General features: G+C 60.6%; 52 protein-coding genes (2 of these 52 only partly in view). 32 read left to right on the plus strand and 20 right to left on the minus strand.

Annotated elements, in window-relative coordinates; translation table 11 throughout:
• Positions 1-651, minus strand: the 5' portion of a protein-coding gene (locus AC8GFZ_RS11260; protein WP_506644974.1) for an amino acid ABC transporter permease. Its footprint begins 111 nt before the window's first position; only the first 651 of its 762 coding nucleotides appear in the window; the start codon lies at positions 649-651; its stop codon lies beyond the left edge, outside the window.
• Positions 652-746: 95 nt separating this feature from the next.
• On the minus strand, positions 747-1,643 hold the full coding sequence (locus tag AC8GFZ_RS11265; protein WP_506644975.1) for an amino acid ABC transporter substrate-binding protein: 897 nt from the start codon (positions 1,641-1,643) through the stop codon (positions 747-749).
• Positions 1,644-1,808: 165 nt separating this feature from the next.
• On the opposite strand from AC8GFZ_RS11265, the gene AC8GFZ_RS11270 reads away from it, so the two are divergent.
• Positions 1,809-1,952, plus strand: coding sequence for a hypothetical protein (locus AC8GFZ_RS11270; protein WP_506644976.1), 144 nt, complete (start codon positions 1,809-1,811; stop codon positions 1,950-1,952).
• Positions 1,945-2,910, plus strand: coding sequence for a Bug family tripartite tricarboxylate transporter substrate binding protein (locus AC8GFZ_RS11275; protein WP_506644977.1), 966 nt, complete (start codon positions 1,945-1,947; stop codon positions 2,908-2,910). Before AC8GFZ_RS11270 ends, AC8GFZ_RS11275 begins: the two co-directional genes overlap by 8 nt.
• 17 nt (positions 2,911-2,927) lie before the next feature.
• Here AC8GFZ_RS11275 and AC8GFZ_RS11280 read toward each other — a convergent pair whose 3' ends face one another.
• Together AC8GFZ_RS11280 and AC8GFZ_RS11285 are read right to left on the minus strand one after the other, a co-directional pair.
• Positions 2,928-3,491: a VOC family protein gene (locus tag AC8GFZ_RS11280; RefSeq protein ID WP_506644978.1), complete on the minus strand. Its 564-nt coding sequence runs from the start codon at positions 3,489-3,491 to the stop codon at positions 2,928-2,930.
• Between the two features lie 13 nt (positions 3,492-3,504).
• Positions 3,505-4,488, minus strand: a complete 984-nt coding sequence (locus tag AC8GFZ_RS11285; protein ID WP_506644979.1) for a Bug family tripartite tricarboxylate transporter substrate binding protein — start codon at positions 4,486-4,488, stop codon at positions 3,505-3,507.
• 153 nt (positions 4,489-4,641) lie between these two features.
• Between AC8GFZ_RS11285 and AC8GFZ_RS11290 the strand changes: the two genes are divergently transcribed.
• Entirely contained in the window at positions 4,642-5,442 is an 801-nt protein-coding gene (locus tag AC8GFZ_RS11290; protein ID WP_506644980.1) for a 2-keto-4-pentenoate hydratase, read from the plus strand.
• 43 nt (positions 5,443-5,485) lie between these two features.
• On the opposite strand, the gene AC8GFZ_RS11295 is transcribed toward AC8GFZ_RS11290, so the two are convergent.
• Together AC8GFZ_RS11295 and AC8GFZ_RS11300 are read right to left on the minus strand one after the other, a co-directional pair.
• The gene (locus AC8GFZ_RS11295) at positions 5,486-6,025 is read right to left on the minus strand and encodes a VOC family protein (RefSeq protein WP_506644981.1); all 540 of its coding nucleotides are present in this window, start codon (positions 6,023-6,025) and stop codon (positions 5,486-5,488) included.
• Between the two features lie 20 nt (positions 6,026-6,045).
• Positions 6,046-6,834 (minus strand): SDR family NAD(P)-dependent oxidoreductase, encoded by a 789-nt coding sequence (locus AC8GFZ_RS11300; protein ID WP_506644982.1) that lies wholly within the window; start codon positions 6,832-6,834, stop codon positions 6,046-6,048.
• Between the two features lie 277 nt (positions 6,835-7,111).
• On the opposite strand from AC8GFZ_RS11300, the gene AC8GFZ_RS11305 reads away from it, so the two are divergent.
• Positions 7,112-7,837 carry an alpha/beta fold hydrolase gene (locus AC8GFZ_RS11305; RefSeq protein WP_506644983.1) on the plus strand — a complete coding sequence of 242 codons (726 nt, stop codon included), beginning with the start codon at positions 7,112-7,114 and terminating at the stop codon, positions 7,835-7,837.
• Positions 7,837-9,012 (plus strand): LLM class flavin-dependent oxidoreductase, encoded by a 1,176-nt coding sequence (locus tag AC8GFZ_RS11310; RefSeq protein ID WP_506644984.1) that lies wholly within the window; start codon positions 7,837-7,839, stop codon positions 9,010-9,012. Before AC8GFZ_RS11305 ends, AC8GFZ_RS11310 begins: the two co-directional genes overlap by 1 nt.
• Before the next feature lie 26 nt (positions 9,013-9,038).
• Here the strand turns inward: AC8GFZ_RS11310 and AC8GFZ_RS11315 are convergent, their stop codons facing one another.
• Positions 9,039-9,725 carry a GntR family transcriptional regulator gene (locus AC8GFZ_RS11315; protein ID WP_506644985.1) on the minus strand — a complete coding sequence of 229 codons (687 nt, stop codon included), beginning with the start codon at positions 9,723-9,725 and terminating at the stop codon, positions 9,039-9,041.
• A gap of 185 nt (positions 9,726-9,910) precedes the next feature.
• Here AC8GFZ_RS11315 and AC8GFZ_RS11320 point away from each other — a divergent pair, with 185 nt between their 5' ends.
• The 3 genes from AC8GFZ_RS11320 to AC8GFZ_RS11330 all read left to right on the plus strand — a co-directional run bounded on the left by AC8GFZ_RS11320 (position 9,911) and on the right by AC8GFZ_RS11330 (position 13,815).
• Entirely contained in the window at positions 9,911-10,753 is an 843-nt protein-coding gene (locus tag AC8GFZ_RS11320; protein WP_506644986.1) for an SDR family NAD(P)-dependent oxidoreductase, read from the plus strand.
• A gap of 103 nt (positions 10,754-10,856) precedes the next feature.
• A complete protein-coding gene (locus AC8GFZ_RS11325) occupies positions 10,857-11,819 on the plus strand; it encodes a TAXI family TRAP transporter solute-binding subunit (RefSeq protein WP_506644987.1) in 963 nt (320 codons plus the stop codon).
• 46 nt (positions 11,820-11,865) lie between these two features.
• Positions 11,866-13,815, plus strand: a complete 1,950-nt coding sequence (locus tag AC8GFZ_RS11330) for a TRAP transporter permease (protein WP_506644988.1) — start codon at positions 11,866-11,868, stop codon at positions 13,813-13,815.
• 97 nt (positions 13,816-13,912) lie between these two features.
• Here AC8GFZ_RS11330 and AC8GFZ_RS11335 read toward each other — a convergent pair whose 3' ends face one another.
• Positions 13,913-14,677 carry an SDR family oxidoreductase gene (locus AC8GFZ_RS11335; protein ID WP_506644989.1) on the minus strand — a complete coding sequence of 255 codons (765 nt, stop codon included), beginning with the start codon at positions 14,675-14,677 and terminating at the stop codon, positions 13,913-13,915.
• 221 nt (positions 14,678-14,898) lie between these two features.
• Between AC8GFZ_RS11335 and AC8GFZ_RS11340 the strand changes: the two genes are divergently transcribed.
• The 6 genes from AC8GFZ_RS11340 to AC8GFZ_RS11365 all read left to right on the plus strand — a co-directional run bounded on the left by AC8GFZ_RS11340 (position 14,899) and on the right by AC8GFZ_RS11365 (position 19,880).
• Positions 14,899-15,693, plus strand: a complete 795-nt coding sequence (locus AC8GFZ_RS11340) for a transporter substrate-binding domain-containing protein (protein WP_506644990.1) — start codon at positions 14,899-14,901, stop codon at positions 15,691-15,693.
• A gap of 14 nt (positions 15,694-15,707) precedes the next feature.
• Positions 15,708-16,379 (plus strand): amino acid ABC transporter permease, encoded by a 672-nt coding sequence (locus tag AC8GFZ_RS11345; RefSeq protein WP_506644991.1) that lies wholly within the window; start codon positions 15,708-15,710, stop codon positions 16,377-16,379.
• The gene (locus tag AC8GFZ_RS11350) at positions 16,372-17,025 is read left to right on the plus strand and encodes an amino acid ABC transporter permease (protein ID WP_506644992.1); all 654 of its coding nucleotides are present in this window, start codon (positions 16,372-16,374) and stop codon (positions 17,023-17,025) included. Before AC8GFZ_RS11345 ends, AC8GFZ_RS11350 begins: the two co-directional genes overlap by 8 nt.
• Positions 17,009-17,761 (plus strand): amino acid ABC transporter ATP-binding protein, encoded by a 753-nt coding sequence (locus AC8GFZ_RS11355; protein WP_506644993.1) that lies wholly within the window; start codon positions 17,009-17,011, stop codon positions 17,759-17,761. Before AC8GFZ_RS11350 ends, AC8GFZ_RS11355 begins: the two co-directional genes overlap by 17 nt.
• A gap of 91 nt (positions 17,762-17,852) precedes the next feature.
• Positions 17,853-18,623, plus strand: coding sequence for a maleate cis-trans isomerase family protein (locus tag AC8GFZ_RS11360; RefSeq protein WP_506644994.1), 771 nt, complete (start codon positions 17,853-17,855; stop codon positions 18,621-18,623).
• 48 nt (positions 18,624-18,671) lie between these two features.
• Positions 18,672-19,880: an FAD-dependent oxidoreductase gene (locus AC8GFZ_RS11365; RefSeq protein WP_506644995.1), complete on the plus strand. Its 1,209-nt coding sequence runs from the start codon at positions 18,672-18,674 to the stop codon at positions 19,878-19,880.
• Positions 19,881-19,956: 76 nt separating this feature from the next.
• Here the strand turns inward: AC8GFZ_RS11365 and AC8GFZ_RS11370 are convergent, their stop codons facing one another.
• The gene (locus tag AC8GFZ_RS11370; protein WP_506644996.1) at positions 19,957-20,964 is read right to left on the minus strand and encodes a Bug family tripartite tricarboxylate transporter substrate binding protein; all 1,008 of its coding nucleotides are present in this window, start codon (positions 20,962-20,964) and stop codon (positions 19,957-19,959) included.
• Positions 20,965-21,048: 84 nt separating this feature from the next.
• Between AC8GFZ_RS11370 and AC8GFZ_RS11375 the strand changes: the two genes are divergently transcribed.
• The gene (locus AC8GFZ_RS11375; protein ID WP_506644997.1) at positions 21,049-21,672 is read left to right on the plus strand and encodes an AAA family ATPase; all 624 of its coding nucleotides are present in this window, start codon (positions 21,049-21,051) and stop codon (positions 21,670-21,672) included.
• 246 nt (positions 21,673-21,918) lie between these two features.
• Here AC8GFZ_RS11375 and AC8GFZ_RS11380 read toward each other — a convergent pair whose 3' ends face one another.
• The 4 genes from AC8GFZ_RS11380 to AC8GFZ_RS11395 form a co-directional block, all read right to left on the minus strand.
• Complete coding sequence (locus AC8GFZ_RS11380; RefSeq protein ID WP_506644998.1) at positions 21,919-22,821, minus strand: amidohydrolase family protein; 903 nt, start codon at positions 22,819-22,821, stop codon at positions 21,919-21,921.
• Between the two features lie 8 nt (positions 22,822-22,829).
• Entirely contained in the window at positions 22,830-23,636 is an 807-nt protein-coding gene (locus tag AC8GFZ_RS11385) for an HpcH/HpaI aldolase family protein (RefSeq protein WP_506644999.1), read from the minus strand.
• Between the two features lie 229 nt (positions 23,637-23,865).
• Entirely contained in the window at positions 23,866-24,675 is an 810-nt protein-coding gene (locus AC8GFZ_RS11390; protein WP_506645000.1) for a cyclase family protein, read from the minus strand.
• A gap of 30 nt (positions 24,676-24,705) precedes the next feature.
• Positions 24,706-25,689: a tripartite tricarboxylate transporter substrate binding protein BugD gene (locus tag AC8GFZ_RS11395; RefSeq protein ID WP_506645001.1), complete on the minus strand. Its 984-nt coding sequence runs from the start codon at positions 25,687-25,689 to the stop codon at positions 24,706-24,708.
• Between the two features lie 164 nt (positions 25,690-25,853).
• Between AC8GFZ_RS11395 and AC8GFZ_RS11400 the strand changes: the two genes are divergently transcribed.
• The 3 genes from AC8GFZ_RS11400 to AC8GFZ_RS11410 all read left to right on the plus strand — a co-directional run bounded on the left by AC8GFZ_RS11400 (position 25,854) and on the right by AC8GFZ_RS11410 (position 29,131).
• A complete protein-coding gene (locus tag AC8GFZ_RS11400; RefSeq protein ID WP_506645002.1) occupies positions 25,854-26,246 on the plus strand; it encodes a VOC family protein in 393 nt (130 codons plus the stop codon).
• 112 nt (positions 26,247-26,358) lie between these two features.
• On the plus strand, positions 26,359-26,835 hold the full coding sequence (locus AC8GFZ_RS11405) for a (2Fe-2S)-binding protein (RefSeq protein ID WP_506645003.1): 477 nt from the start codon (positions 26,359-26,361) through the stop codon (positions 26,833-26,835).
• 10 nt (positions 26,836-26,845) lie between these two features.
• Entirely contained in the window at positions 26,846-29,131 is a 2,286-nt protein-coding gene (locus AC8GFZ_RS11410) for a xanthine dehydrogenase family protein molybdopterin-binding subunit (RefSeq protein ID WP_506645004.1), read from the plus strand.
• Between the two features lie 151 nt (positions 29,132-29,282).
• On the opposite strand, the gene AC8GFZ_RS11415 is transcribed toward AC8GFZ_RS11410, so the two are convergent.
• The 3 genes from AC8GFZ_RS11415 to AC8GFZ_RS11425 all read right to left on the minus strand — a co-directional run bounded on the left by AC8GFZ_RS11415 (position 29,283) and on the right by AC8GFZ_RS11425 (position 38,964).
• Positions 29,283-29,981 carry a glutathione S-transferase family protein gene (locus tag AC8GFZ_RS11415; RefSeq protein WP_506645005.1) on the minus strand — a complete coding sequence of 233 codons (699 nt, stop codon included), beginning with the start codon at positions 29,979-29,981 and terminating at the stop codon, positions 29,283-29,285.
• Positions 29,982-30,081: 100 nt separating this feature from the next.
• Positions 30,082-37,041, minus strand: coding sequence for a two-partner secretion domain-containing protein (locus AC8GFZ_RS11420; protein ID WP_506645006.1), 6,960 nt, complete (start codon positions 37,039-37,041; stop codon positions 30,082-30,084).
• A gap of 12 nt (positions 37,042-37,053) precedes the next feature.
• The gene (locus tag AC8GFZ_RS11425; RefSeq protein WP_506645007.1) at positions 37,054-38,964 is read right to left on the minus strand and encodes a ShlB/FhaC/HecB family hemolysin secretion/activation protein; all 1,911 of its coding nucleotides are present in this window, start codon (positions 38,962-38,964) and stop codon (positions 37,054-37,056) included.
• Positions 38,965-39,228: 264 nt separating this feature from the next.
• On the opposite strand from AC8GFZ_RS11425, the gene AC8GFZ_RS11430 reads away from it, so the two are divergent.
• The 5 genes from AC8GFZ_RS11430 (at position 39,229) to AC8GFZ_RS11450 (ending at position 43,878) form a co-directional block, all read left to right on the plus strand.
• A complete protein-coding gene (locus tag AC8GFZ_RS11430) occupies positions 39,229-40,209 on the plus strand; it encodes a Bug family tripartite tricarboxylate transporter substrate binding protein (RefSeq protein WP_506645008.1) in 981 nt (326 codons plus the stop codon).
• 155 nt (positions 40,210-40,364) lie between these two features.
• Positions 40,365-40,886: a (2Fe-2S)-binding protein gene (locus AC8GFZ_RS11435; protein WP_506645009.1), complete on the plus strand. Its 522-nt coding sequence runs from the start codon at positions 40,365-40,367 to the stop codon at positions 40,884-40,886.
• An 11-nt stretch (positions 40,887-40,897) separates the two neighbouring features.
• A complete protein-coding gene (locus tag AC8GFZ_RS11440; protein WP_506645010.1) occupies positions 40,898-43,084 on the plus strand; it encodes a xanthine dehydrogenase family protein molybdopterin-binding subunit in 2,187 nt (728 codons plus the stop codon).
• Positions 43,077-43,553 carry a thiosulfate oxidation carrier protein SoxY gene (locus AC8GFZ_RS11445; protein WP_506645011.1) on the plus strand — a complete coding sequence of 159 codons (477 nt, stop codon included), beginning with the start codon at positions 43,077-43,079 and terminating at the stop codon, positions 43,551-43,553. Before AC8GFZ_RS11440 ends, AC8GFZ_RS11445 begins: the two co-directional genes overlap by 8 nt.
• A 1-nt stretch (position 43,554) precedes the next feature.
• Positions 43,555-43,878: a thiosulfate oxidation carrier complex protein SoxZ gene (locus tag AC8GFZ_RS11450; RefSeq protein WP_506645012.1), complete on the plus strand. Its 324-nt coding sequence runs from the start codon at positions 43,555-43,557 to the stop codon at positions 43,876-43,878.
• Positions 43,879-43,904: 26 nt separating this feature from the next.
• On the opposite strand, the gene AC8GFZ_RS11455 is transcribed toward AC8GFZ_RS11450, so the two are convergent.
• Positions 43,905-44,972 (minus strand): VWA domain-containing protein, encoded by a 1,068-nt coding sequence (locus AC8GFZ_RS11455; RefSeq protein ID WP_506645013.1) that lies wholly within the window; start codon positions 44,970-44,972, stop codon positions 43,905-43,907.
• Positions 44,973-45,036: 64 nt separating this feature from the next.
• Here AC8GFZ_RS11455 and AC8GFZ_RS11460 point away from each other — a divergent pair, with 64 nt between their 5' ends.
• The 5 genes from AC8GFZ_RS11460 (at position 45,037) to selD (ending at position 50,343) form a co-directional block, all read left to right on the plus strand.
• Positions 45,037-45,936, plus strand: a complete 900-nt coding sequence (locus tag AC8GFZ_RS11460; RefSeq protein WP_506645014.1) for a S1C family serine protease — start codon at positions 45,037-45,039, stop codon at positions 45,934-45,936.
• A gap of 17 nt (positions 45,937-45,953) precedes the next feature.
• Complete coding sequence (locus AC8GFZ_RS11465; protein WP_506645015.1) at positions 45,954-46,991, plus strand: AAA family ATPase; 1,038 nt, start codon at positions 45,954-45,956, stop codon at positions 46,989-46,991.
• A 184-nt stretch (positions 46,992-47,175) separates the two neighbouring features.
• A complete protein-coding gene (locus tag AC8GFZ_RS11470) occupies positions 47,176-48,108 on the plus strand; it encodes a DUF58 domain-containing protein (protein WP_506645117.1) in 933 nt (310 codons plus the stop codon).
• Between the two features lie 2 nt (positions 48,109-48,110).
• Positions 48,111-49,229, plus strand: a complete 1,119-nt coding sequence (locus AC8GFZ_RS11475; RefSeq protein WP_506645016.1) for a vWA domain-containing protein — start codon at positions 48,111-48,113, stop codon at positions 49,227-49,229.
• A gap of 46 nt (positions 49,230-49,275) precedes the next feature.
• Positions 49,276-50,343 carry a selenide, water dikinase SelD gene (gene selD / locus AC8GFZ_RS11480; protein WP_506645017.1) on the plus strand — a complete coding sequence of 356 codons (1,068 nt, stop codon included), beginning with the start codon at positions 49,276-49,278 and terminating at the stop codon, positions 50,341-50,343.
• Positions 50,344-50,429: 86 nt separating this feature from the next.
• Here the strand turns inward: selD and AC8GFZ_RS11485 are convergent, their stop codons facing one another.
• Both AC8GFZ_RS11485 and AC8GFZ_RS11490 read right to left on the minus strand, forming a co-directional pair.
• A complete protein-coding gene (locus AC8GFZ_RS11485) occupies positions 50,430-51,545 on the minus strand; it encodes an MraY family glycosyltransferase (protein WP_506645018.1) in 1,116 nt (371 codons plus the stop codon).
• Positions 51,546-51,753: 208 nt separating this feature from the next.
• Positions 51,754-52,101 carry a hypothetical protein gene (locus AC8GFZ_RS11490; RefSeq protein WP_506645019.1) on the minus strand — a complete coding sequence of 116 codons (348 nt, stop codon included), beginning with the start codon at positions 52,099-52,101 and terminating at the stop codon, positions 51,754-51,756.
• Between the two features lie 256 nt (positions 52,102-52,357).
• Between AC8GFZ_RS11490 and AC8GFZ_RS11495 the strand changes: the two genes are divergently transcribed.
• Positions 52,358-52,567, plus strand: coding sequence for a hypothetical protein (locus tag AC8GFZ_RS11495; RefSeq protein ID WP_506645020.1), 210 nt, complete (start codon positions 52,358-52,360; stop codon positions 52,565-52,567).
• Between the two features lie 7 nt (positions 52,568-52,574).
• Positions 52,575-53,078 carry a cupin domain-containing protein gene (locus AC8GFZ_RS11500; RefSeq protein ID WP_506645021.1) on the plus strand — a complete coding sequence of 168 codons (504 nt, stop codon included), beginning with the start codon at positions 52,575-52,577 and terminating at the stop codon, positions 53,076-53,078.
• A 27-nt stretch (positions 53,079-53,105) separates the two neighbouring features.
• On the opposite strand, the gene AC8GFZ_RS11505 is transcribed toward AC8GFZ_RS11500, so the two are convergent.
• A complete protein-coding gene (locus AC8GFZ_RS11505; RefSeq protein ID WP_506645022.1) occupies positions 53,106-54,083 on the minus strand; it encodes an NADPH:quinone oxidoreductase family protein in 978 nt (325 codons plus the stop codon).
• Positions 54,084-54,162: 79 nt separating this feature from the next.
• On the opposite strand from AC8GFZ_RS11505, the gene surE reads away from it, so the two are divergent.
• Positions 54,163-54,927: a 5'/3'-nucleotidase SurE gene (gene surE / locus AC8GFZ_RS11510; protein WP_506645023.1), complete on the plus strand. Its 765-nt coding sequence runs from the start codon at positions 54,163-54,165 to the stop codon at positions 54,925-54,927.
• Positions 54,924-55,618, plus strand: the 5' portion of a protein-coding gene (locus AC8GFZ_RS11515) for a protein-L-isoaspartate(D-aspartate) O-methyltransferase (RefSeq protein WP_506645024.1). Its footprint extends 154 nt past the window's final position; the window shows 695 of its 849 coding nt (coding positions 1-695); the start codon lies at positions 54,924-54,926; its stop codon lies beyond the right edge, outside the window. Before surE ends, AC8GFZ_RS11515 begins: the two co-directional genes overlap by 4 nt.

Raw genomic sequence — 55,618 nt, forward strand, 5'->3', positions numbered from 1 at the left:
AATCAACGTGGCGGCGGCAAAGGCCTCGAACACATGAAAGCTGAACTCTTGCATGGCGCGTGCGCGGCCGGTCAACTCCATCAAGCCAATGGTCAAGGCCAGCGATGTGTTTTTGATGGTGTTCAAAAACTCAGAAGTCAGCGGCGGCAAGATGATGCGAAACACCACCGGCAGCAGCACAAAGCGGTAGGTTTGCCAGGTGGTCAAGCCGATGGCTAAACCGGCCATGCGCTGCCCTCTGGGCAAGGCCTGAATGCCAGAGCGCACCTGCTCTGCCACCCGCACCGACATGAACAAACCCAGGCACAGCACGGCTGGCACCAAGGACGACCAAGGCGGCGGCATTTGTTTGATCGCGTCTCCCCAGGCTTGGGGCAACAGTTCCGGAAACACAAAGTACCACAGGAACATTTGCACCAACAAGGGAATGTTGCGAAACAATTCCGTGTAGGCCAGACAGGCTTTTTCGATCGCCGGCTTGCCCAGGGTGCGCAAAGTGCCCACCAGCACACCCAAAGCCAAGGCCAGTGTCCAGGCCAACAAAGCGGTGACCACGGTCCAACCCAGACCACCGATGAGGTAGGCCAAGTAAGTGCCCGATGCACCTGGCTCGAGCTGGGCAAAGATTTGCCAATCCCAGTTGTATTTCATGGCACCGTGTGTGGTCTGTGTGGGTGAAGGGTGAAGCTGATTTCAGCCCAAAAAAAAGGGAACTTGCGCTCCCTTTTTGGGCCGAGTTCAGAAGATCACTCGTAGACCTTGGGGTCGGGAGAATCGGTGGGTTTGGCCATCACTTTTTTCAAGCTGGGGCTCATGGGGATGCTCAAGTTGATGCCTTTGGGGGCAATGGGCTTTTCAAACCAAGTGTTGTAGATGCCATTGATCTGGCCGGACGACATCAAGGCGCCAATGGCGCTGTCGACCACCTGCTTGAACTTGGGGTCATCCTTGCGAATCATGATGCCGTAGGGCTCCACCGACAAAGCCTCGCTGGAGATTTCATAGTCGCCGGGCGTTTTGGCATTGGCCACCAAGCCGGCCAACAAAATGTCGTCCATGGCAAAGGCGGCGGCGCGGCCGGTTTCAACCATCAAAAAGGCCTCGGCGTGGCCATTGGCCGACACGATGTTGATGCCCAGGTTTTGCGCGGCGTTCAACTCGGTGACTTGTTTGATGTTGGTGGTGCCGGCGGTAGAAACCAGGGTTTTGCCCTTCAGGTCAGCCAGCTTTTTGATGCCGGAGCTCTTTTTGTAAACGATGCGGTTGGCCGTCACAAACGTGGTGGGCGCATACGACACCTGTTTTTGGCGGTCGGCATTGTTGGTGGTCGAGCCGCACTCGATGTCCACGGTGCCATTGGCCAGCAGGGGGATGCGGTTTGCCGAGGTCACCAACTGGTACTTGACTTCAAGCTTGGCCAGGCCTAGATTTTTTTGGACTGCATCAACGATGCGCAGGCACAGATCAACAGAGTAGCCAATCGGCTTTTGTTTGTCGTCGTAGTAGGAGAAGGGGATGGAAGCATCCCGGTGACCAATGGTGAAGCTGCCGCTGGATTTGACTTTTTCCAAAGTGTCGGCATGGCCCAGCGTGGCGGCCAAAGCAAGGGCCAGGGTGGCCACGGTGCGCAATGAAGAACTCATGAATACTCCTACAAAAATGAGTGCGAATACTAGCCTAAAAATACACCTTTGGACAAGAAAAAATATGCATCTCTCAAACCTGGGGTTTGCCCTTGAATTCGGGCTTTCACACTTGCCTCACCCCGGTGCATGTGTGAGGATCAAGCACCAATCTGGGGGATGGGCATGGGCATATGGATTGAATTGGGCGTGTTTGCCCTGGTGTTTGTGTTTGCCATCCACCAGTGGCACGACCTGAAAAAAGAAAAGGCCAAGCGCGAAGCCGCCCGCCAGAAAACTGACCCACCGACAAAGGACCACCATGATTGATGCATTGCGCCGACTCAGCCCTTGGGCGCTTCTTTTTGGGGCCTTCACCGCCTGGGCACAGCCCTATCCCAACAAGCCGGTGCGCATCTTGGTGCCCTTTGTGGCCGGTGGCACCAGCGATATCGTGGCCCGTGCCGTGGCGCAAAAACTCAACGAAGCCGGTTATGTGACCTTGGTGGAAAACCGCCCTGGCGCCAACGGCAGCGTGGCTGCCGAGGCACTGGTCAAGTCGCCACCCGATGGCTACACCATCATGGTGGGCTCGATTGGCACTTTTGCCATCAACATGGGGCTGTACAAAAACCCGCGCTACGACGTGATGCGCGACTTGGAGGCCATCACTGTGGCGGTCAGCACCCCCAATGTCTTGATCACGCCGCCGCAGTTTCCGGCCAACAACCTCAAAGAGTTCATCGACTATGCGCGCAAGAACCCGGGCAAGGTGTCGTATGGCTCATCGGGCTCGGGCTCGAGCGACCACTTGTCGGCCGAGATGTTCAAAATCCAAACCCAGTCGTTTGGGGTGCATATCCCTTACCGCGGCGGTGCAGCGGCACAAACCGACATCATGGCGGGCAACATTGAAGCCTCGTTCCAAAACTTTGGCACTGTTGTCCCCTACATTCGCGCGGGCAAGATGAAGGCCTTGGCCGTCACCTCCAAAAACCGCATGCCCCAATTGCCCCAAGTGCCCACCATGATCGAAAGCGGCTTGGCCGACTTTGACGTCACCTCTTGGCAGGCTTTTGCAGCCCCCAAAGGCACGCCCAAAGACATCATTGCCAAACTGCATGCCGACATGGCCAAGGGCTTGCGCTCGCCCGAATTGACCCAACGCTTCAATGCCCAAGGCTTTGACATCGTGGCCAACACACCGGCCGAGGCCTCGGCGTTTTTCAAGCAAGAGATCGACCGTTGGACGGCGGTGGTCAAGCAGTCGGGCGCGACCGTTGACTGAAGCAGCGCGGTTAACGGTTAAGTTTCCAAGCGCTTTTGCAACTGATCTGACCAGGTTTGCATGGGCAGTTTGCTGGGGTTGTCGCGCACCAGCACCTCGGTGTCGGCCATCAGTTTGGCAACTGGCTCCCCCAGATCGATGGGCACGGCAAAAGGCTGGCTCACATACCAAGGGGAGGGCGTGTACAACTCCACGCGGTTGCCCTCGGGGTCAAAGAAATAAATGCTCCAGGCATTGCCGTGGCTGATGGTGCGCTGGATTTGTACCTTCGCTTTGCTCAATTGGGCATAAAAGGTGCGCAGGTCTTCCAGCGAATCCACCTTGAACGAGATTTGGTTGATGGGCGAAAACCCCGAATCCTCGGGCCGCCCCGAGGCCAGGACCAATTGGTGGTGCTCTTGCGGGTTGCGGCTTAAAAAAACAATCTGACCACCGGCGAAATACTCGCCACCATCGGTTTGCACCAGGCCCAGGGTGGCTTGGTAAAACTCAACCATGCCTGTCAAGTCTTGGCAATACAGACCAAAGTGGGTCAATTGCGCGTTGGGGATTTTGCGCTTGGCCATCAATGGGCGCGGCATGCGGTGTTGGGGTTCATTGGCGTTCGATTTTCTTTTGCTCAACGATGCGTTTCCAAACGGTCATTTCGCGCTCGATGCGCTCGCGCATCTGCGCTGGCGTTGAGGGGATGGGTGTGCCACCCAATTCGGCAAAGCGCTTTTTCACATCGTCCATGTCCAAAATCGCGCGCACTTCGCGGTTGATTTTGTCCACCACTGCCGGCGGTGTGCCGGGTGCCACCGCCAAGCCCAGCCAAGAGCTGAAGTCCAAACCGGGCAGGGTTTCGGCCACGGTGGGCAAGTCCGCCATCAGGGGCGAGCGGGTCGAAGCGGTAGAAGCCAAGCCGCGCACCTTGCCACCACGGATTTGGCCAAACGCGAAGGTGCTGGTTTCGACCATCACATCCACGCGGCCACCCAGCAACTCAATCATCGCTGGGCCAGCCCCTTTGAAGGGCACGTGCAGCATGGACACGCCCGCTTCGCTGGCCACCCATTCACCGGTCAGGTGCTGCAAGCTGCCCACACCCGCCGAAGAAAAACTCATCTTGCCCGGCTGGGCTTTGGCGCGGGCCAGCAAATCGGGCAGCGACTTGATGGGAGAGTCTTGTGCCACGCTGATCACCATCGGGTAGGCGACGATGGTCGAGACCAAACCAAAGTCTTTCACCGGGTCGTAGGGCAGTTTGTTCATCACCGCAGCCGACACGGGGTGACCCCCGGTGAGCAGCACCATGTTGTAGCCATCGGGTGTGGACTTGGCGACAAAGTCGTTGGCAATCAAACCCGTTGCGCCGACCTTTTGCTCCACCACCACGGGTTGGTTCAAACGCTCTGACAGCTTTTGCGCCAGCAATCTGGAGATGATGTCCGAACTGCCCCCAGGCGGGAACCCCACGACGAAGCGAATGGGCTTGTTGGGGTAGTCTTGTGCGTGGCTGGCGAAGGGGGCAGAAAAGGCCAGTGCCGCCAACAAAGAAACACCCACGCTGCGTTTGAAATTTTGCAAAATGAACATCTTGAAACCTATCTTTGGAACAAGCCGAAGTATCGCCAATAATCAAATGGCAAATCCCTGAGGTTTTCCCGGTTAAGTGGTATGTCGCATTCGCAGTTCCATGGCACCCAGGAACCAGCAATCCCCCCTTAAACCCGCATTTCACACATCACCATGACCCCATCATCTCCCACCCCAGATGCCCAAACAGCCGCCAACGGTTTGCTCCAAGCCTGGCACAACCGGTCTGTCATCGATGCATGGCCCAGCGCTGCACAGCCGATCGATCGCGCATGGGCTTACCCGGTTCAAAACGCCTTGTTCAAGGCAACCCAAGGCACCCATTTGGGTTGGAAGATCGCCGCCACCAGCACGGCAGGTCAAAAGCACATTGGGGTCAGTGCACCCCTGGCCGGGCGGCTCATGCGCGAGCGCTGCCATGCCGATGGCGCGCCGGTGGATGTGCAACGCAACCGCATGCGGGTGGCCGAGGCCGAGTTTGCGTTTCGCATGGAGCGCGATGTCACCGCCCCAGCAGGCCACAAATTGAGTTTGGAAGAAGTCATTGACGCGGTGTCAGCCGTGCATTTGGCCATCGAACTGCCGGACTCGCGCTTTGCCGACTTTGCCCGCATGGGCGAAGCCAGTTTGATCGCCGACTTTGCCTGCGCTTGCGATGTGGTGATGGGCCCCCAAGCCCAGGTCGATGTGCGCAGCTGGGACTTTGCCGGGCATGCGGTCAGCGTGTTGATCGATGGACACACCTTGGCCCACGGTCGGGGATCCAATGTGTTGGGCGACCCGCGTTGGGCGCTGGCCTGGTTGGCCCAAGAGTTGTGCGACCACGGCGACCACCTGCGCGCCGGTGACTGGGTCATCACCGGTACCTGCGTCACGCCGGTGCCCATTGCACCTGGCCAACACGTGCGCTGTGACTTTGGGGTACTGGGGACTGTGGGGGTGCAGTTGGTTTAAGTCTCAGGCCCTCTGGCCGAGGTGTCGTCATTTTTTGCAGGGACTAAGCCCGCAGCCGAACCGGATCGATCCCGTCCCAGTTGCGGGCGCTGTCGCGAAAGCGCCCGAACATGGCTTGGGTGGCCGGCAGGAATTCGATGACCTCGATCATGGCCGGCAGGCGGCCGTGGGTGTCGAAGTAGCCCACGCGGGCACCGTTGGCGACCTCGGCCTCGTAGACCAGGGTATCGCCCATGCCTTGGTAGTGCGCCAGTGCGGCCGGGTAGTCGGTGGCCGCCATGCCAAAGTGATGCAGGCCGTAACCACTGCGCGCAAACTGATCGCGGTAGACCGAGGGCGAATCGTCGAGTTGCTGGATGATTTCAAATTGCATGTCGCCGGCATAGCCCAGGGCAATGGCCAGGGCCGTCTGCGAGGGCTGGCCCCGATAGACCTGCTTGGGGAAGACGCCCCGCTCACGCAGGAACCAGGGGCCCGCGCCCAGCGTGCGGGTCAACTCGCGCATCGAGGCGTGGATGTCGTCGGTGATGAAGGCGGTCTGGATCAGGCGCCCTTGGAAGGTCGATGGGGTCAATTCGTGCATGGTGAGTCTCCTGCGGTGCCTTATTTGGCCATGATGCCACCGTCAATCGGGATGGTGGTGCCAGTCATAAAACTCGAGGCCGGCGAGGCCAGCAAAAGGGCCAGGCCCTTGAGCTCCTGAGGGGTCGCGATGCGGCCCAGCGGCACCATGGACGCAAACTCGGCCTCGACCTCCGGTTGCCGGATGCGGCCATTGGCGATGTTGGTGCGAAAAGGCCCAGGCGCGATGCCATTGACCATCACGTTGTAAGGTGCCAGCTCCATCGCCGCCTGCCGCACCAGGTTGACCACCGCGGCTTTGGTGGCGGTGTAGGCATAGCCACACATGACCTCCGACTTGAGCCCCGCTACCGAAGCCACAGCCACGATGCGGCCCGAGCGCTGCTTCTTCATGTGCGCGGCCGCGGCCTGCATGGTGACGAAGACGCCCGACAAATTGATCGAAAGCACCCGGTCCCACTGCTCGTCTTTCACCGCGTTGATCTGACCGATTTCGGTGCGGTAACCCGGGCCGGCCGTTACGCCGGCGTTGGCGATGACGGCGTCAATCCGGCCGTGACGCGCGACGATGCGATCGATCTCGCTGCGGATGGCCGCGCGGTCACTGACATCAAGCACCGCCGTCTCTACCCGGCCGCCAGCGCCCGTGATCGACTCGCGCGCTGCCTCCAGGCCGTGCGCGTCCACATCGAGCAGCACCACGGTGGCGCCGGCGCCGGCCAGCACTTCGGCCATGGCCAGACCCAGCCCACTGGCGGCGCCCGTCACGGCCGCCACCTGGTCAGCCATTCCAAACAGATCCTTGAACATGAGTTAACCCTTTAAGGTATACAAACAACCCGCTTTTTACACCCAATCCGCTCGCCAAGAAAGCGGTGCAATGGTCGGATTCGCATAAATTCCCTTTAACAACAGGCGACTAAGGGTTTTCGACAGGTCCCGACTGAGGTCTTTGACCGATGGTCAAGGTGTACACTTTTTTCAAATGCTGAATGATGTGTCCAGCATCAAATTCAAAAAATCAACCGGGGAGCATATGGCGCACCAGGAGACATTTGAGACAGTGACCGGATGCCGCATCCGGATCATGCGCAAGGGCCAGGGCCAGCCCCTGCTGTTTCTGCACGGCGCATCAGGGGCGGCGAACTGGCTGCCCTTCATGGACATGCTGGCCAAGAACTACGACGTGATCGTGCCGGAGCACCCGGGCTTTGGTGGCTCCGAGACGCCTGAATGGCTCGACACCGTGGGCGACCTGGCGCACTTTTACCGCGACCTGATCGACCACCTGGGCCTGTCAGCGGTACACCTCGTGGGAACATCTTTGGGCGGCTGGATCGCGGCCGAGTTGGCCACCTTCACCTGCGAAAAAATCAAGTCCCTGACCCTGGTGGCACCGGCCGGCATCACCGTGCCCGGGGTGCGCAAGGGCGATATGTTCATGTGGTCGCCCGAAGAGCTCAGCAGCAAGCTTTTTCACAACCAAGAGCTGGCGCGATCGGTGCCTCAGCCCACCAGCGAAGAAGCGGTGATGGTGATGCTCAAGAACCGGCTGATGACGGCCAAGCTGGGCTGGAGCCCGCGCATGCACAACCCGCACCTGCGCAAATGGCTGCACCGCATCAGCGCGCCCACCTTGATCATCTGGGGCGACGACGACCAGCTGCTGCCGGCGGCCTACGGGCCCGCCTACCGCGACCTGATCCCCGCGTCTTCGCTGCACATCATTGCCCAGTGCGGGCACCTGCCGCATGTTGAAAAGGTGCAGGAATTCGTCGCCAAAGTCACTCAATTTACCCAAGAGGTCGCCTGATGAAGCTCTACATGATGCACCTGATGCCCTATGCGGATCTGGACCTGGACTACGACAAGACCCACAACTCGGCCTGGATCACGCTGCCCAACAGCTACTACGATCCGAAAAAAGGCGCCAAGCTCTACAACCGCTACCTCGACGAGCTCGAATACGCAGACCAGCTCGGCTTTGACGGCGTGTGCGTCAACGAGCACCACCAAAACGCCTATGGCCTGATGCCGCAGCCGGGTGTCATGGCCGGCGCGCTGGCGCGGCGCACCAAGAAGGTCAAGATCGCGATTTTGGGTCGGGCCCTGCCGCTGCTGAACAACCCGGTCACCGTGGCAGAAGAGTTCGCCATGATCGACAACATCACCGAGGGCCGCTTCATTGCCGGCTTCGTGCGTGGCATTGGCGCCGAATACCACGCCTGGAGCTCCAACCCAGCCGACAGCCACGAGCGCTTTCACGAGGCGCACGACCTGATCGTGCGCGCTTGGACCGAGATCGGTCCCTTTCCCTTCGAGGGCAAGCACTACCAGTTTGAATATGTGAACCTGTGGCCACGGCCGTACCAGACGCCGCGCCCGCCGATCTGGATTCCCTCACAGGGCTCGTCCGAGACCATCGAATGGGCTTCGCACCCAGACCGCCGCTACACCTATCTGCAAACCTTCACCCCGGCAGCCATGCTGGCCAAGTACATGCAGATGTACAAGGACATGGCCGCCGAGCACGGCTACGAGGCCACCGAAGACCAGTTGGGCTGGTCGGTGCCGGTGTATGTGGGCGAGACCGACGAGATCGCCCGGCGCGAGGCGCAGCCCCACATCGAGAACTTCCTCAACAAGTTCCTGCGCATGCCCAAAGAGATGCTGCTGCCACCCGGGTATTTGTCGCTCAAGTCGATGATCGGCGTGATGAAGGCCAAGTCAGCCATCGGCGGCAAGCAGACCATTGACGACGTCATGGACAAGGGCATGTTCATCTGCGGCAGCCCACAGACGGTGCGTCAAAAGCTAGAGCAGTATCAAAAAGAAATTGGCTTTGGTCACCTGCTGACCTTGCTTCAGTTTGGAACGCTGCCGGCCGAATTGACGCGCAAGAACATGGAGCTGTTTGCCAAAGAGGTCATGCCCCACCTGCAAGCGCGCGGCACCAAGCCTGCGGTCAGCGAACCTGCCTTCTCTTGAGGCCAACCGCGCACCATGTTTGATGCTCAATCCGGATCAGGCGACGGTTCATTGAGGATCGAAAACAGATGAGCGCTCATCGCTGCCTCCACCCAGTCGGGGTTGCGCGCCTTCAGCGCCGCAATGATTTCCCGATGTTGACGGTGCGTGCGCGCAGTGCGTTCATCAAGCGCTTCTTTGTAGAAATTGAAGATCGAGGCGGGCAACTCCAGCGACGAGGCGAGGATCTTCTCCAGGCGCGGGCTGTCGGCAGCGCGGGCGATGATGCCGTGAAACGCATTGTTGAGCTCGTCAAAGTGCGGCAGGTGACGGTGCCAGCCCAGCTTGGCGAAGGCCGCCTCCATTTCGTCCTCGATAGCTTCGAGGCGCGCGATGTCCTCGTCGGAGATGCGCCGGCAGGCACGCCGTGCGGCATGGCCCTCAAGCTTGCCGCGCAGCCGAAACACCTCGGCCACATCGGCCATGGAAAAGCTGGCCACCTGAGCGCGCCGGTAGCGACCGAGCGTGATCAGCCCCTCGCTGGCCAACCGCGACAGCGCTTCACGCACAGGCGTGCGGCTGACGCCAATCCGCTCGGCCAAGCGCGCTTCGAGCAAAATTTCACCCGAAGCCAGTTCGCCTCGGATGATGGCACCACGGATGTGCCGGTAAGCAATGTCGACAGCACCATTGCTGTCGCTGTCAGGGGTTGTCGCCTTTTTTGTTGTCGCCATGCCTCATTGTTGCAGGCTATTCGGTGTGCTTGCACGCAGCGGTTCGATGCGTTTGTCTTCATCCATGGTGACTTCTGGCCAGTGGACAGACTGCTGCGCCTGCGCAGCCTGCACGGGTCTTTGACGATTCACGGCTTGACCAGCGCCAAAGAGCTGGCAGTGAAAATCCACAGCAGGAGCTTCACTTGAAAATCCAATCAGGGATGTGCGCTTATGTCAGTGGTGCTGGTTCGGGCATCGGGCGCGGCATCGCGCTGGCCTTGGCCGAGCGCGGCGTGCGGGTCGGGGTTTGCGACATCCGCGAAGACGATGCGGCGGAAACGTCCAGATTGATTCAAGCGGCCGGTGGCAGCGCCCTGACTTTGGGTGTTGATGTGTCAGACCGCGACTCGGTCGAGCAAGCCATGGTGGCGCTCGAGGGCGCTTTTGGCCCGATCGCCATTGCTTGCAACAACGCGGGCATTGCACTGCATGGTGTGCCCTTGCACGAAATATCAGCAGCCGACTGGCAGTGGGTGATTGACGTCAACATCATGGGTGTCATTCACGGCATCCAGGCCGTCATCCCGCGCATGCTTGCGGCCCAGCGGCCGGCGCATGTGGTCAACACCGCTTCGATCGGCGGCTTCCAGGTGAATCCGAATTTCCTGACCGGCGCCTATTCAATGACCAAATATGCGGTCGTGGCCCTCTCTGAGGGCCTGCACAACGAATTGCAGGGCACGTCGATCGGTGTGTCCATCTTGGCACCGGCCGCGGTCGACACCCGCATCCACCTGTCCGAGCGCAGCCGCCCTGAGCGCTTGGGCGGGGCCACCGTGCGAGCGCAGAATCATTTCATGGGCGAATTGCTCAAAGGAAGCATGGCGCCCGACGATGTGGGCCAGCGGGTTATTCACGCCATTGAGGCCAACGAGCTGTACATCTTCACCCACCCCGACACGCAGCACTGGCTGGATCGACGCCATGCGGCGATCACCGCCGCCTTTGATCAAGCACGCCATCTGGCCCAAGGCAAACCGACTTGATGCTGGCCGCGCAACTCACATCGGGCATGGACATTCGCATCTGGCGCATCATCTGATATGTGTATCAACCCCCGCGCAAGCGGAACAACTGGAGGCAACTAACGTGAAAACACTTCTTCTTCGCACAGCCGGCTTGGTCGCAGGCCTGTGGGCTGCAGGCACACTCAGTGCGCAGACGGTCAGCATTTCCACCCTGCCACCGGGCTCGGTCAACAATGTGCAGACCCAGGCCATTGCCAAGGTCGTGCAAAAAGCCACGGACATGCAGATGCGGGTGGTGACCTTCAATTCGCCCCATGCCTCTATGGGCGCGGTGCAGGCCGGTCAAGCGGCTTTCACCTTCATGTCCAACGACGAGCTGGGCATTGCGGTGCGTGGCAAGGACGAGCACCAAGGCAAGCCGATGGACAAGCTGCGCCTGGCCGCCGTGGTGTTTCCGTTCAAGGTAGGCATCTTGGTGCGCAAGGACTCCAACATCAACTCAGTGGCTGACCTCAAAGGCAAGCGTTTTCCGACCGGCTGGCAAGGCTTTCCGCAGGGCATTGCGCTGGCCAATGGCATGCTGGCCACGGCCGGGCTGTCACTCAAAGACGTTGATGGTGTGCCCACCGCCAACTTGCTGCGCGCCGCCGACGACTTCAAGGCCGGCCGCTTGGACGCCACCCTGTTTGCCATTGGTGCCCCCAAAATGGCCGAGGTGGATTCCGCTGTGGGCATCCGCTTTCTGAGCCTGGACGGCAGCGACAAGGCCAAGGCTGCCATGGCCGCCATCCGGCCGGAGTACACCGTTGCCTCACAAACGCCTGCTCCCCCGCTCAATGGGGTGATTGGCACGACCAACCTCATGCAGTATGCGATGACGGTGGGCACCAGCGCCGACGCCGATGAGGAGTCGGTCTACAAAGTCGTCAAAGCCCTGCACCAGAACAAGGCCGACCTGGTCGCCACCCATCCCTCATTCATGGCGATGGATCCGGCCCAACTGGCCTTGCAACAGCCGGGCGTGACCTACCACCCGGGCGCGATCCGCTACTACAAAGAAGTCGGCATCTGGCCGGTCAAGTGACCGTCAAACTCCACCCACCAAAATAACATCAAAACAGGAGAATCCCATGGCCATGCCGGGCGAAGAAGACCTTCAACCCCCTTCGGGGACCGCTATGTCGGGCGCCACCACTGTGATGGGCGCATTGATCGGCCTGGGCGGCATCGCCTGGGGGGCTGATCTGTATCGGATGGTGGGCTGGAATTTCCTGGCCGAACAGTTCCTGGCGGTGGTGCTGGGCTTGGCCATGGGCATCATCTTTTTGATCAAGCCCTTGATCAGCAGCAGCGGCCCCACGCGCGCCTCGGCCCCCTGGTACGACTGGGTTCTCTCCCTTGGGTCAGTGGCCCTGGGCGTCTACCTGAGTTGGCACTACCCGCGCATGCTCGGTGAATTTTTCAATTCACCGCTGGACGTGGTGGTGTGCTGCTCGCTGCTGTTTGTGCTGGTGATCGAGGGCCTGCGCCGCGCCTCGGGCTGGGCGCTGGTGATCGTGGTGCTGGTGTTTTTTGCTTACGCCCTGGCCGGACACAAGGTTGGCGGGGCGCTGCAGACCCGCGAGGTCAATCTGAGCGGGCTGCTGGTCTACCTGGGCCTGGACTCGAGCGGGCTGTTCGGCTTGGTGCTGTTGATTGGGGTGACGGTGGTCATCCCCTTTGTGTTCTTTGGGCAGCTGCTGGCTTCGTCTGGCGGCGCCAATTTCTTCAACGATATTTCTATCGGTCTGATGGGCCGCTTTCGAGGCGGTGCGGCCAAGATTTCCATCTTGGCTTCCTCGCTCTTTGGCTCCATCAACGGCATTGTGGTGTCCAATATCCTGGCCACGGGCGTGGTCACGATTCCGATGATGAAGCGCTCGGGCTTCAAGCCCGAGCAGGCCGCAGCGGTCGAGGCGACCGCATCCAATGGTGGGCAGATGATGCCGCCGGTTATGGGCGCAGTGGCCTTTTTGATGGCCGACTTTCTGCAAATCAGCTACGCCGAGGTAGCCATTGCGGCGCTCGTGCCTTCTTTGCTGTACTACATCGCGCTGTTCATACAGGCCGACCTAGAGGCGGCCAAGGGCAACATCCTGCGGGTGCCGGCCAAAGACATCCCAAAGATGCTCCAGGTCTTGGCCAAAGGCTGGCTATTTATGCTGCCCTTTGTGGTGCTGGTCTATGCCCTGTTCTGGGAAAACCGAGAGCCTGAAAACGCCGCCATCTTCGCCTCTTTGGCGGTGATGTTGATCGGCTTTGCATTTGGCTATGGTGCAGACCGCTTGTCGCTGAGCGAATTGTGGCAATGTGTGGTGCGCACCGGCGTGTCGTCGGCCGACATCATCATGATTTCTGCCGCGGCTGGCTTCATCATGGGCATTTTGCAAATCACCGGCCTGGGCTTTGCACTGACGCTCTACTTGGTCGAGTTGGGCCAGGGCAATGTGTTCTTGCTGCTGTTCATCTCGGGGGTGTTGTGCATCGTGCTGGGCATGGGCATGCCCACACTGGGCGTGTATGTGCTGCTGGCGGTGCTCTTTGTGCCGGCCTTTGTGGAAGTGGGCGTCTCGCCCATGGCCGCGCACATGTTCATTTTGTATCTGGGCATGATGTCCTTCGTCACGCCGCCGGTGGCCATTGCGGCCTTCTTTGCCGCCAATCTGGCCGGGGCCGACCCCATGCGCACCGGTTGGATCTCCATGCGCTTTTCCTGGACCGCCTACATCGTGCCCTTCATCTTTGTGTTTTCGCCCAGCCTGCTGCTGCAAAGCAGCTCTTGGGTAGAGACCGCATTCAGCATCACGATGGCCATCGTCGGCGTGTGGTTTGTCTCTGCGGGCATGGTCGGCTACGGGCTGCGCCTCATGGGTGGCTGGTTGCGCGCCGCCTCCATCAGCTGCGGTGCGCTATTGCTTCTGCCCCTCGGAATGGCTGGCTGGGTCGTTTATGCCAATGTGTTGGGTGCTGTGCTGGCGGTGGCTGTCATGACAGTGGGGCTGGCAGACCGCCGCAAGGACATGGCGCGGGAGTTGGCCTAATCCTCACAAAACCGATCAGCCTGATGGCGCACCAGCAAGGTATACCTGATGCGCCCCGCTGACGGCAAGAGTTCCTGCGCCATGCAGCAACAGTCCTTTACATCGCAGGCCGCTTGGCCGTTTCCAACTCGCCCAGGTAGGGCAGGTTCATGCGCGGGCTCATCAAGATGTCGTTGATGCACACATGCGCCGGCAGGCCCGCCACATGGGTGACCATGTGGGCCACATCGGCGGGTTTGAGCAAGGTGGTGCGCATGGCCGGTGTGGGTGGCACGGGGCGCTTGTCCAGCAGGGGTGTGTCGATGCCCGCCGGCGATATGGCCGTTGCGCGGATGCCGTGGATGCACTCTTCCATGTTGATGGTTTCGGTCAGCGCCAACACCGCCCGCTTGGTGGACGAATACGCCGGACCCGCGAAATACGCTGCATAGTGCCCCGCCCATGAGGCGATGTTGATGATCACCCCATCGCGGCGCTCGCGCATGCCGCGCAAACTGGCCTGGCAGGTGTTGAACAAACCGGTGAGGTTGACGTCCACGGAGTTTTGCCAGTCTTCATAAGACAAGTCCTTCCAATGGCGCTGACGCGGGTTGACGCCCGCCGAGTTGACCAAGATGTCGATGTGGCCATGGTCGCGTTCAATGGCATCGGCCGCCGCGAACACCGCAGCGCGGTCGCTGATGTCCACGCACACCGCGTGCGCTGCACCCTTGACTTGGCCCAACGCCGCTAGCAGCTTGGCGGGGTCGCGCCCCGACAAAACCACCGTGGCGCCAGCCTCGACCAAGCTGTGGGCACAGGCCAAACCCACGGCACCTGCGGCCCCATGGATCCAAGCCACTCGGTTGTGAAACATGCTCATCATTCATCCTCATTTGGTCGTGGCGGCAGTGTCGCACGGGCTGCGAATGCCCATCCGGGCTTGATGTACACACTTGGTGCAAATCCGCACCAACATCGGGATTTTCCGGGTTCTGTCAGCAAAATTGCACAACTATGATGCATTAAAGTTGTTCGAGCGTGCCCCTTTGATGGCACGCTATTCGCGATGACATTGACTTCAATCCAACCTGGAGCAAACCCATGAACCTCAATAAACGCATTTTGATCACAGCCGCTCTGGGCGCCATGTGCCTACCCTTTGCTGGGCCCAGCCATGCGCAGTCGGCCCTGGACAACATCCAAAAAATCAAGCTGATCAAAATTGCCATCCCCACCGATTTCCCGCCCTATGGTTTTGTCGGCACCGATTTACAGCCGCAGGGACTCGACATCGACATGGCCAACTACATCGGCGCCAAGATGGGTGTCAAGGTCGAGTTGGTGGTGGTCACCAGTGCCAACCGCATTGCGTATTTGCAAACCAAAAAGGCCGACCTGGTCATCTCCACATTGGGTAAAAATCCTGAGCGCGAGAAAGTGATTGATTTCACTTCGGCTTATTCACCCTTTTTTCAGGCCATTTATGGCGCCAAAAGCCTGAGCGTGAAAAATTTCGATGACCTCAAGGGTAAAACGGTGGCCGTGACGCGCGGAGCCATCGAAGACCAGGAGTTGGGCAAGGTCGCGCCTGCGGGTACCGACATCAAGCGCTTTGAAGACAACAATGCCACGGTGTCGGCGTTTGCATCTGGCCAGACACAAATGCTGGCCACGGGCGCATCGGTGGCGGGCAACATGATTCAAAAGAATCCCCAACTCAATGCCGAGTACAAGCTGTTGCTCAAAGACAGCCCCAACTTCATTGGCGTGGCCAAAGGTGAGGATGCATTGCGCACCCGGGTGAATGCCATCATTGCGGACGCCAAAAAAGCGGGCGACATCGACAAGATGGCACAAAAGTGGCTGGGTCGCAGCGCTGGCCAGTTGCCTGACTGAGCCCGGCCCGGTTCATGTCCATCGCATTTGACTTTGCGGCCATTGCGGTCGAATGGCCCTTGCTGGCCAAAGGCGTGGCGTGGACCTCGGGCTTGACGGCGGTTTCGGCCGCCTTCGGTTTGTTGCTGGGCATTGTCTGCGCCTGGGTGAGAACCCAAGGCCCCGCTTGGCTCAAGCCAGCGGTGGGGGTGTATGTGGAGTTGATTCGCAACACCCCCTTCATCGTGCAGCTGTTTTTTATTTTTTTTGGTTTGCCCATGGCAGGGGTTCGTTTGTCGGCCGAATGGGCTTCGGTCATTGCCATGGTGGTCAACCTGGGCGCTTATTCGGCTGAGATTGTGCGTGCTGGCATTCAAGCCACACCCCGAGGCCAAGTCGAAGCCGCACTGAGTCTGGCGCTCAGCCGCACGCAAACCTTTGCCCATGTGGTGTTGCCGCCAGCCTTGCAACGGGTGTGGCCTGCATTGGTGAGCCAAATCATCATCGTCATGCTGGGTTCGGCCGTGTGCGGGCAAATCTCCACGGAAGAGTTGAGCTATGCCGCCAATTTGATCCAGAGTCGTAACTTCAGGGCGTTTGAAGCCTTCATCGTGGCCACGGTGTTGTATTTGCTGTTGTCCATGGCCACCCGTGCCAGCCTCAATTGGCTGGGGCAGCGCTGGTTGTTCGGGGGGCGGCGTGGTTGAGTTTTCTGTGTGGGACATATTGCGCAACCTGCTGCTGGCTGCGCGCTGGACCGTGGTTCTTTCTCTCATCGCCTTTGTGGGGGGCGGATTGGTGGGTTTGGCCTTGCTCGTGGCGCGAACCACGCCATCGGTGTGGCTACAAAGAGCGGTGCTTGCCTATGTGCAATTGTTTCAAGGCACGCCCCTGTTGATGCAATTGTTTTTGGCGTACTTTGGCCTGGCCCTGCTGGGTTGGGACACCTCGGCCTGGACATCGGCCGCCGTGGCTTTGACGCTGTACAGCAGTGCCTTTTTGACTGAAATTTGGCATGGTTGTGTGAAGTCCATTCCGCAGGGTCAATGGGAGGCCGCCAAAAGCCTGGCATTGAATTTTGGCGAGCAGTTGCGCCACATCATCTTGCCCCAGGCAGCGCGCGTGGCCATCCCCCCAACCGTGGGCTTTTTGGTGCAAGTGGTCAAAGGCACGGCCTTGGCATCGGTGATTGGCTTTGTTGAACTGACCAAAGCAGGCACGATGATCACCAATGCAACTTTCAAGCCCTTCTTGGTTTACAGCCTGGTGGGCTTGCTTTACTTTGCCCTTTGCTATCCCATCAGCCGGTACGCCCGCACACTGGAAGGTCGATTCCATGCCCACAGCCACTGAACCCCAAGCCGCGATCCACATCCAGGGCTTGCGCAAGTCGTTTGGCGACAACGAGGTGCTCAAGGGCATCGACCTGGACGTGCGCCCGGGCGAAGTCATTGCCATCATCGGCAAAAGTGGGTCGGGCAAAAGCACGCTGCTCAGGTGCATCAATGGCCTGGAAACCTTTCAGCAGGGTGCGTTGCAGGTCAATGGCCAAGCCTTGGTTTACGACAACCCGCAAGCCATGCGCGCTTTGCGTCAGCAGGTGGGCATGATTTTTCAGTCGTTCAATTTGTTTCCCCATTTGAGCGTGGGCCAAAACATCATGCTCGCGCCTGGCTTGGTGAAAAAGTCGCCCGAACCGCAAAGGCGGTCCATGACCGAAAAGTTGCTGACGCGCGTGGGATTGGCAGAAAAGTTCGACGCCTTCCCCGACCAACTCTCTGGCGGCCAGCAGCAGCGCGTGGCCATTGCCCGGGCCTTGGCCATGGAGCCGGGTATTTTGTTGTGCGATGAAATCACATCGGCGCTGGACCCGGAGTTGGTGGGTGAGGTGTTGGCGGTGGTGGAGTCGCTGGCCCGCGACGGCATGACGTTGCTGATGGTCACGCATGAGATGAATTTTGCGCGCAAGGTCAGCGACCGGGTGATCTTCATGCACCAAGGCCGGGTGCATGAACAGGGCCCGCCGGAGCAGCTGTTCACCCAACCCCACAGCGCAGAACTGAAGCAGTTTTTATCTTCGCTTCAGTAGCCTTCACGATCGAGGTCCAGCGGGTCAGGGCTGCGACCGATCTTGGTTAGGATAGGCACCCATCGCGTGACCCTCTGATTCCCATCCCACCATGCCCATTGCCTATGCCCCCCAGGGCTTGATCGGTCTGTTGACACCTCAGGCCAACACCACCGTGGAACCCGAAGCCTGGGCTTTGTTGCCTGCGGGGATGTCACTGATCAATGGCCGCTTGGTGAGTGCCGATCCGGATTTGATGCAGCGCTTGCGCGATTACTTTGGCGATTTGGCGCCCACCCTCACACAGTTTGCCAATGCCCCGTTGTCGGTGTTGGCCCTGGCCTGTACCGGCTCGTCGTATTTGATGGGGCGCCCCGCCGAACAGGCTTGGGTGGAAGATTGGTCACAACGCTTGGGCATCCCGGTGGTGACCGCTGGGATGGCGGTGGTGCAGGCCTTGCAACAACTGGGTGCACAGCGCTTGGCCCTGGCCTCTCCTTATCCCAGTGCGCTGACCCAGGCCAGCGTCGCTTACTGGCAGTCGCATGGTTTTGAGGTGAAGCTGGTGCAAAACGTGGCTACTTCGTCCCAGGGCTTTCACGCCATCTACACCACCGGCACCGATGCGGCGGCCCAAACCGTTCAGGCTTTGCGTGGTTCTGGGGCTGATGCGGTGTTGATGCTGGGTACCGGCATGCCCAGCTTGCAGGCCATCATCGAGATGGGGCAAGGCGATGGACCGCCGGTGTTGTCGAGCATGTTGGCGCTGATGTGGCGCGCCACATCCCTGGTTCAGCCCCAGCATCAAAACTTGGACCCATGGCTGCGTGGTGATGGGTGGTCCCATCGTGCCCAGGCCATGGGTTTGCTGCCAGCCGGCTGAGTTGGGGCCTGGTCTGGCGTCATTCTGTTCAACACACCAAAGTTTTTTATGACATCTGCTTCATCCCCACCCATCATCATCGCGGGCGCAGGCCCTGTGGGCTTGGTGCTGGCTTTGCGCCTGGGCCACTGGGGCATTCCTTGTGTGGTGCTCGAGTCCGATGCCGACATCAACCGCGATTTGCGCGCTTCGACCTTTCACCCACCCACCTTGGACATGTTGGACGAATACGGCATCACGCCCGGCTTGATCGAGCAAGGCCTGGTTGCCCCGACCTGGCAGGTGCGCATGCACGCCACGGGCGAGTTTGCCCAATTTGATGTGTCGGTCCTCAAAGACGAAACAGCCCACCCCTATCGCTTGCAGTGTGAACAGTGGCGTTTGTCAGAGTTGTTGATGGCGCAAATTGCGCGCGACTTGCCCCATGTGCAGGTGTTGATGAATCACCCGCTGGTGTCGTTCAGCCAAGCCCAAGGCCATGTCGATGTGATTTACCGCACACCGGCTGGCGAACAGGCGCTTGTGCGTGGCGCTTTTTTGGTGGGGGCCGATGGCGGGCGCAGCCAGGTGCGCAAACAGCTGGATTTGTCTTTTGAAGGCCATACCTTTCCTGAGACCACCATCTTGGCGACCACGCACTTTCCGTTTCACGATCACTTGCCCCAACTGGCCTACATCAACTATTGCTGGAGCGAGCAGGGCACCTTCAGCCTGCTGCGGCTCAAGCACCTGTGGCGCGTCAGCCTGTACCCCGATGAAGGGCAAAGCATGGAAGAGGCGGTGGGCATGCCAGCGGTGCGCGAAAAACTGCTGCGCATTGCCCCGGGCACCCTGGACCACCCGGTGCTGGAGGTGCGCCCCTACCGCATCCACCAGCGGGTGGTGCAGCAATATGTGGTGGGCCGGGTGGTGTTGGTCGGTGACGCCGCCCACCTCAACAGCCCCAGCGGCGGCATGGGCATGAATGGGGGCATCCATGATGCTTTCAACCTGAGCGAAAAACTGCGCGACATTTGGCAAGGTGGGTCCATCGATGCCTTGCAACGTTATGAGCGACAGCGCCGCCCGATTGCCATCGCCCATGTGCTGGAGCAGTCCGGTCGCAACCGCGCCCGCATGCAAGAGCGCGACATGGACAAGCGCCGCGCCGCATTGGTGGAGTTGCAGCGCAAGGCCGACGACCCCGTGTTGCACAAGGCCCATTTGCTCAACACCTCGATGATCACTGGTTTGCGCGAATCGGCCGCCATTGATTGAGTCGACCACCACCTGAGCCAGGCGGGTGGTCAGCGTGCGCTCGCTGCTGTGGCCTCAGGAAAGGGGTAGACCGGCCCTATTCGATTTTGATGTGGGCAGATCGGATGATGGGGCCCCATTTTTTGTTTTCCGCTTGTAAAAACGCCTGAAATCCACGCGGCCCCAGGTTTTGGGTGAGCATGCCCAATTCGGTCAGACGGGCTTTGACATCGGGGCTTTTGAGCAGTTTGTCCATTTCCAGTTGCAATCGCTCCACCACCGCTGGGGGTGTCTTGGCCGGCACCGACAGGCCAAACCAAGCGTCACCCACTGCGCCGGGCACCGCCTCTGACAGGGTGGGAACTTGGCTGAACTCGGCATCGCGGGCTGCCGCCGTGATGGCCAAGGCCCGCACCCGGCCACTGCGGATGTGCGGGGCCGAAGTGATCAAGGCATTGAACATGGCATCGGTTTGCCCACTCAGCAAATCATTGAGCGCCGGGCCCGAACCTTTGTAGGGGATGTGGACCATGTCGACCTGGGCCAATTGTTTGAGCATTTCACCGGTCAAAAAACCCGCAGACCCCACCCCAGCTGAGCCATAGCTCAATTTACCCGGCTGGCTGCGTGCCAAAGCCAAAAAATCTTGCAGGTTTTTGGCTGGGTGGTCTTGGCGCACGATCAAGGCATTGGTGAAGCTGCCAATCAGCGTGATGTGAACAAAATCCTCCAAGGGCTTGTAGCTGGTGGCTTGCCCCATCAAAGGCCCGGTGGTGATGGCCGCGCCGTTGCTCAGCACCCAGGTGTGGCCGTCAGCGGCTGCCTTGGCCGCTATTTCAGTGCCGAGCACCGAGCCATTGCCACCGCGGTTGTCGATCAGCACCGGTTGGCCCAGCGCATGGGTCATCCGTTCTGCCAACAAACGGGCAATCGTGTCGCCCGAGCCCCCGGCGGCAAACGGCACAATCCATTTGACCGCTCGGCTGGGGTAGGCCGTGGTGGGCTGGGCCCAGGCCCCACCCGCCCAACTGAAGGCGCAGCCGGCCAAGATGGCGGACCAAAACCCGTGCCAGAACAGCCTTTGGCGCAGACGCTGGCGGCCCAAGAACGGTGCAGTTGTAAAGATTGGCGGAGCGGGGGGCTTCAACCCGTAAAATAAACCAAGCATTTTCTGTTGAATGATTTAAAAATGACAATTGTGGTGGTTGTGAATCCAAAAGGTGGCGTGGGCAAATCCACCTTGTCGACCAACATTGCTGGCTATTTTGCGTCAACCAACCGCCAGGTCATGTTGGGCGACACCGATGCCCAACAATCCTCGCGCCATTGGCTGACTTTGCGCCCAGACACCCTGCCCAAAATCCGCACCTGGGATTTGCAAGCCGACCTGGTCATCAATGCCAAACCACCCAAAGGCATCACCCATGTGGTGGTCGATACCGCTGGTGGGGTGGACGGTTGGCGGTTGAAAAATCTGATCTCCAAGGCCGACAAGGTGTTGGTGCCGCTGCAGTCGAGCGTGTTTGACATGTTCGCCACCCACGAGTTTTTGAAAAAACTGCGGGTTTTGGCCAAAGAACAACACACCGAGTTGGGCATCATTGGCATGCGGGTGGACCAGCGCACCATCTCAGCGGGCAAGCTGCGCGAGTTCACCGCCACCTTGGACATCCCGGTCATCAGTTATTTGCGCGATACCCAATACTATGTGCATTTGGCGGCCCATGGTTTGTCGATGTTTGACATCGCCCCCTCGAAAGTGGACAAGGACTTGCTCCAATGGAAGCCCATTTGCCAATGGCTGGACCAATAACCACCCCGAAAAAATCCACGGGCCGCGTGCCCCTGAAGGCCATCCGGTCCATGACCATCCCGCGCTTGTCCGCCCCATCTTGGCGGCCTTTGCACAGATTGAATACCTGATCTGAGCCGTCTCTGACGAGATGGCGAACCTGGTTTTGCGCGGTGCCATCGCCGCCTTTGATGGGTTGGATTGGGCAAAGGCCTTGGCCACAGCGCGGCCGAAGATGTTTCAGGGCATCTCCCTTGAAAGTGGCAATCAAGCTGAAAAATCGTACAAACGCGCCGGGTTGTCGACCAGGATGCGCGTCCACAGGTCGGCGGTTGTCCATTCACTCAATCTTTGCAAGGCCCGCGCATCGTTGATGGGGTGAAAGGGTTCCATGGCTTCGCGCTGGCGCGGCACACCCGGCCACGCGCCAGGGTGGGGCCAATCGGTGCCCCACATCATGCGATCTGGGTTGGCAGCGATCAAGGCCTGGGCAATGGCGCGCGCATCTTCGCAGTCGGGCAGGTCTGAGATGCGGTGCGCGGCCGAGAGTTTCACCCAGGCCTGCCCCGATTCGACCAAGGACAGCAAGGCCGCAAAGCCTTCTTGCGCCACACCTTTGGCCGCAGTGGCGCGGCCAAAATGGTCGATCACCACGGGGGTGGGCAGGGCCATCAAGGTGTCGTGCAGGGAGGCGATCACATCCAAGGTGGTGTAGGTTTGCACATGCCAACCCAAGGGGGCCACGCGCTCAGCGGCGGCTTGCATCAGGCGGCGTGCCACTTGGGGGTCGTGCAAACCGGCCGATTCCAAGTTGACCCGCACACCGCGCACGCCAGCGGCGTGCATGGCGCGAAGTTCGCTGTCGCTGGTGTTCTCGTCAATCACCGCCACGCCACGCGCGCCGTGGCCCAGGGCGTTCATGCGCTGCAAGGCGTCCACGGTGCAGCGGTTGTCGCTGCCTTGCGGCGAGGCCTGCACCACCACGACGCGACCGATGCCCAAGCCTTGGTGCAAAGCCATCAGGTCTTCGATCGAGGCGGCACCCGGGGTGTAGGCGCGATCGGCCCACAGCGGAAAACGGTCAAAAGGGCCAAACACATGCACATGGCAATCGCAGGCCAGCGCAGGCATGGGGTGCGCTGTGGGATGGTCGTGAGTTTTTGTCGCCATCGAGCGCCTCAAGCCGGGGTTTGACCCAGGGCTTCGCGCACGCCGCGTGTCCACTGGTTGGCGGCAGCGCTCAAAAAGCCAATGTCGGTTTGGGTGGTCACATACAGGCAACCTTTGTGGATGGCCTTGACTTGGCGCTGCACGTCGCGGTTGCCACCAATGCCCGCAAACTTGCCATGCGCTTGGGCTGCGGCAATCGCGCGCTCTTGGGCGGCGATGATTTCCGGGTCGTCAAACTGACCGGGCTTGCCCATGTTGACCAGCAAGTCGTTAGAGCCCACATGGATCACGTCCACACCAGGCACAGCCGCAATGGCCTCCACATTGCGCAGGCCCTCCACGGTTTCGATCATGCACACCACCAAGGCGGCGTCGTTCAAGGCGGGCACGCTCTGGGTCAGCGGCACTGCGGCGTAGTCAAAGTGCGGGTAGCCACCGCACACCGAGCGCTTGCCAATCGGGGCGAACTTGGCCGCATTCACAGCGCGTTGCGCCTCTTGGGCGTTGTTCACATCGGGAAACACAATGCCCGTCACGCCGTTGTCCAGGTACACCGACACATTGGGGTCGTCGACGCTGCGCACCCGCACTTGGGCGGCAATGCCGCAACCCAGCGCCACCTGGGCCATGTGGCCAATGGTCTCGAGGTTGAACAGCGAGTGCTGCACATCGATGAACACAAAGTCGTGTCCCGTGGCTTTGGCAATGCGCACGATGTCGCCCGAGTGGCCCAAGCGCACCGTCATGCCCAAAGCGGGCTGACCAGCACGCATGCGGTCCATGACAGGGTTGGGGATGGAAACAGGGGTGGCCATGGTTGGACTCCGTTGAAGCAAGTGAAGGGTGGATCACACCACCCGGTGAAAGGTTTCGCCGCCGTTCATGACGTGCAGCCATTGCGCGGCCACACGCAGCGAGCATTTTTTGTGCAAGCCACTGTCCGGCGTGCGGCATCAACCGCTCGGGCTGTGAGATGCCTGGCTCAGGACGAGTCGGCCCACAGCGGCTTGGTACCTTACGACAGTTGAGCTTGCCCCGGCCGTCTCAGCGGGGCGCCGCCATCAAGGCGTCGTCGAAGATCGCCACCGCCCGCGTCCAACCGGCAGATGCGCCGCGGATTTTGTGCGGAAAGCAGCTGATGTAAAAACCGGCCGGCGGCAGCACCTCCAGGTTGTGCAGTTTTTCAATGTGGCAATAGCCGATGTCGCGCCCAGCCTTGTGGCCTTCCCAGATCAGGCTGGCGTCTTGGCTCTCGGCGTATTTTTTGGCGGTGTGCACAAAGGGCGCGTCCCAGCTCCAAGCGTCGGTGCCGGTCAGGCGCACCCCGCGCTCGAGCAAATACATCGTGGCTTCGTAACCCATGCCGCAACCGCTGGACACATAGTCGTTGTTGCCATAGCGCTTGCCAGCGCTGGTGTTGATGATGACGATCTCCAGCGGGGAAAGTTGGTGCCCAATGCGCGCCAATTCGGCTTGCACGTCTTCGGCGGTGACCACATAGCCGTCGGCAAAGTGGCGAAAGTCCAGCTTCACACCGGGCTGAAAACACCATTCCAGGGGCACATCGTCGATGGTGGTGGCCGCGCGTTTGTCGCCCAACGCCTTGTCCATGGTGGAATGAAAGTGGTAGGGCGCATCCAGGTGGGTGCCGTTGTGGGTGGTGAGTTGGATCATCTCGATCGCCCAGCCCTCACCATCGGGCAGGTCCTTTTTTTTCAATCCCGGAAAAAAGGGTTTGATTTGCTCGTAGGTGTGCTCGTGGTTGAGGTACTTGATCTGCGGGGCATAACCCGGCGGATCGCTCAACACGTCGTTTTCAAGGTAAATCGAGAGGTCAACAAATTGGCGTGCCATGGTGCTTGTGGTGTGGGTGAATGAGAAAAATCAGTCGGCGTAAATGCCCGCTTTTTGGATGACCGGGGTCCATTTTTTGATCTCGGCTTCCAAATGGGTTTGCAAGCCGCGCGGTGTCAGCTTGTCGGCCGCTGGCACGTCCGAGCTCAAATCGGTCAGGCGTTGGCGCACTTGGGGATCTTGCAAAGCAAAGCGCAAGGCGGTGTTGATTTTCTCAATGATGGGTGCGGGCGTTCCCTTGGCCACATACATACCATGCCAGACCTTGACCTCAAAGCCCTTCAGCCCTTGCTCATCTAAGGTGGGCAACTGTCCAAGGCTGGACAAGCGGGTGAGGGTGGTCACGCCATAGGCTTTGACGCGATTTTCTTTGATGATGGGCACGGTTTGGGTGGTTTGGTCGCACAGCAAGTCCACTTGGCCGCCGAGCAAATCGTTCATGGCCGGTCCGGTGCCTTTGTAGGGCACAGTGGTCAGCTCCACGCCCACTTGGCTCATGAACATCAAGCCGCACAGGTGCGACACCGCGCCCAATCCGGCATTGGCCAAGGAGACTTTGTCTTTGTTGGCGCGGATGTAGGTGAGCAACTCTTGAAAATTATTCGCCGGAAAATCTTTGCGTCCCAACAAGGTCATGGGCACATCGACCACTTGGCCGATGTAGTCAAAGTCTTTCAGCGGGTCAAACCCCAAGCGTTTGTACAAGGCCGGTGCGGTGGCCATGCCAGTGTGGTGGATCAACACGGTGTAACCATTGGGGGCCGAGCGCGCCACCCGTTGTGAGGCCAGGGTGCCACCCGCGCCCACGGTGTTCTCCACCACCACGGTTTGGCCTATGGATTTGCTCATGGGGATGGCCAGCATGCGGGCCACCACATCGGTGGGGCCGCCTGCGGCAAAAGGCACGACCAGGCTGACGGTGCGATCGGGGTAGTTGGCTTGCGCCCAAGCAGCGCCGCACAGGCTGAGGGTGGCCAAGGTCAACAATTGGGACAGGCGTTGCAGGTACTTCATGGGCAGGTCTCGGTCGGTTGAGTGATGAAAAGGGGGCCTGATCAGGCGGTGCAGGCCATGCTAGCCACGACCCCGGGCAGCGTCAACCGCATTGACCCTGTGGTTGAGTTGTCGCTTCGGGGCAAAATTCACGCCTTTCCCCAAGCCAGACCGGAGACCTGACCATGATCGCTCATTTGGACCATTTGGTGCTGACCACCCACCACGAGGCCGCCTGTGTGGATTTTTACACCCGGGTCATGGGCATGCGGCTGGAGTCGTTTGTCGGCGGCACCCCGCCAGTGGAGCGCAAGGCTTTTAAGTTTGGCTCGCAAAAGATCAATTTGCATGTGCAAGGGCGTGAGTTTGAGCCCAAAGCCCATTTGCCCGTGCCCGGGGCGCTCGATGTGTGCTTCATCGCCGATCGCCCCTTGTCAGAGGTGATCGCCCATTTGCAGGCCCAAAACTGGCCCATCATCGAGGGCCCGGTGATGCGCACCGGCGCCACCCGCGCCATCCGGTCGGTGTATGTGCGCGACCCCGACTTGAACCTGATTGAGATTTCCGAATGGGCCTGAGTTTGTCGCTTGGGTGACCTTTGCAGTATCACCAGTGGCGGGTGTTTGGGTTTGTCCCAATGAGCAAAGCCAACAAAGTGGTCAATATGTTGTTGGCAACCAAGGAGACAACATGCCCAATTACAAACTCAATGTTGACGGGGTCGTTCGCGCCGTCGAGGCGGAAAAAGACGAACCCTTGCTATATGCGCTGACCGACGCGCTCAAGCTCAAAGGCCCGAAGTTTGGCTGTGGTGTGGCCCAGTGCGGCACCTGTACGGTGCTGATCAATGGCCAACCGATGCGATCTTGCGTGCTGCCCGCGTCGTCGGTGGACAATAAGCCCATCCGCACCCTGGACGGATTGGAGAAAAACGGCCAACTGCACCCGGTGCAGGCCGCTTTTGTCGAAGAGCAGGCCGCTCAATGCGGTTACTGCGCCAACGGATGGGTGATGCATGCTGTGGCCATTTTGGAGAAAAACCCCAAAGCCACCGATGCCCAAATTCAACAAGGTTTGGCCAACGTGCAATGCCGCTGCGGCACCCAAATCGCCATTCTGCGGGCGGTCAAAAAAGCCCGCGACAACATGGCCACGGCCAAAGCTTAAAGGGGACGACATGGACACATTGAATCTCAATCGCCGCGATTTTTTGCAATCCCAGGCCGCTTTGGTGGTCGGGGCTTCGGGGGCTGTGATGGTGGGCGACGCCGCTGCGCAAGCCGCTGCCCCGGTCTTGGTGGGCCCACCGCCCACCGCTTTGGACACCTGGATCCGCATCGCTGCCGATGGCAGCGTGGTGGCCAATTTCGGCAAGATGGACTGCGGCCAAGGCATTGATCTGGCGGTGGCCCAAATTGTGGCCGACGAATTGGACGTGGCGCTGGACAAAGTCCACGTCACCATGGGTGACACCCGTTTGTCGCCCAACCAAGGCGGTGGCAGTGGCAGCACCGGTTTGCGATTGGGGGCAGTGCCTTTGCGCAATGCCGCTGCTGAAGCCCGCCGTGTGTTGCTCGATGCCGCATCGCTCAAGTTGGGCGTGGATGTCGCTGGGTTGTCGGTGGACAACGGCCGGGTGTTTGCCGTGGCCGACACCAGCAAATCGGTCACATATGCCGATCTGATCGGTGGCAAAGCCTTTTCCACACCCATGGAGTGGAACAAACAAATTGGCAACGCATTGAACGTCAATGGCAAGGCCAAACCCAAAGATCCCTCGCTGTACAAAATTGTGGGCAAGGGCTTCAAGCGCAAAGACATTGCCTTGAAAGTCAGTGGCAAGGAGCACTACACCGCCCACATCCGGCCCGACAACTTGTTGCACGCCCGCGCGGTGCGCCCGCCCGTGGCTGGCGCCCAACCCCTGGGTGTGGACGATGCGTCGATTGCCCACATCAAGGGTGCCAAATCGTTTGTCAAAGGGGGCTTTGTGGCCGTGGTGGCCGAAACCGAATGGAATGCAGTGCGTGCAGCGCGCAGCTTGAAGGTCAAATGGTCCGATGTCCCGGGTCCCTTCACCGGCGGTGAAGAGAAGGTCTACGACTACATTCGCCAAGCCACGCCGACAGCGGCCAATGCCATCCCCATGTTTGGCGGCAAAAAGGCCTGGGACGAAAAGCCCACCCTGGCGGCTTTGGCCACTTCGGCCAAGGTGCTTGAAGCCGACTACGAATGTGCGTTCCAGTCACATGCCCGCATAGGACCGTCTTGTGGCGTCGTTGACGTTCGCGGTGACAAGGTCGAAATTTGGGCCGACACCCAAAAGCCCCACTTTTTGCGCATGGGCATTGCCAAGTTTTTGGGTATCCCCCCTGAAAACGTGCAGGTCAAGTGGATGCATGGTGCCGGCTCCTACGGTCGCAGCGATGGCGACGAGGCCCCCTACGAAGCCGCCTTGCTGTCCCAGGCGTTTGCCCGACCCGTGCGCATGCAGTGGTCGCGCGAAGAAGGCACGGCTTGGGACCCCAAAGCCCCGGCCGCCATCATCAGCATGAAGGCTGGTTTGGATGCCAACAACCAAGTCAACGGCTGGTTGTTCAAGGCCAAAGGCTTCAATGGATGGGACGTGCGCTTCACCGGCGAAAGCCCCGAGCATGTGTTGGTGGGCATGCTCACCGGGCACAAAAAGTGGAATGCCTACAACTTCAACGTGCCCGAAGAGAGCTACAAGTTCAACAACCATGTGCACTGGTGGGAGACGGTGCCGCCTTACCTGCAAGAAGCCTCACCCATGCGCACGGCACACTTGCGGGCACCGCAAGAGATGCAAACCCGTTTTGGTCAAGAGAGCTTCATCGACGAGGTGGCCCACGCCGCTGGCATGCACCCAGTGGACTTTCGCCTCAAGCACCTGCAAGACCCGCGTGAGATCGAGGTGGTCAAGGTGGCTGCTGAGCGCATGGGCTGGCCCAACCGCAAAAAGGGCACGACCAAGGGCGATGTGTCCACCGGCTGGGGCTTGGCCTTGCACACAGGCTACGGCTCTTATGCAGCGGTGGCCTGCGAGGTCGAGGTGAACAAAAAAACCGGTCGCATTTGGGTCAAAAAAGTCAGCATCGGCCACGACTGCGGCATGATGGTCAACCCAATAGGGGTGCGTGCAGCACTGGAGGGCCAAATCATGCAAGGCATCAGCCGCACCTTGCACGAGGAAGTGCACTTTGATGAAAAGCGTGTCAAGAGCGTGGACTGGACCACCTACCGCATCGCCAACTTGAATGACGTGCCTGGCGAAGTCGACTTGGTGCTGATCAATCGCCCCGACAAGCCCATTGGCGGCGCGGGTGAGCCGGCCATCGTGTGCTTCCCCGCCGCCATCGCCAACGCGGTGTTTGACGCCACGGGGGTTCGCATCCGCCGCTACCCCTTGGTGGCCGAGCGGGTGAAAAAAGCACTGGCTTGAAGGTGGTTTGAAGGGGTTGGCGGGCCCCAAACCGTCAACCTTTGGCCCCATTCAAAAAGCCCCGTTGCTCGCGCACCGGGGCTTTTTTTCAGCCTGGCTGCCAGCCGGGGGCTGTGCTTGTTTGGCCAACCTGGGGATAAGAGTGCCGGTTTCAGGCTTTCTTCAACCGCTCGTTTTGCGGGAACATGAACTTGCGCGCCTCGTCATCCAACTCGGTTTTGAAGGCGTGGCGGGTTTTGATGTTCTCGGCGCGGGCGGCTGCGGGGCGAAGGTTGATGGCGTCGATCAAACGTTTGGTGTGGGGGTAGCGTGTCCAGGTTTCGTCTTTCATGCCGGTGACGATGGGCAGCAAACGCGCCCAACCCCAAAACGCCATGTCCACGATGGAATAGGTTTCGCCCAGCATATAGGTGTGATTGGCCAAACGGTCTTCGATGAGTTGCCAGTGGCGATGGGCTTCAAAGTCATAGCGGTTGAGGGCGTATTCCTTGGGTTCGGGCGCCATGTTGCGAAAGTGCACAGCTTGGCCTGAATACGGGCCAATGCCCGAAGCAATGAACATCAACCACGACAGCATGGTGCCGCGCTGCGCGCTGTCGCTGATGGCAGGCACAAACTTCTGGGTTTTGTCAGCCAGGTACAGCAAGATGGCATTGCTGTCGAACACCACGGTATCGCCATCGACCAGTGCAGGCACTTTGCCGTTGGGGTTGATGCGCAGGAAGTCGGGTGCAAATTGCTCGCCTTTGCGGGTGTCCACTGGGTGTGCCTCGTAGGGCAAGCCCAATTCCTCAAGCAACAAGGCAATCTTCATGGGATTGGGGGCGGCGTTGTAATAAAAGTGCAGCATGCTGGCGGGTCTCCGGTGGGTTGGGTATTCAGGGCGCTGAGGCCCTGTCATGAAAAAGCGGCGGCCCTTGGCCGCGCGGCATGGATGATAACCAGCGGCTTTAGCGCACGGCCAGCACGGCCTGGACTTGTGCGTTGGTGAGTTGGCTCAACTGCCTGGGTTGGATGCTGGCCAGTTGCACCTTGCTCAGCCCTTGGATTTGTTCAGCGCGCAACAGCGGCAGCAAAGTGCCCAAGTCCACCGAGCGGATGGCACCAATTTGGGCCGGTGTGAGGGCTTGCAACTGGGCATTGCTCAGGCTCCAAATTTGTGCCGTGCCCAATGCAGCCACCTGTGGCGCCAATAAAACACTGATTTGTTCTGGCAGCAAGGCGGTGATTTGTGTCGGGTTGAAAGACGCGACCAAGGCCGGGCTCAAGGCCTGCAGTTGTGCCGCGTTCAACACGGCCATGTTGTCAGCCCGCAGGGCGTTCCACTGGGTGGGCGACAAAGCCTGCAATTGCGCAGGGTTCAGGGCCACCACTTGTGTGGGCGTCAGCACCTGCAATTGAAGGGGCGACAACGACTGAATTTGTGCAGGTGTCAGCCCGTTGAGTTGCAGCGATTGCAGGGCCACGATTTGCGCGGGCTGTAAGGCTTGCAATTGGATCGGGGCCAAGGCGCGCATTTGCAGCGGCGTCAACAAATTGACTTGGGCCGGGCTGAAAGATGCCAGTTGCACGGGGGTCAAGGCACTCAATTGCAGTGGGGTGAACTGGGCCAGGGTCTGTGGGGTGATCACACTGAACTGGGCGGGTGTCAGCCACTGCAATTGCCCCGGGTTGAGCGATGTAATTTGCGCTGGCGTGAGCGCTCCGATTTGCACCAAATTCAGGGCTTGGATTTGTGCAGGTCGCCATTGCGCCAGCGATTGCGCAGGCAGTCCTGCCAATTGGAGCGTGGTCAAGGCAGCCATTTGTTCGGTGCTCACCGCGCCCCATTGCTGCGCCGTCATGGCGGCCAACGTGCTGGGCGATAGGGATTGCCATTGAGCGGGTGTGAAGGCTCCCAAGGTGTTCACCGACATGGCCTGCACTTGCTGGGGACTGAGTGCGGCCACTTGACCCAGGCTCCAAGCGCGCAGGACGTTGATCGACAGGCCGTTCATTTGCTCCGGGTTCAAGGCCGCGAGTTGAGCCGGTGACATGGCTTGCCACTGGGCCAAGCTCAGGGCCTGCAGTTGGCGCGTTTGCAAGGCGGCGACCTGTGCTGGCGTGAGCAAACCCATCGAGGCCACGCCCAAAGCTTGGATTTGGTTGACGCCCATGGCAGCAATTTGTGCTGGGCTCATGGTCAGCACAGGCCAGTTGCCACTGGCCGCTTGCACCACCTGCAATTGGGCCCCGTTCATGGTGCTCAATTGCGCGGGTGAAAAGTTCAATAAAACGCGTGGGCTCAGGCTTTCCAATTGCGCCACGCCGAGTGAGGCCAACTGATTGCTTTGCAAGGCTTGCAATTGCACCGGGCTGAAGCTTTGCCATTGCAATGCGGTGAAGCTGGCGATCAGGGACGGGCTCAACGCCGCCAGTTGCGGTCCGCTGAGCAATGTCAAAGCGTTGGGGTTGAGCCCCTGCAGTTGGATGGGTGTCAAGGCATTGAGTTGCACCAAGCTCAATGCCGCGATCTGGTTGGGTGACAAAGCCGTCCATTGCAGCGGCGTGAGCGTGGCCAGTTGCCGCACTTCCAATTGAATCAGTGTGCTGGGGTCCAAGGCTTGGATTTGGTGCGGCAAAAGATGTTTGAGCACGATGTTGAGCGAGTTCACATCGATGCGCGCCAGACTTTGTGGGGCCAGCATGTGGATTTGCTCCACCGAAAAAGCCTGCCACAGCTGTGGCGGCAAAGCGGCCAATTGCGCTGGGCTCAGCAACTGAATTTGGGGCAGTGTGAGGCTTTGGATTTGGGTGCGCGACAGGCTCAGCCATTGGGGCTGTGTCAAGGCTTGGATTTGCTCAGGCTGCAGGGCAGACAGTTTGTTGCTCACCAAGGCTTTGAACTGATTCACGCTCAGTGCGGACAAGGCAATTCGGTTGAACACCACCAATTGCGATGCGGTCATCCACCCCAACTGGGCCGGGCTCATGGCCAACACCTGCTCCAGCGTCAACATGCTGAGTTGTTGCGGGCTGAGATTTTGCAGCACCTCGCGGTCCAGCGTGGCCCAGATGCGGGGTGACAGGCTGGCCAGTTGTTGAGCGCTCAAGCTGGCCCACTGGGTGGAGAGCAAGCTGCGGCCGTGGTTTTGCACCAGCGTATCGAGTTGTGCACCATTCATCAGCCTGAGCTGTGTGGTCTGCAAGGACAGCACGTCTGGGGTGCTCAATTGGCTGATTTGGCGCTCGCTGGTGACCACCATCAAAGCCTGGGCGTCCTTGCTGGCGCCATAGGTCAGGTAGGAGCCCAGGCCCGCAGCGCGGGACAAAGACGTGGTGGCAGTGGTTGTCACAGCCAGGGCCCGGTTGGCCGATGTGGCTGTGGCGTTTGCTTGCACCCGGGCCACCTCGGTCCCAAGCCATTGCTGCAATTGCCCAGTGGCCGCCAACTGGCTCTTTTGGGTGCTGCTCAAGGCATTCAGTTGATCAAAGCTGAGGGCAGCCACTTGGGCTGCATTCAAAGCAGCGAGTTGAGCCGTTGACCACAGGGACAAATGGCTGGGTGTGAGTGCCGCGATTTGAGTTTTGGTCAAAGCCGCGATTTGGCTGCGGCTCCAGGCTGGCCATTGGCTGGCAGTGAAGGCATTGACTTGGGTCGTGGTCAATGGGGTGATCTGGGCGGTGCTCAAACCGGTTAGCTGTGTGTTGGTGAGCTCGCTCAGGGTGCTGTTGGACCATGTGGCCACTTGGCTGGGGCTGAAGGCACTGATTTGTGTCGCCGTCAGGCTTTGCCGTTGCTGCAGGCTCAGGGCTTGCCATTGGGTGTTGTCGATGGCCTGCAACTGGGTGTTGCCCCAGCCCGCCAGCTGGGTGGTGGTCAGCGCTTGGAGCTGGTCCGGCCTGAGCACGCGCACCTGGCTGGCCAGCCAATAAGCCCAGGCATCGGCGCGCATGCTGGCGATTTGCGCCGGAGTCAAATTGCCCACGCTGGTGGTGGAGACACGGCTCCAGGCGGCTGGGCTCAAGTTGGCCAGCTGGGAAGCCGATAAAGCGCCAAATTGCTCGGTGCTCAGGTAGCTGACTTGGTCGGGGCTCAAGCCCGCCACTTGTTGGCTGGTCAAGGCGGCCATGACCTGGGGTGTCAAGGGCAAACGCAAGGGGGTCAGGTCCAGCGGTGTGATGCTGGCTCGCAAGCCCGTGGGTTGGGTCAGTTGGTAGTTGTTCGCGTCGGCACCCGTCAATTGAAAGCCACTGGCGGTGACCGCCAAGTTGGTGCCCTCTGCGGTGGTGCCAAATTGGCCTTGGCCATTTTGCAAGACCACAGCATCGCCAATGAGGGGGGTGACGGTGGCTGTGCCCGTGAGGGTGGCCGTGCTGGAGCCGTCATATGACTTGTCGCTGGCGCTCAGGCCCGTCACAGTCAAGGGCCGGGCGCTGATGCTGGCCGTGGTGGTGGATTGACCGGTGATGGCGTAGTTGCCGACATCTGCACCGCCAAAGGTGCTCGATAAGGCCACGATCTTGGCGTTGCCCGCGTTTTTGTCATTGGCCGTGTTGGTCGCGTTGCGAAAGTTGCCACTGGCGCTCACGGTCACGCTGTCACCCGCCACCAGGCCATTGGCTTGCAGCACAGCGTTGGTGACGCCTGAGGTGCTGACGGTGGCGGTGGTCAAGCCGTTGTAGACCTTGTCAGCGGCGGTGATGCCGGTGATGGTCAAGGCCTTGGGGGTGATGGTGCTGGTGCTGTTGCTCGCATAAGTCAAGCTGTAGTTTTGGCCGCTGTTGCCGTCGCTCACGGTGGCGGCGCTGAGGCTCACCACTTTGCTGCCATAAGCGGCATTTTTGTTGTCGAAGGACATGGTGGCCGCGCTCACGCTGTCACCCACCACGCCCAATTGGCTGCCCAGCGTGCTCAAGTTGCTGGCGCTGGGTGTGTAGCTGTTGTTGCCGTCATATTCTTTGCTGATGACGGGGGCGGTCAGGGTCACGGGCTTGGCGGTAATGGTCACCGCCGAATTGGCGGTGCCCAAGGCGTTGTAGTTGCCGCTCAAGCCCCCGTTGCTGGAGCTGCCCAAGCTCAAACCAGTGACACTGGCCAATAAATTGGCTGCTTGCACATTGCGCGAGGACAAATTGCCATCGGCCCCAGCACCGGTGACGCTAAAGGTTTCGCTATTCACACCGGTGGCCGTCAAGTTGGCACCCGCCATGGCGGTGCTGCCGTTGTAGGCTCGATTGCCTGTCAGGGTCAGGTTGGCGCGGTTGACGGTCAAGGTGCCGTCGACCACGGTGATGTTGTAGCCGCGGTTATCGGTGCTGTACAAATCAGGAACGATGCTGTAGCTGCCCGCATTCACTGGGGTGACAGTGGCGGAGCCTTGCTTGTACAGGTAATCGCCATGGCCCAAAAAATAAGCGTTGGTGCCCGTTGAAACGCTGTAGCCAGTGTTGCTGGTATAGGCCTGACCGTCATATGTTTTGCTGTCGTTACCGGTAAAGACGGAAATCGGCGTCAAAAACGCCTTCAACAAAGGCGTTGTTTTGTTGTAGTAGTTCTGCCAATAGTCGGTATTCAGGGCAAATTGATCCAGGCCACTGCTGTAGCGTTTGGTGGCCGCAGTGACCAAGCCCGTTCCGGCTGCCGAGATCGCCTGGCCCGACAAAGTGGTGTCCCAAAACCCGGCATTGCTCACATCCACGGGCGCCAGTGCGCCCGTGCCCAGCCGACCGATCAGGCCACCGACGCCGGTGGGTGTGCCCGCGCCAACCACCGACACCGAGCCAGTGGAATAGTTTTTGTAGACCGTGCCCACATTGACCAAGCCAATCAGACCGCCCGCATCCGCCAAGTTCATGACCGACACATTCGCACTTGAATAACTGTTGCGAACTTTTCCGTTGTCACCCAAAGTGCCGACCAAGCCACCGACCTTGGTAAGCCCCCGCACTTGACCCGTGGAAAAGTTTACCCATGCCGTGCCACCGTTGTAACCAATCAGGGCACCGACATTGTTCGCCCCCGCGATGTTGGCGTTGACCAGGCCCAGCTCTGATACATGGCCAGTTGATTTGCCCAGCAGGCCCACGTCATTGGCGCTGGGGCGGTTGATGGACAAGTCGCTGATGGTGTGGCCCAGACCCAGCAGAACCCCCGTGAACGGGGTGATGTTGTTGCCCAGCGGCAAAAATCCTGCACCGCCGTTCCATGTGCTTGTCGCACTGGCATTGATGTCCCCCCCCAAGGCAAACCAACCCGACAAGTTGCCATTGATGCCTTGCAGATCAGCGCCACTTGTGCTGTTTTCGGAGCCCAAGCTGGTGATGACTTTGATGCTGATGGGGCTCACGCTGGAGCCTTCCAGGGCTGACATCCTGTCACCCGCAGGCAAATACACCGGTGCCTTGATGTAGACGTTTTCCAATCCGTTGGCATGGGTCATGTGAAAGCGCAAACTGGCAGACCCCGTGCCACGCAAGATGCTGTTGATGTAGAGCTTGTCTGCCGCCTTCAGGGTCAGCAAGTTGGCGGACCACGAAATAGAGCTGTTGACGTTGATGTTGCCGGTGCCCGCACTTTCCCCCGAAGTGGTGTCTGGGGTGTTGCCGCTGTCGGTGCTGACCGTGACATTGCCGCTGCTCAAAGCGGTCGAAATGGCCCCGGCCAAGCTGTCGTCAATGGTGATGTCCACCGGGTCAATCACCCACTGCCCAGAGGTTCCATTGCGAGCCGAGGTGTCAACCTTGGCACTGGCGGCGATTTGCAGCTTTTGTGCCGAGGTCTCTATGTAACCCCCGTTGCCTGTGCCCGTGGCGACGGCTTTGATGGTCACGTCGTCGCCCAGGCTCACGCTGGAGGACTTGCCCACCGGCCCTATCGCCGCCGACCACCCCCCACCGATGAGCACCTGGCCGCCGCCGCTGTCGCCCGAGGTGTCGATGACCGCGCCGGGGCTCAATTGCACCTGGTCGCCCATGACCAGCACCGAGCCGCCGCTCAGGCCTTTGTCGCCGGTGGCGCTCAAGCTGCCGGCCACCTCCACCCGGCCCAGGCTGCCGCCTTCGAGCACGATGCGCCCTTGGCGGTTGACCAGGCTGGGCGCTTGCACGCTGCCGGTGTTTTTGACCACGTTTTGCAGCAAAGCGTTGGCGCTGCGCGCGGTCATCACCACATAGCCCCCTTCGGCGCGCACCAGGTGTTGGTTGTCCACCAAAGCGTCCACCACGGCGCGGTCAACTTGCACCGCGGTGAGGCTTTGTCCGGCAAATTGCAAAGTGACTTTGTCGCCCGCAGCCAGTGCCACCGTGCCCTCTTTGGCCACGATCACGCCCTCGTTGCGCACCTGGGGCGCCAGCAGGGCGATGTAGCCGCCCAGGCTGGCTTGCAATTGGCCTTGGTTGACCACGCTGGCGGCTTTGCCCGTGCCCTCAAAGCTGGATTTGCCGGCCATGAAGTCGTCGTTGCCAATGCCATGGGTGGTGACCAAGAGGCCACCCACATCCACCTGGGCGGTGGGGCCAAACAAGACCCCGTTGGGATTGGACAAAAACACCTGGCCATTGGCGTTGATGCGGCCCAAGATGTGGCTGGCCTGGGTGTCGAGCACGCGGTTGAGGGTGACCGAGCTGGCCGAGGGCTGGACAAAATTGACCTGGGCTTGGGCACCCACGTTGAAGCTGTTCCAGTTCAGCACCGCGCGGTTGCTGGACTGGTTGATGTTGAGGCTGTTGCCGCTTTGGCCGATGGTGGCCGTGCCCGCCACCACCTTGCCGCCTTGGGGCAGTTGGGTGGCCGAGATGGTTGGGGGGGTCTGCGACCATGTGGGCGCACTGCCCGTGGTCAAGCCCAGCATGGCCCAGGCCCAAGCCTGCGCCCAACGCCGGGGCGCGACGCCGTGTTCAGGCTTCATGGGTGGGGCTTTTTTGATCATGTGCTGAGGTGGTCAAAAAGGCTGGTTGAGGTTGAACCATAACCGATCCCAGCGGTAGGTACCGTCTTGGTCCAAGCCGCTGGCCGAGGCCATGGGGTTCACGCCCATCCGGCGTGACCAGGTCAAGCGCCATTGCAAAGGTTTTCCCCAGCCGTGGGCCAAAGGCCCGCCCAGCCACAAACCACCACCCTGCAAGGCATAGGTGTTGAGGCTGGCGCCACCGGTAAAGTCATTGAACTTGTTCACATCGATGGTGGCGATGTCATAAAAAGCCGACAGCGTCAGGCGCTGTTTGCCGGGGGTCCACAGATGTTGCCACTCCAGGTTCAAGGACTGGCCTTGGCTGCCGCCGCCTTCGTTGGTCGGGTAGGCGCGAACGCCTTGCGAGCCGCCCATGAAGAATTTTTCAGAGCCGTCCAGGTTTTTGCTGGACAACTGGGCTTGCCACGTGGCCACCACCGATTGCCGGGGATTGAGGCGCTGCACGCGCGAGGCCATGGCCCGCAATTTGGCATAAAGGCCTGCGGTTTGGCTGGTCAATGCGTCCATGCCTTGGTTGGGTGAGCCATTCAAATCCACATGGCCGACCAGCGTTTGCACCGAGCCTGCCGATTCACCTCCACCCATCCAGTCGTCGCTGCGCTGCCCTTGCGTGGTGGCGCTGATCAAGTCGATTTTGTAATCCGACACCAAGCCGGCCGTGGTGTCGTTGCGGAAATTTTTGTGTTCGTAGCCCCATTGCGTGCTGGCGTTGGCCGCGCGCGAGCGCAGCCAGGGCACGCTCAAGTCCAGGCCGACGGAGTTGGCCGGCCCACTGGGGTTGAGGGATGCATATTGGGGTGCGATCAATTGGTATTTGCTGCCCGACAAATGAAAGCCCATGCGCTTGCCCGCGCTGCCCAAAGGCTCGCTGTAGCCCAGCTTGAGGAATTCGCTGCCTTCGGTGTGCATCCAAATCAGGCTGACCGTTTCAGCCCGGCCCCACAGGCCATGCCGGTTGAGTTGGCCAATGGTGCGCGTCGCACCGGTGGCACTGACGACTGCGTTGTCAAGCGTCACACTGCCATCGGTGGCAGGGGCGTCGCCCAGGCGGATCACGGCCTCGGTCTCGCCTTCTTTTTCGCCGGGGCGCAGGCTCATTTGGGCCGACACACCCGGCAGCTCCGACAGCAGCAAGGTGGCGCGGTCCAGGGCTTCGAGGTCGACCACTTGCCCTTTGGGTTGCGCGGTTTCGACCAAATCCACCGCCAACTTGGGGGGGATGCGCGGGTGCGGTTCGGGCTCGATCACCGCCCGGGCAAAGCGGCCCTCTCGGACCGTAACCTGAATCAGCCCATCGGTCATGTCTTGGGGCGGGATTTCCGAGCGCCCCAACCGACCCCGGCTGGCGTAGTGTTGGTCGAGCAGGGTGACGATTTGCTCCAGGCTCTTCATGTCCAGCGGTGTGCCCACCACAGCTTGCAGCGCTTGCGTCAAATCGCTGGCACTGAACACACTGATGCCGCTGAATTCAAAACCCTTGACCACTGGCACATCGGGCTCTGTGGCGGGCTGTGCCGTCGAGGCGGTGGTGGATGCGGGAGCGGCGGGGGTGGCCGTGGGGGGTGGTACGGCGGCAGTAGGCGCTGGTGTTGTTGCCGTGCTGGTCGGGGTGTCCGTGGGCGCTGCAAAACGCACCCAATTGATTTTTTTGTCGCTGCTGTCCAAAGCGCTGGGCATGGCCGGGTTGACGGGCTTGGGCGGGTATTGCACCCATTGGTCGAAGCGGCTCGGTGCTGCCGGGGCAGGCGCAGGGGTTTGGGCCGGGCTGGCAATGACCCAAACCAGCCACCCCAAGCCAAGGATCTGTCGCAGAGACACGCCCACCCCGGCGATCAACCGCCGGTAGGTGGAGGGAGTGGGGTGTGATGGGCGCAAGTTCATGGATGGTGCCACCGGCTTGCGCTGCCCTGCCACCCATGGCAAAGGCCATGTGCAGGACGATGGCCTTCATTGATCGGCGCGAGTTGGCAAAAATATAGGGCGAAATGCAATTTTTTGGCTTGAACCCCTTGGGGGCCGGGCATGGGTGCCAACTGACTGATTTGTCTTGGTTTTTGCAAATTTCGCCATAATGGTCTGTGTTCAAGCCAACCCATAGGGTGTGCCCCGTGAGGCGTGGGCCCCATCACAACAAAGGATGACATCATGCAACGCAGAACCCTCATCAAAACTGGCGCGGCTGGCCTCTTGACCAGCGTGGCCGCACCCCATTTGCGCGCCCAAACCCTGCCCACGGGCAATGTGCGCATCGTGGTGGGATTCCCCCCTGGCGGCGGCACCGACGCCTTGGCACGGGTGATGGCGGTCAAGCTGCAAGCCATGTGGAATGTGAATGTGGTCATTGAGAACAAAGCCGGGGCGGCCGGCGTGATCGCCGCCGATCATGTGGCCAAACAAAACAACGACGGCACCACCTTGCTGATGGCGCACATCAACAGCCATGCCATCGCCCCCAGTTTGCAACCCAAACTCGGCTACGTGGTCGAGCGCGATTTCACGCCCCTGGTGCTGGTCGGTGTGACGCCCAATTTGCTCATTTGCAATACCCAGCAACCAGCCAAAACCGTCAAAGAGTTGGTGGATTTGTGCAAGCAAAACCCCGGCAAGATCAGCTTTGCCTCGGCCGGTGGTGGCTCGGCCCAGCACTTGGCGCTGGAAATGTTCAAGCTGCGTGCCGGCATCCAGGCCCTGCATGTGCCCTACAAGGGGTCTGGTCCCGCCTTGACCGATTTGATCGGTGGCCAGGTGCAGTATTGTTTTGAAACCATGACCTCGGCCACGCCGCATGTCAAGGCGGGCAAGGTGCTGGCCTTGGCCCAAACCCGTGGCAAGCGCGCCAAAGGACACCCCGGTGTGCCGACCATGGAGGAACAAGGTTTCGCGGGTTTTGATGCCACCACGTGGTATGGCCTGGTGGGCCCCGCACGCATGAACCCGGCCATGGTCAAGCGCATGAACGAGGACATGAACCGCGTCATGGCCATGCCCGATGTGCAAGAAAAGTTCGAGCAATACGGCGCCGAAGACGGCGGCGGAACCCCTGAAAAATTCAGCCAATTCATCGCCACCGAGCAAGAAAAATGGGCCCGTGTGGTGAAAGACGCCAAGGTACAAGCTGACAGTTGAGCGCGAGTGGGTAAAGTCTTCTCGGGGAGGCTTTTTCCGCGTTGGTTGCCAGTGCAGGGCCATGGTTCCTGAGCTTGCCATTTGGGAATTGCACGGATTGACCAATCCAAGGTCATCCCCTAAGGTGCTCACCTTTGACCTCCAAGGATCTCCGCATGTTGAAACTGAGCATCAATGGCAAAAGCCACCAAGTCGACGTCGAACCCGAAATGCCGCTGTTGTGGGTCCTGCGCGACCAGTTGGGCATGATGGGCACCAAATTTGGCTGTGGCATTGCCCAATGCGGCGCTTGCACCGTGCATGTGAATGGCGAGCCCATGCGGTCTTGCTCCTACCCTGTCTCTGCAGCCGTGGGCAGCCAGGTGTTGACCATCGAAGGTTTGTCCAAAGACGGCACGCACCCGGTGCAAATGGCCTGGAAAGCGCTGGACGTGCCCCAGTGCGGTTACTGCCAGTCGGGCCAGGTGCTGGCTGCGGCTGCCTTGCTGCGCAAAAAACCCAAACCCACCGATGCCGACATTGACGAAGCCATGACCAACATCTGCCGCTGCGGTACCTACCAGCGCATCCGTGCGGCCATCCATTTGGCGGCCAAAACCGGCAAAGGCGTCGGGTCGGTGATCCACATGGTCAGCGATGCGGGCGACGTGGTCGAACAACCCACGGCCCAGGCCTGAAAGGAATGACCATGACACAACACACATCAAGCCCCCGTTTGTCCCGCCGTGCTTTTGTGGTCAGCAGCGCCGCTGCTGGCGCAGGCCTGTCCGTGGGTTTTCATTGGCCCGCTGGAGCGCAAACCCAAACGGGTGCGGCGCCTGAAGTCAATGCCTGGGTGGTGGTGCAGCCCGACGAGAGCTGCATCATCCGCGTGGCCCGCGCAGAAATGGGGCAGGGTACCCACACCGGCTTGGCCCAATTGGTCGCCGAAGAGCTCGAATGCGATTGGTCGCGCGTCAAGGTGCAAATGGTCACGCCCGGTCAGAACCTGGCGCGCAAACGGGTGTGGCGCGACATGTCCACCGGCGGTAGCCGTGGCGTGCGTGGCTCGCAGGACTACATGCGCCAAGGCGGTGCCGCAGCCCGCACCGTGTTGATGCAAGCCGCCGCCAACCAATGGGGCGTGGCAGTGGGTGAATTGACCGTGGCCAAAGGGGTCATCGCCCATGCTGCATCGGGGCGCAAAACCACTTACGGCAAAGTTGCCAGTGCCGCGGCCCAAATTGCCCCGCCGGACCCCAAAACCCTGGTGTTGCGCGACCCGCGCCAATGGAAGATTGCGGGCAAGCCCATGAAGCGCTTGGACACCGCGGCCAAGGTGATGGGCAAACAAAACTATGCCATCGACACCCGCTTGCCCGGCATGGTGTATGCCGCCATCCAAGCCAGCCCGGTGTTTGGTGGCAAATTGGTCAGCTTTGAAGCGGCCAAACTCAAAGGTCGCAAAGGCATTTTGGGTGTCTACAAGGTGGACGACAACGCCGTGGCCGTGGTGGCCGACAACTGGTGGCGCGCCAAAACCGCGTTGCTGGACTTGCCGATTGTCTGGAACGAGCAGGGCAATGGCCAAGAGAGCAGCGCCACCATCGCCGAGCGGCTCAAAGAGGGCTTGACCTCGACCAACAATGTGTTTGCCGACATCGATGTCGGCAATGCACCGCAGGCGATTGCGGGTGCGGCCAAGCGGGTCGAGGCGGTGTACAGCACGCCGTTTGTCTCCCACGCTTGCATGGAGCCGATGAATTGCACGGCGCTGATCACCGACTACCGCGCCGAGGTCTGGGTGGCCAGCCAAAACGCCGAGGCTTCGCTGGCCGCTTTGTCCACGGCCAGCGGTTTGCCACTGGAAAAATGCGAGGTTTACAACCAAACCCTGGGGGGTGGTTTTGGCCGCCGGGGTGGTCAGCAAGACTATGTGCGCCAAGCGACCTTGCTGGGCAAGCAAATGCCAGGGGTGCCGGTCAAGTTGATCTGGAGCCGCGAAGAGGACATGGGTCAAGACTTTTACCGACCCATTGGTCAGTGCAAGCTGGAGGCCGGTTTGGATGCGCAGGGCAATTTGCTGGGCTTGCAGTTGCGCGTGTCTGGCCAGTCGATCAACGCCTATTTGTCACCGCAAAACATCAAGGACGGCAAGGACAGGCGCCAACTCCAAGGCTACTGGACCGAGCCGCACGATGCCCAACTCGGCTACACCGTGCCCCATTTGCGCACCGAGTACGCCATGCGCAACACCCATGTGCCGGTGGGCCCATGGCGCGGGGTCAACACCAACCAAAACGGTTTGTACCTCGAGTGCTTCATGGAAGAGGTGGCTGCGGCCGCAGGGCGTGACCCGCTGGAGTTTCGCCGCGCCTTGATGCAAAAGCATCCCAAGCACCTGGCTGTGCTCAACGCCGCCGCCGACAAAGCGGGCTGGGGCAAGCCCCTGCCTGCGGGGGTGCACCGCGGCATTGCCCAGTTCATGGGCTACGCCAGTTACACCGCTGCGGTGGCTGAGGTGTCGGTCAAAGGGGAAGAGGTCAAGGTGCTGCGCTTGGTGCTGGCCACCAATTGCGGCCATGCGGTCAACCCCGATCAAATTGCCGCGCAGGTGGAAGGTTCGGTGGCCTATGGCTTCGACAGCTTGCAAAGCCAGTCCAGCGTGGCCAATGGGCGCATGGTGGACACCAATTTTGACCGCTACCCTATTGCCCGTTTGCGCCAGTTGCCGCGCATTGAAACCGTGATCGCCCCGACCTTTGATTTTTGGGGCGGGGTGGGCGAGCCCACCATTTGCGTGGTGGCACCGGCCATCTTGAACGCGATTTTTGCCGCCACCGGCAAGCCGGTGCGCAACCTGCCGTTGAAGAACCACGGTTTGCGCATTGTCTGAGGCCAAATTGGGTGGCTGGTCGCGGCGCCAGGGCTTGGGCGGCTTGGTGACCTGTGTGGGTTGGGCGGCGGTTCCTGCCAGGGCGCAGGCCCCGCCCGCCAACTTGGATTGGGCGCAACTGTATGGGCCGTTCACCGGCGGCAGCACGCCCACGCCAGAGCGGGTGAGGGTGGTCACCCCGCGCTTGGCTGACAACGGTTTGTCGGTGCCCATGAGTGTGCGGGTGGACAACCCCATGACCGATCGCGACCATGTGCGCCGCGTGGTATTGCTATCCAACCGCAACCCACGCCCAGTGATCGCCGAATTTGAACTGGGCCCCTGGTCGGGCAGGGCCGAGGTGGCCACACGGGTGCGCTTGAATGGCTCGCAAGAGGTGATGGCCTTGGTGCAAACCTCGGACGGGCGCTGGTGGCGCGGCACCGCCGAGGTGGAGGTCACCGAATCGGCTTGCATGGACGCGTCTTGACATGTTGGCCCGCATCCAAGTGACCTCCCCTGTGCGGCGCGGCCAAGCCATGGAGGTGCGCTTGTTGCTGCAGCACCCGATGGAGACGGGTTTTCGTTACGATTTTTCGGGCACATCCATCCCCAAAAATGTGATCCACAGCCTGAGCGCTGAGTACGGTGGGCGCACGGTGTTTCGCGCCACCATGGGCTCAGGGGTGGCGGCCAATCCCTTGTTGCAGTTTTGGGTGGTGCCCGACCAAAGCGGTGACATCCGTGTGCAGTGGCAAGACGATCAGGGTGTGCGGGGGCAGGTCAGCGCCTGGGTGGAAGTTTTGCCCCGTTGAGGGCTGGGGCAGAGGGAGCAGTTGTCTCAGGCTTGGCCCCAGGGCTGGCGGCGAAACCATCGCACGGACAAGCCTCCCGCGCTCAGCAACAACACCAAAGACAGCGCGGCCCACAGGGCGGAGACTTCGGTATCGCGCCGCTCCAGGGCAAACTTGGTCGACAGGTGTTCGTAAATTTGCTTCAAATCGTTGGAGTTACCGGCGCGAAAAAATTCGCCCTCGGTGGCCTTGGCGATGGCTTGCAAGGTTTCCTCGTCCACCTTGGCATAAAAGGACACACCCTCGTAACCGGGAATGAAGCCATTGGGCGTGCCAAAGGCCACGGTGTAGACGCGCACCCCGCGCTGCGCGGCTTGCTTGGCGGCCTCAAGCGGGTCGGGGCCAGTGGTGCGGCGCCCGTCGGAGAGCAACACAATCGCCCCGGACGAGTAAGAGCCTGCAGGCACCGGGGTGAAGCTGGGCTTGGCTTTGGGCGGCGAGGCGGGTGCAGGGCTGCCGTAGTTGCCGTAGCCGCCAAAGCCCTGGCCGTAAATGGCAGCTTCCAAATCGATGCCGGCATTGGGCAACAAAGTGGACAAGGCCATCAACAATCCGCTGCCAGTGGCGGTGCCACGTTGCAATTGAAAGCGGTCGATCGAGGCGACCAACTCCTCGCGTTGATCGGTGATGCCTTGCACCAGTTGCGCTGCGCCGGCAAAAGACACCACGCCCACCCGGATGTTGGGCGGCAGCTCACGCAGGAAGTCTTTCACCGCCGCTTGGGCGGCTTTGATGCGGTTGGGCTCCACGTCTTCTGCCAGCATGCTGCGCGACACATCAATGGCCAGCACCAAGGTCATGTAATCGGCGGGCAACACCACGCTGGCCACCGGGCGAGCCATGCCGACCACGGCGCTGATCAAGGCCAAGCCCAGCAAGGCCGGGGGCACATGCCGGCGCCACAGCTTGCGCGGCCCCATGGCGACGCGCACCAGCGACAGGCTGGGGTAGGCCAAGGCGCTGCGCTGCTTGCGCCGCAGCAGCCACAGGTAAAAAGCCAGCAGCAAAGGCGCCAGCAAGAGCGCCCACAGGGCTTGGGGCCAAACAAAGTGCATTTGTGTCTGGGGTCGGTTAGGGTCAGAGACACTTTATCACCCCTGGCTGTGCTATGGTTTAGACATGAAACGCGCCACCGTTTACGCCAGCCAGCCGTCACCGGCGCGCAAGCCCAACCCGGGCGAGCCGGTGGACGCCGCGCCCACGCCCCGCACAGCGCGCTGGAAAAATGGGTTCCTGCGCCATGAGCGCTGGGCCATGCTGCTGCTGGGCTTGGCCATAGGTGCAGCCATGTGGTGGGCCAGCGAACGCTGGGGTGCGCCGCGACAGGTGCTGACCCAAAAAGACATTGATGCGGCGGTGCTGCACACCTTGGCCACCCAAGACCTGCCCTCGCGCACGGCCAAGGCAGCGGGTTTGATCTGGCCATCGGTGGTGCGGGTGCGCGCTTTTGGCACCGATCCCCAAAACCCCAAGGCAGGTGAAAAAGAACTCGGTGTGGGTTCGGGCGTGGTCATCGTTGAGGATGGCACCATCTTGACCAACTTCCATGTCATCTCCACCGCCCAGCGTCTGGAGGTCACTTTTTTTGACGGCATGGAGTCGGCGGCATTCGTCATTTCGACCATGCCCGAGAACGATTTGGCGGTGATCAAGCCGCAAAAAATCCCCGACGATTTGCAACCCGCCACCATGGGCTCGAGCAGCAACTTGCTACCCGGCGACGAGGTGGTGGCGGTGGGGTTTCCATTTGGCATTGGTCCATCCGTGTCTGCCGGCGTGGTCTCGGGCCTGAACCGTTCATTCAAACCCGAAGGCCAAATGGCCATGAAAGGCTTGATCCAATTTGATGCAGCCGCCAACCCCGGCAATTCAGGTGGGCCCTTGGTCAACCTATCGGGCGAGGTGGTGGGCATCGTCACCGCCATCTTGAACCCGACCTCGGCGCGCACTTTCATCGGCATTGGCTTTGCCGCCACCATGGAGAGTGCGGGCAGCGCTGTGGGTATCCCCCCTTTTTGACACGGAGAAAAACCGACATGAATCCCAGCGAATGGAACCGAGGCGCCCACGCCGACCCGAGCCAAGACACTGCCGCCCTGATGGAACGGGTGTTGTACGAAGTCAAGCGCGTGGTGGTCGGGCAAGACCACTTTTTAGAGCGCATGTTGGTGGCCATCTTGGCCCAGGGGCATTTGCTCATCGAGGGTGTGCCCGGTTTGGCCAAAACCTTGACGGTCAACACCTTGGCCAAAGCCATTCGGGGCAGCTTCAAACGCATCCAGTTCACCCCCGACTTGCTGCCCGCCGACTTGGTGGGCACGCGCATGTACAGCCAAAAAACCAGCGAGTTCAGCACCGTGTTGGGCCCGGTGTTTGCCAATTTATTGTTGGCCGATGAAATCAACCGCGCCCCCGCCAAGGTGCAAAGCGCTTTGCTGGAGGTGATGCAAGAGCGCCAAGTCACCATCGCTGGCGAAACGCACAAAGTGCCCACGCCGTTTTTGGTGATGGCGACCCAAAACCCGATTGAAACCGAAGGCACTTACCCGCTGCCCGAGGCCCAGGTGGACCGCTTCATGATGAAGGTCTTGGTCGGCTACCCCCAGGAGGATGAGGAATTTGTCATCGTGCAACGGGTGATCGGTCAGGCCATCGAAGTGGCGGCGGTGACCAGCACCGATCAAATTGCCCAGTTGCAAAAAACCTGCCGCCAAGGCTATGTGGACCCCAGCTTGATCCAGTTTGCGGTCAAGTTGGTGTCGGCCACGCGCCATCCTGAGCGCTTTGGCATGGCCGATTGGTCGCGCTTCATCACCTTTGGCGCCAGCCCGCGAGCCACCATTGGCTTGATCGAAGGCGCGCGGGCGCTGGCGTTTTTGCGCGGGCGCAGTTATGCCTTGCCGCAAGATGTGATCGACCTGGTGCCCGATGTGCTGCGCCACCGCTTGGTGTTGTCCTACGAGGCCTTGTCCGAGGGCTTGACCCCTGAGGCCATCATTGCCCAAATTTTGCAAGCCGTGCCGGTGCCCGACAAACCTTTGGACAGCCATGTTCGGACTGCGCCAACGGCTTGAGGCCTGGCGCGGCCGCGCCAGCCAGCCCCGCGACCCCAACCAGACCCGTGCCCAAGCAAAGCCCCCAGACGCGGCTTTGAGCGGGCTTGAACCTGCGTCCGCAGTCAAAGCGGGCACCGTGGCTGCTGGGGTGGGTGTGTCAGAAACCCCTGGTGCCCCGCCGGCTTCTGCGCACCCCACGGCCATGCGCCAAGCCGAGGCTTTGATGCGGCGCTTGGAGTGGACGGTGATACGGCGCTTGGACGGCCAGTTGCAGGGCGACTACCGCACTTTGTTTCGCGGTGCGGGTTTGATGCTGGCCGATTTGCGCGAGTACCAAGCGCACGACGATGTGCGCCACATCGACTGGAATGTCACCGCCCGCATGCAAACCCCCTATGTGCGTGAGCACCAAGAAGACCGGGAAATGGCAGCTTGGTTTTTGGTCGACTTGTCGCGCTCGGTGGCCTTCGGCTCGGGTGCCACCAGCAAGCGCATGTTGGCTGCCGAGGTGGTGGGCGTGCTCGCGCGCATGCTCACCCGCCGTGGCAACCGGGTGGGTGCCATGGTCTATACCGGTGAACATGCCCACGCCGAATTCCACATCCCGGCGCGCTCAGGTCGGCGCCACATGCTGCACCTGTTGCAAACCGTGATGCAAGCGCAGGCCAACCAGCCCACCAGCGAGACACATTTGCAAAACTTGCTCAAGGACGCGCAAAACCTGATCCGCCGCCGCTCGACGATTTTTGTGGTGTCAGACTTCTTCAGCCAACCGGGGTGGGACCGTGGCTTGTCCCAATTGGCGCGCCGCCACGAGGTGGTGGCCCTGCGTTTGTGCGACCCCTTGGAGCGCCAATTGCCCGATGTGGGTTTGGTCTTGATGGAAGACGCGGAGACTGGCGAGCAGCTGCTGGTGGATACCCACGACGCCGCATTTCGTGAGCGCTTTGCCCAGGCCGCGAACCAGCGCGAGGCCGACTTGCGCGCCGCCTTGGTGCGTGCGGGCGTGGATGGCTTGGAGTTGCACACCGATCAAGCCTTGGACGAGGCCTTGATGCGTTTCACCCAGTTGCGCAAGCGGCGCAGCCAGGTGGCGGCCGGTGCCACCGCTTCTGCCGTGGCCGTGGGGGCTTGAGCGTGCTGGAGTTCTCGTCCATCCAATTTGTCTGGCCCCTGATGCTGTGGGCCTTGCTGCTGTGGCCCTTGATGGCCGCTGCCTACCTGTGGCTCACCCGACCTGGGCGCTGGCCGCGTTTGCATTTGCAGGTGCATGGCCCAAACAACGCTGTTGCTGCCCCCGCAACCGCAACCGCAACCGCAACCGCAACCGCAACCGCAACGCGCTGGCGTCTTTTGCGCTGGCCCAGCATGCCCGTGTGCCTGTGGGGTTTGGGCTTGGCCGCCGCTTTGCTGGCGCTGGCGCGACCGCAGGCGGTGTTGCTGCTGCCCAGTCGTTTGGACTCCGTCATGCTGGCCATCGACACCTCGGGCAGCATGCGCGCCACCGATGTGCTGCCTAACCGCTTGGAGGCGGCCCTGGCAGCGGTGCGCATCTTCATTGAAGAGCAACCGGTGCAGGTCAAAGTGGGCATCGTCAACTTGTCGGGCACGGCGTCTGTGGCCCAAGCCCCAACCACCCAGCGCGATGAACTGTTCAGGGCGATCGAAAACCTGCCCTTGCAGCGGGGCTCGGCCCTGGGCAGTGGCATCGTGGTGGCCTTGGCCAATTTGCTGCCGGGTTCGGGCATTGACCCCGAAAAAATCATCATGGAGGCCGACGGCCCACCCAAGCCCGATACCGGTCGGGCCCTGGTCGCCCCTGGGGATGCCTCGAACCAAGTCAAGCTCACACCGGGGGCCAACAAATCCATGGCCATCGTGCTCATCACCGATGGGCAAAGCAATATCGGCCCTGATGTGCTGAAGATGGCCCAACTGGCCGCCGATCATGGGGTGCGCGTCTACACCGTGGGCGTGGGCACGCCCGAGGGCGTGGTCTTGCGCGCGCAGGGCATGTCGATGCGGGTGCGGCTGGATGAGACGGTGCTGAAAAAAGTGGCCGAGATCACCGAGGGCAACTATTACCGCGCCAGCGATGCCCAGCAACTGCTGGAGGTGTACCGCCAGCTGGGCACCACCATTCGGCTGGAGAAACACCAACTCACCGAGGTCACTGCCGTGATGCTGGCGCTGGCCATGCTGTTGGTGTTGTCTGGCGGCTTGATCAATTTGCGCCGCCACGCCCGCGTGCTTTGAGTCGCGTTGGCGGCTGAGGCCTTGTCCCCGCTTATAGTGGCGGGCTATGCCAAACACCACCCCTGACCTGTCCCCGCGTTTAACCTCTTTGTCCCACGGTGGGGGTTGCGGTTGCAAAATAGCGCCCGGCGTCTTGCGCGAGATTTTGCAAGGCACCACCGCCATGATCATGCCGCCCGAAATATTGGTGGGCATTGCCACCTCGGACGATGCAGCGGTTTATCGGCTCAACGATGAGCAAGCCTTGATCGCGACCACCGATTTTTTCATGCCCATCGTCGATGACCCGATGGACTTTGGCCGCATTGCCGCCACCAACGCCTTGAGTGATGTGTATGCCATGGGCGGCACCCCCATCATGGCCTTGGCCTTGGTGGGCATGCCCATCAACGTGCTCAGCACCCAGGTGATTGGACAAATTTTGGAAGGTGGCAACCAAGCTTGCAAAGCAGCCGGCATTGTGGTGGCAGGGGGGCACACCATCGACTCGGTCGAGGCCATTTACGGTTTGGTGGCATTGGGCTTGGTGCACCCGTCGCGGGTCAAGCGAAATGCCGACGCCCAAGTGGGCGACCGTTTGATTTTGGGCAAGCCGATAGGCGTGGGGGTGCTATCGGCCCTGCTCAAAAAAGAGCAACTCTCAGCCCAAGGCTATGCCCAGATGCTGGGGGTGACCACCCAACTGAACACGCCCGGCCCGGTGTTGGCGGCCATCGATGGGGTGCATGCAATGACCGATGTCACCGGGTTTGGTTTGGCCGGTCATGCTTTGGAGATGGCGCGTGGCGCGGGTGCCACGGTGCGCTTGGACTGGTCGCGTGTGCCGGTGCTGCCGGGGGTGCGTGAGGGCGCGCTGGGCGGCGCCGTCACCGGCGCTTCGGGGCGCAATTGGCAAGGCTATGGCACCGATGTGGCGCTGTCAGCACACCTGGACCCGCTGGCCCAAACCTTGTTGACCGACCCCCAAACCAGCGGCGGCTTGTTGGTCAGTTGTGCGCCGGATTGCGTGGGCCAGGTGTTGGATGTGTTTGCCCGCATGGGCTTTGGCCAGGCCTGTGAAGTCGGTGAGGTGGTGGCCGCCCAAGCGACATCAGCGCCTTTGCAGGTGTATTGAAGTCAAAATGTGCAGACAGTCAAGCCGTGTGGCGGGCGTGTGCGGACTGGGGCGGCGGACGCAGCCTCAAGCGCCCGCCATGGCCTTCAAGCCCGGGCCCATTTCATGAGCCAGCGCGGGCTGCGAAAGCGCACGATGCGGCGGTAAAACTCGATGTAAAACAAGGCAAATACCGCCATGCACAGCAGCAATGCACTGGTCTGGGTGTGAAAAACGCAGGCCAAGCCCGCGGGCACCGCCGATAAGACAAAGCCATATGCGGCCACCTGGGCGTTGGCGGTGTTTTTCTCAGTCGCACTCAGATGCAAGCCCGGTCGCAGCACCAAGCGGCGGTAAATCAAGGTGTGCAAATGCAAGGCATCGGGGTGGTTGATGGGGTGGGTGCGCACAAATTTGCGCCGGTACATGCTGTAGACCGTCTCAACCAAGGGGTAAATGCCGACCAACACCGGGGCCATGGGGGAAATTTCGGGCGTGCGGTGGGGAATCATCAGGCCCAAAAAGACCACCCAAAAACCCAGCAGGTAGGCCCCGCCATCGCCCAAGAAAATTTTGCCCCAGGGCCAATTCCACACCAAAAAGCCCAGCGTGGCCCCAGCGCCGAGCAAGCACCAGCGAAACACCATGGCGTCTTCGGCCAGCCAGGCCAAGCCCGCAATGCCGGCCAAAAAGGCCATCACGCTGCCCGAGGCCAAACCATGAAATCCGTCAATGATGTTGATGGCATTGACAAAACCTGCAATGACCAAGGCGGTCAGCAAAAAAGCCGCAAAGGGCAAGGACAAAAACAAGTCAATGATGTAGATGTCGGTGCGCATGACACCCAACTGAAACACCACATACACCACCGCCGAGGAGGCCAGAGCCATCAGCAAGCGCATATTGGGAGATACCTTTTGGGTCAGGTCTTCCACCAAGCCGCCAATGAACACCGGCGCGCAGGCCAGCATGACCCAAGCACCCAGCCAACCGTCCTTGGGGAAGTACGGGTAAGAGACCCCAAAGCCGAACAACATCCCGGTAAAAATGGCCACGCCACCCAAACGCGAGGTGGTTTGGGCATGGAATTTCTGCACCCCGGAGCCCTTGTCCATGCCCCAATGCCAATGCGCACTGACCCATATCAACAGGCCGGCAGTCAGCACCGAAGCGGCCAGTCCTGTCAGCGGGGGGATCCAATACAAAGGGTTGAAAGACATCATGGGGTTCAACTGCAAATGGCATTGACCATGTGCCATGCCGACAAATATTATCGTTGATTGAAACTATCTGGGTCGGGACACAAGCCCATCTCCGTGACATCCATTGTGCACCTTCGATAGCTGTGTCTGACCTGCCGCCGGCAGGGGTGGGCAGGGCTTGCGTTTGGTGGCCAGCGGCGATGGGGCAAAAGGTCCCTGGCGCAGGGCGTCACCCGGCCAGGAGTTTCATTTCTTGCGATATGCGCTCGTAATGGGCCAGCGCCAACTCGGTGGGCTTGAGGTATTTGGTGCGCCGATTGCCTTCGACAAAGACATGCTCAATCAAACCTTGGCCGCGCAGCGCCTCGAGTTTGCGGTGGATGCTGGCCGGCGAAGCAATGTGTTTGAGCTCCATGGCCTTGGTCACTTGCAAGGGCGTGCCTTCGAGTTCGCCCAGGGCGATGACCTCCAGCAATTTGATGCACTCTTGGTCGAGGTCCCGAAAAGGGGCTTGGTTTTCCATGGAAAGAACGATTTTGACCAGGCGCAAATACGCCAGGGCAGCATGGCTGGACATCCGAATACCTTTCTGGGATGGTTCACTGTTCCATTACTCAATCAATCAGGTGATTGAATTTTGGGTGCGGGCGGATTCTAGTGCCCCACTGACCGGCTTTTAGTACCCAAGGTGACAAATAGGTCATCAAACCATCGGCGGATGTGGAAAGCGGTAGCCACGTGAACAGGGTGGATGAAAACACCAAGCCCGCAGGGGGGCTTGGGCTTGTTAAAGTAAGCCCCTTGATCCACCCCGCCACCACAGGAGCCAGGCCATGAGCGAAGACGCACAAGTTCCCCAAAAACCCAACCCGGTCCACCTCATGCTGGGCATCATTTTTGGTTTGATTGTGATTTTTTTGCCTCGGGCTTTGGGGCCTGAGTCCCGGGATGGCTTTTTGCAATACGTGTTTCAGGTCATCTCTTTGTGCCTGTGTATTTACTTGATAGGGCGTTTTGCCCAAAGTCGAAGCCCCAAACATTAACCACCCCATGACCGATCACCACCCCCACGACCACCCGCACACCCATGTGCCCACCGACTGGAAGCACGACGGGGTGCGTGTGGTCCCTGGCAATCAGCTCGACGGCAATGTGCCCTCAACCCCGGGCATGGACCGCAAAGCGGCGATCAACTTTGCCCGCGTCGGGGCACAAAAGCTGTGGGCGGGCACGGTCACCATCCATGCCAATGCCAAAACGGGTGCCCACCACCATGGGCATTTGGAGAGTGTGATTTATGTGGTCAAGGGGCGCGCCCGCATGCGCTGGGGTGAGCATTTGGAGTTCACCGCCGAGGCCGGGCCGGGTGACTTTATTTACGTGCCGCCGTATGTGCCGCACCAAGAAATCAATGCCAGCCCTACCGAGGTGCTGGAGTGCGTGCTGTGCCGCAGCGATGGCGAAGCGGTGGCGATCAATTTGGACATCGCGCCCGCCGAGCCGCCCGAGCAGGTGTTGTGGGTGGACCCCACCCATCCCCACGGCGGGGTTTGATGCCCCAGGGCCCGGGGCGTGGGGCCCTCAGGGATTGACCATCACCAACTTGCCCATCACCCGGCGTGAACCCATCAAGGCATAGGCTTCGTGCAACTGGGCCATGGGCAGAGTGCGGTCAATCACCGGTTTGATCTTTCCCTGGGCATACCACTGGGCGAGTTCGCCCATCATGGCCTGGTTGGCAGCGGCCTCTCGCTTGGCGTAGTCGCCCCAAAACACGCCCACCACTGACGCGCCTTTGAGCAAGGTCAGGTTCAAGGGCAGTGAGGGGATGGGGCCAGCGGCAAAGCCCACCACCAAATAGCGCCCGCGCCAGGCGATGGAGCGAAAGGCCGGTTCGGTGTATTCGCCACCCACCGGGTCGTAAATCACATCGGGCCCTTTGCCATCGGTCAGGGCTTTGATGCGTTCGCGCAGGTTTTCGCTGGCGTAGTTGATGCTGGCGTCTGCGCCTTGGGCCAAGCACAGTTGGCATTTTTCGTCGCTGGAAGCGGCGGCGATCACCCGTGCGCCCACCGCTTTGGCAATTTGTATGGCCGAGGTGCCGACACCCCCGGCCGCACCCAACACCAGCACGGTCTCGCCAGCGCGCAACTGCGCGCGGTCGATCAAGGCATGGTGCGAGGTGGCGTAAATCATGATGAAAGCCGCCGCATCCACCGCTGGGAAGTTGGCGGGCAAAGGCACACACTGATCGGCCTTGGCGATGGTGTGGGTGGCAAAGCCACCGGTACCCGACAAGCAGGCAACGGCTTGACCCACCTGCAAGTGGCGCACCCCTTCGCCCAGGCTTTGCACCACGCCGGCCCATTCGGAGCCGGGCACAAAAGGCAAGCTGGGTTTGAACTGGTATTTGTTTTGAACGATGAGCAAATCGGGAAAATTCAAGCTGGCGGCTTGGATTTGCACCAACACCTCACCCGGGCCTGGCGTGGGGGTGGGCAGTTCTTTCCAGATCAGTTGATCAACGCCAGTGGGGGTTTCGCAGAGCCAGGCATGCACGGTGTTTCTCCTTGGTTGGGGAGCCGAGATTATGGCGGTGGAGTGGGTCATACAATCTGCACTTCTAGGATGGGCGCGCATGAAAATTTTGATTTGCAACGACGATGGCTACCAAGCGCCCGGCATCGAGGCCTTGTACCAGGCGATGCGCTCTTTGGGTGAGGTGGAGGTGGTGGCCCCCGAGCACAACAACAGTGCCAAATCCAACGCCCTGACCTTGTACGCGCCTTTGTATGTGCGCGATGCCCCGAATGGTTTTCGCTATGTCAATGGCACGCCGGCCGACTGTGTGCACATTGCGCTCACGGGTTTGCTCGGCTACCGCCCTGATTTGGTGGTCTCGGGCATCAACAACGGTGCCAACATGGGCGACGACACCATTTATTCCGGCACGGTGGGCGCGGCGATGGAGGCCTATTTGATGGGCGTGCCCGCCTTGGCCTTTTCCCAGCATGAAAAAGGCTGGGCGCACATCGAGGACGCAGCCCGCAAAGCCCGCGACTTGGTGCATGGTTTGATCGCCGGTGGCCAACTGCAAGCCCCGCCTTGGTTGCTGAATGTCAATATCCCGAACTTGCCCTATGCGCAACTCGATCGGGTGCAGGTGTGTCGTTTGGGGCGGCGCCATGCCGCCGAGCGCGTCATCACCCAAGAAAGCCCGCGCGGCGAGACCATGTATTGGATTGGTGCTGCCGGAGCGGCCAAAGACGATGCCGAAGGCACCGACTTCCATGCCATGCACCAAGGTGTGGTCACGGTCACGCCACTGCAAATTGACCTGACCGAGCATGATCAACTGTCGGCTTGGCAAAACCACTTGAGCGCGGTGGACCGCACCGCATGAAGCAGCGACCCTCGTTCCCCGCCCGCATGCCAGCTGGGGATGCGCCAAAGGGCAAAGTGACGAGCCCAGGCCCAAACCCTGCATCCGGACTGCCAAGGACCAACCCTGCGCTGACCCCCAACCCAGCGCGTGCCCCAAAACCAGAACGCCCCAAGGCGGCCACGCTTGCCCCTTTGCCCGCGGGCTTGGGTTTGGACTCTTCGGCGGTGCGTGCGAGCATGGTGCGCAAATTGGTGCAAGGCGGCTTGAGCGACCCCGAAGTGCTCGCGGCCATGGGCCAGGTGCCGCGTCATCAATTTGTCGATTCGGCCTTGGTCACCCAGGCTTACGAGGACACCAGCTTGCCCATTGGTTTGGGGCAAACCATTTCCAAGCCCAGCGTGGTGGCGCGCATGATTGAGTTGTTGCGCCAAGGGGCTTTGATGCAAGCCGATGGCCGCATGGGGCGGGTGTTGGAGATTGGCACTGGCTGTGGGTACCAAGCGGCGGTGCTCAGCTGTGTGTCGCGCGAGGTCTACAGCATCGAGCGCTTGCGCGGCTTGCACGACAAGGCCCGTGACAACCTGCGCCCTTTGCGCCTGGCCAACTTGCATTTGTTGTTTGGTGATGGCATGTTGGGCTACCCCAAAGGGGCACCTTATGCCGCCATCATTGCCGCCGCTGGGGGTGAGGCCGTGCCCTCGGCATGGAT

It is taken from the genome of Limnohabitans rimovensis (SeqCode) (assembly GCF_965234775.1).
GTDB classification, from domain to species: domain Bacteria; phylum Pseudomonadota; class Gammaproteobacteria; order Burkholderiales; family Burkholderiaceae_C; genus Limnohabitans; species Limnohabitans rimovensis.

What these genes read in the sequence shown, in the direction of transcription:
- AC8GFZ_RS11265 (WP_506644975.1), bottom strand. Translation starts at nt 1,643, where the DNA reads ATGAGTTCTTCATTGCGCACCGTGGCCACCCTGGCCCTTGCTTTGGCC.
- AC8GFZ_RS11270 (WP_506644976.1), top strand. Translation starts at nt 1,809, where the DNA reads ATGGGCATATGGATTGAATTGGGCGTGTTTGCCCTGGTGTTTGTGTTT.
- AC8GFZ_RS11275 (WP_506644977.1), top strand. Translation starts at nt 1,945, where the DNA reads ATGATTGATGCATTGCGCCGACTCAGCCCTTGGGCGCTTCTTTTTGGG.
- AC8GFZ_RS11280 (WP_506644978.1), bottom strand. Translation starts at nt 3,491, where the DNA reads ATGCCGCGCCCATTGATGGCCAAGCGCAAAATCCCCAACGCGCAATTG.
- AC8GFZ_RS11285 (WP_506644979.1), bottom strand. Translation starts at nt 4,488, where the DNA reads ATGTTCATTTTGCAAAATTTCAAACGCAGCGTGGGTGTTTCTTTGTTG.
- AC8GFZ_RS11290 (WP_506644980.1), top strand. Translation starts at nt 4,642, where the DNA reads ATGACCCCATCATCTCCCACCCCAGATGCCCAAACAGCCGCCAACGGT.
- AC8GFZ_RS11295 (WP_506644981.1), bottom strand. Translation starts at nt 6,025, where the DNA reads ATGCACGAATTGACCCCATCGACCTTCCAAGGGCGCCTGATCCAGACC.
- AC8GFZ_RS11300 (WP_506644982.1), bottom strand. Translation starts at nt 6,834, where the DNA reads ATGTTCAAGGATCTGTTTGGAATGGCTGACCAGGTGGCGGCCGTGACG.
- AC8GFZ_RS11305 (WP_506644983.1), top strand. Translation starts at nt 7,112, where the DNA reads ATGCGCAAGGGCCAGGGCCAGCCCCTGCTGTTTCTGCACGGCGCATCA.
- AC8GFZ_RS11310 (WP_506644984.1), top strand. Translation starts at nt 7,837, where the DNA reads ATGAAGCTCTACATGATGCACCTGATGCCCTATGCGGATCTGGACCTG.
- AC8GFZ_RS11315 (WP_506644985.1), bottom strand. Translation starts at nt 9,725, where the DNA reads ATGGCGACAACAAAAAAGGCGACAACCCCTGACAGCGACAGCAATGGT.
- AC8GFZ_RS11330 (WP_506644988.1), top strand. Translation starts at nt 11,866, where the DNA reads ATGGCCATGCCGGGCGAAGAAGACCTTCAACCCCCTTCGGGGACCGCT.
- AC8GFZ_RS11335 (WP_506644989.1), bottom strand. Translation starts at nt 14,677, where the DNA reads ATGAGCATGTTTCACAACCGAGTGGCTTGGATCCATGGGGCCGCAGGT.
- AC8GFZ_RS11340 (WP_506644990.1), top strand. Translation starts at nt 14,899, where the DNA reads ATGAACCTCAATAAACGCATTTTGATCACAGCCGCTCTGGGCGCCATG.
- AC8GFZ_RS11345 (WP_506644991.1), top strand. Translation starts at nt 15,708, where the DNA reads ATGTCCATCGCATTTGACTTTGCGGCCATTGCGGTCGAATGGCCCTTG.
- AC8GFZ_RS11355 (WP_506644993.1), top strand. Translation starts at nt 17,009, where the DNA reads ATGCCCACAGCCACTGAACCCCAAGCCGCGATCCACATCCAGGGCTTG.
- AC8GFZ_RS11360 (WP_506644994.1), top strand. Translation starts at nt 17,853, where the DNA reads ATGCCCATTGCCTATGCCCCCCAGGGCTTGATCGGTCTGTTGACACCT.
- AC8GFZ_RS11365 (WP_506644995.1), top strand. Translation starts at nt 18,672, where the DNA reads ATGACATCTGCTTCATCCCCACCCATCATCATCGCGGGCGCAGGCCCT.
- AC8GFZ_RS11375 (WP_506644997.1), top strand. Translation starts at nt 21,049, where the DNA reads ATGACAATTGTGGTGGTTGTGAATCCAAAAGGTGGCGTGGGCAAATCC.
- AC8GFZ_RS11380 (WP_506644998.1), bottom strand. Translation starts at nt 22,821, where the DNA reads ATGGCGACAAAAACTCACGACCATCCCACAGCGCACCCCATGCCTGCG.
- AC8GFZ_RS11385 (WP_506644999.1), bottom strand. Translation starts at nt 23,636, where the DNA reads ATGGCCACCCCTGTTTCCATCCCCAACCCTGTCATGGACCGCATGCGT.
- AC8GFZ_RS11390 (WP_506645000.1), bottom strand. Translation starts at nt 24,675, where the DNA reads ATGGCACGCCAATTTGTTGACCTCTCGATTTACCTTGAAAACGACGTG.
- AC8GFZ_RS11395 (WP_506645001.1), bottom strand. Translation starts at nt 25,689, where the DNA reads ATGAAGTACCTGCAACGCCTGTCCCAATTGTTGACCTTGGCCACCCTC.
- AC8GFZ_RS11400 (WP_506645002.1), top strand. Translation starts at nt 25,854, where the DNA reads ATGATCGCTCATTTGGACCATTTGGTGCTGACCACCCACCACGAGGCC.
- AC8GFZ_RS11405 (WP_506645003.1), top strand. Translation starts at nt 26,359, where the DNA reads ATGCCCAATTACAAACTCAATGTTGACGGGGTCGTTCGCGCCGTCGAG.
- AC8GFZ_RS11410 (WP_506645004.1), top strand. Translation starts at nt 26,846, where the DNA reads ATGGACACATTGAATCTCAATCGCCGCGATTTTTTGCAATCCCAGGCC.
- AC8GFZ_RS11415 (WP_506645005.1), bottom strand. Translation starts at nt 29,981, where the DNA reads ATGCTGCACTTTTATTACAACGCCGCCCCCAATCCCATGAAGATTGCC.
- AC8GFZ_RS11420 (WP_506645006.1), bottom strand. Translation starts at nt 37,041, where the DNA reads ATGATCAAAAAAGCCCCACCCATGAAGCCTGAACACGGCGTCGCGCCC.
- AC8GFZ_RS11425 (WP_506645007.1), bottom strand. Translation starts at nt 38,964, where the DNA reads ATGAACTTGCGCCCATCACACCCCACTCCCTCCACCTACCGGCGGTTG.
- AC8GFZ_RS11430 (WP_506645008.1), top strand. Translation starts at nt 39,229, where the DNA reads ATGCAACGCAGAACCCTCATCAAAACTGGCGCGGCTGGCCTCTTGACC.
- AC8GFZ_RS11435 (WP_506645009.1), top strand. Translation starts at nt 40,365, where the DNA reads ATGTTGAAACTGAGCATCAATGGCAAAAGCCACCAAGTCGACGTCGAA.
- AC8GFZ_RS11440 (WP_506645010.1), top strand. Translation starts at nt 40,898, where the DNA reads ATGACACAACACACATCAAGCCCCCGTTTGTCCCGCCGTGCTTTTGTG.
- AC8GFZ_RS11450 (WP_506645012.1), top strand. Translation starts at nt 43,555, where the DNA reads ATGTTGGCCCGCATCCAAGTGACCTCCCCTGTGCGGCGCGGCCAAGCC.
- AC8GFZ_RS11455 (WP_506645013.1), bottom strand. Translation starts at nt 44,972, where the DNA reads ATGCACTTTGTTTGGCCCCAAGCCCTGTGGGCGCTCTTGCTGGCGCCT.
- AC8GFZ_RS11460 (WP_506645014.1), top strand. Translation starts at nt 45,037, where the DNA reads ATGAAACGCGCCACCGTTTACGCCAGCCAGCCGTCACCGGCGCGCAAG.
- AC8GFZ_RS11465 (WP_506645015.1), top strand. Translation starts at nt 45,954, where the DNA reads ATGAATCCCAGCGAATGGAACCGAGGCGCCCACGCCGACCCGAGCCAA.
- AC8GFZ_RS11470 (WP_506645117.1), top strand. Translation starts at nt 47,176, where the DNA reads ATGCGCCAAGCCGAGGCTTTGATGCGGCGCTTGGAGTGGACGGTGATA.
- selD (WP_506645017.1), top strand. Translation starts at nt 49,276, where the DNA reads ATGCCAAACACCACCCCTGACCTGTCCCCGCGTTTAACCTCTTTGTCC.
- AC8GFZ_RS11485 (WP_506645018.1), bottom strand. Translation starts at nt 51,545, where the DNA reads ATGATGTCTTTCAACCCTTTGTATTGGATCCCCCCGCTGACAGGACTG.
- AC8GFZ_RS11490 (WP_506645019.1), bottom strand. Translation starts at nt 52,101, where the DNA reads ATGTCCAGCCATGCTGCCCTGGCGTATTTGCGCCTGGTCAAAATCGTT.
- AC8GFZ_RS11495 (WP_506645020.1), top strand. Translation starts at nt 52,358, where the DNA reads ATGAGCGAAGACGCACAAGTTCCCCAAAAACCCAACCCGGTCCACCTC.
- AC8GFZ_RS11500 (WP_506645021.1), top strand. Translation starts at nt 52,575, where the DNA reads ATGACCGATCACCACCCCCACGACCACCCGCACACCCATGTGCCCACC.
- surE (WP_506645023.1), top strand. Translation starts at nt 54,163, where the DNA reads ATGAAAATTTTGATTTGCAACGACGATGGCTACCAAGCGCCCGGCATC.